Annotated in this window: 53 protein-coding genes, 1 other RNA gene and 2 pseudogenes (1 of these 56 running past the window's edge); 19 read left to right on the top strand and 37 right to left on the bottom strand. The window is 42.9% G+C overall.

The genetic code is table 11. The features are described 5' to 3' along the window. From AAEZ02_RS01265 to gmk, 26 genes and pseudogenes are all read right to left on the bottom strand, one after another. Positions 1-512: the 5' portion of a 3-ketoacyl-ACP reductase FabG2 gene (locus tag AAEZ02_RS01265; protein WP_101033094.1), read on the bottom strand. 214 nt of this gene lie to the left of the window's left edge; only the first 512 of its 726 coding nucleotides appear in the window; it begins with the start codon at positions 510-512; its stop codon lies off the left edge, out of view. A 48-nt stretch (positions 513-560) separates the two neighbouring features. After that, the gene (locus AAEZ02_RS01260) at positions 561-1,052 is read right to left on the bottom strand and encodes a hotdog family protein (RefSeq protein WP_101033093.1); all 492 of its coding nucleotides are present in this window, start codon (positions 1,050-1,052) and stop codon (positions 561-563) included. 4 nt (positions 1,053-1,056) lie between these two features. After that, on the bottom strand, positions 1,057-2,259 hold the full coding sequence (locus AAEZ02_RS01255) for a beta-ketoacyl-[acyl-carrier-protein] synthase family protein (protein WP_124013182.1): 1,203 nt from the start codon (positions 2,257-2,259) through the stop codon (positions 1,057-1,059). Between the two features lie 56 nt (positions 2,260-2,315). Then, positions 2,316-2,930, bottom strand: a complete 615-nt coding sequence (locus AAEZ02_RS01250; protein WP_351121652.1) for a DUF3261 domain-containing protein — start codon at positions 2,928-2,930, stop codon at positions 2,316-2,318. After that, entirely contained in the window at positions 2,923-4,185 is a 1,263-nt protein-coding gene (locus tag AAEZ02_RS01245; RefSeq protein ID WP_101033091.1) for an NAD(P)/FAD-dependent oxidoreductase, read from the bottom strand. Before AAEZ02_RS01245 ends, AAEZ02_RS01250 begins: the two co-directional genes overlap by 8 nt. Next, on the bottom strand, positions 4,186-6,585 hold the full coding sequence (locus AAEZ02_RS01240) for an MMPL family transporter (protein WP_351121649.1): 2,400 nt from the start codon (positions 6,583-6,585) through the stop codon (positions 4,186-4,188). Then, complete coding sequence (locus AAEZ02_RS01235) at positions 6,585-7,388, bottom strand: outer membrane lipoprotein carrier protein LolA (RefSeq protein WP_351121646.1); 804 nt, start codon at positions 7,386-7,388, stop codon at positions 6,585-6,587. The genes AAEZ02_RS01240 and AAEZ02_RS01235 overlap by 1 nt, the downstream gene beginning before the upstream one ends. Beyond that, the gene (locus AAEZ02_RS01230) at positions 7,388-7,819 is read right to left on the bottom strand and encodes an acyl-CoA thioesterase (protein ID WP_101033088.1); all 432 of its coding nucleotides are present in this window, start codon (positions 7,817-7,819) and stop codon (positions 7,388-7,390) included. Before AAEZ02_RS01230 ends, AAEZ02_RS01235 begins: the two co-directional genes overlap by 1 nt. Continuing rightward, entirely contained in the window at positions 7,820-9,382 is a 1,563-nt protein-coding gene (locus AAEZ02_RS01225; protein WP_351077640.1) for an HAL/PAL/TAL family ammonia-lyase, read from the bottom strand. A 4-nt stretch (positions 9,383-9,386) separates the two neighbouring features. Further along, positions 9,387-11,225 (bottom strand): glycosyltransferase family 2 protein, encoded by a 1,839-nt coding sequence (locus AAEZ02_RS01220; protein ID WP_351121643.1) that lies wholly within the window; start codon positions 11,223-11,225, stop codon positions 9,387-9,389. Beyond that, positions 11,222-11,614 (bottom strand): ApeI family dehydratase, encoded by a 393-nt coding sequence (locus AAEZ02_RS01215; RefSeq protein WP_101033085.1) that lies wholly within the window; start codon positions 11,612-11,614, stop codon positions 11,222-11,224. Before AAEZ02_RS01215 ends, AAEZ02_RS01220 begins: the two co-directional genes overlap by 4 nt. Continuing rightward, complete coding sequence (locus AAEZ02_RS01210; protein WP_124013188.1) at positions 11,607-12,974, bottom strand: AMP-binding protein; 1,368 nt, start codon at positions 12,972-12,974, stop codon at positions 11,607-11,609. The genes AAEZ02_RS01215 and AAEZ02_RS01210 overlap by 8 nt, the downstream gene beginning before the upstream one ends. Then, the gene (locus AAEZ02_RS01205; protein WP_101033083.1) at positions 12,967-13,518 is read right to left on the bottom strand and encodes a COG4648 family protein; all 552 of its coding nucleotides are present in this window, start codon (positions 13,516-13,518) and stop codon (positions 12,967-12,969) included. The genes AAEZ02_RS01210 and AAEZ02_RS01205 overlap by 8 nt, the downstream gene beginning before the upstream one ends. After that, a complete protein-coding gene (locus tag AAEZ02_RS01200) occupies positions 13,518-13,766 on the bottom strand; it encodes an acyl carrier protein (RefSeq protein ID WP_101033082.1) in 249 nt (82 codons plus the stop codon). The genes AAEZ02_RS01205 and AAEZ02_RS01200 overlap by 1 nt, the downstream gene beginning before the upstream one ends. An 8-nt stretch (positions 13,767-13,774) precedes the next feature. Beyond that, positions 13,775-14,029, bottom strand: a complete 255-nt coding sequence (locus AAEZ02_RS01195) for a phosphopantetheine-binding protein (protein ID WP_101033081.1) — start codon at positions 14,027-14,029, stop codon at positions 13,775-13,777. Between the two features lie 28 nt (positions 14,030-14,057). After that, positions 14,058-14,912 carry a lysophospholipid acyltransferase family protein gene (locus AAEZ02_RS01190; RefSeq protein WP_124013189.1) on the bottom strand — a complete coding sequence of 285 codons (855 nt, stop codon included), beginning with the start codon at positions 14,910-14,912 and terminating at the stop codon, positions 14,058-14,060. Beyond that, positions 14,905-15,702, bottom strand: coding sequence for a beta-ketoacyl synthase chain length factor (locus tag AAEZ02_RS01185; protein WP_124013190.1), 798 nt, complete (start codon positions 15,700-15,702; stop codon positions 14,905-14,907). The genes AAEZ02_RS01190 and AAEZ02_RS01185 overlap by 8 nt, the downstream gene beginning before the upstream one ends. Before the next feature lie 249 nt (positions 15,703-15,951). Further along, positions 15,952-16,827, bottom strand: a complete 876-nt coding sequence (locus AAEZ02_RS01180; protein ID WP_351077630.1) for a DUF3014 domain-containing protein — start codon at positions 16,825-16,827, stop codon at positions 15,952-15,954. Positions 16,828-16,970: 143 nt separating this feature from the next. Continuing rightward, positions 16,971-19,046, bottom strand: coding sequence for an ATP-dependent DNA helicase RecG (gene recG, locus AAEZ02_RS01175; RefSeq protein WP_351121640.1), 2,076 nt, complete (start codon positions 19,044-19,046; stop codon positions 16,971-16,973). A 142-nt stretch (positions 19,047-19,188) separates the two neighbouring features. Beyond that, a pseudogene (locus AAEZ02_RS01170) lies at positions 19,189-19,281 on the bottom strand (DNA-binding response regulator); the annotation flags it as partial. A 2-nt stretch (positions 19,282-19,283) separates the two neighbouring features. Beyond that, entirely contained in the window at positions 19,284-20,213 is a 930-nt protein-coding gene (locus AAEZ02_RS01165; protein WP_351121637.1) for a calcium/sodium antiporter, read from the bottom strand. Between the two features lie 134 nt (positions 20,214-20,347). Beyond that, entirely contained in the window at positions 20,348-22,003 is a 1,656-nt protein-coding gene (locus AAEZ02_RS01160; protein WP_335686679.1) for an AMP-binding protein, read from the bottom strand. A 232-nt stretch (positions 22,004-22,235) separates the two neighbouring features. Continuing rightward, the gene (gene ridA, locus AAEZ02_RS01155) at positions 22,236-22,619 is read right to left on the bottom strand and encodes a deaminase RidA (protein ID WP_351121634.1); all 384 of its coding nucleotides are present in this window, start codon (positions 22,617-22,619) and stop codon (positions 22,236-22,238) included. A 28-nt stretch (positions 22,620-22,647) separates the two neighbouring features. Next, positions 22,648-24,756: a bifunctional GTP diphosphokinase/guanosine-3',5'-bis pyrophosphate 3'-pyrophosphohydrolase gene (spoT, locus tag AAEZ02_RS01150; protein ID WP_351088054.1), complete on the bottom strand. Its 2,109-nt coding sequence runs from the start codon at positions 24,754-24,756 to the stop codon at positions 22,648-22,650. 13 nt (positions 24,757-24,769) lie between these two features. Then, a complete protein-coding gene (rpoZ, locus tag AAEZ02_RS01145) occupies positions 24,770-25,048 on the bottom strand; it encodes a DNA-directed RNA polymerase subunit omega (protein WP_011635854.1) in 279 nt (92 codons plus the stop codon). A 60-nt stretch (positions 25,049-25,108) separates the two neighbouring features. Beyond that, on the bottom strand, positions 25,109-25,732 hold the full coding sequence (gene gmk, locus AAEZ02_RS01140) for a guanylate kinase (protein ID WP_351121631.1): 624 nt from the start codon (positions 25,730-25,732) through the stop codon (positions 25,109-25,111). 339 nt (positions 25,733-26,071) lie between these two features. On the opposite strand from gmk, the gene AAEZ02_RS01135 reads away from it, so the two are divergent. From AAEZ02_RS01135 to yjjG, 3 genes are all read left to right on the top strand, one after another. Next, the gene (locus AAEZ02_RS01135; protein ID WP_351121628.1) at positions 26,072-27,364 is read left to right on the top strand and encodes a DUF805 domain-containing protein; all 1,293 of its coding nucleotides are present in this window, start codon (positions 26,072-26,074) and stop codon (positions 27,362-27,364) included. 76 nt (positions 27,365-27,440) lie between these two features. Beyond that, complete coding sequence (locus AAEZ02_RS01130) at positions 27,441-28,511, top strand: aminoglycoside phosphotransferase family protein (RefSeq protein WP_124013197.1); 1,071 nt, start codon at positions 27,441-27,443, stop codon at positions 28,509-28,511. Positions 28,512-28,556: 45 nt separating this feature from the next. Further along, complete coding sequence (gene yjjG / locus AAEZ02_RS01125; protein WP_351077614.1) at positions 28,557-29,258, top strand: pyrimidine 5'-nucleotidase; 702 nt, start codon at positions 28,557-28,559, stop codon at positions 29,256-29,258. 69 nt (positions 29,259-29,327) lie between these two features. On the opposite strand, the gene AAEZ02_RS01120 is transcribed toward yjjG, so the two are convergent. Further along, positions 29,328-31,913: a penicillin-binding protein 1A gene (locus AAEZ02_RS01120; protein WP_124013199.1), complete on the bottom strand. Its 2,586-nt coding sequence runs from the start codon at positions 31,911-31,913 to the stop codon at positions 29,328-29,330. A 185-nt stretch (positions 31,914-32,098) separates the two neighbouring features. Between AAEZ02_RS01120 and AAEZ02_RS01115 the strand changes: the two genes are divergently transcribed. From AAEZ02_RS01115 to AAEZ02_RS01075, 9 genes are all read left to right on the top strand, one after another. After that, positions 32,099-33,178 carry a pilus assembly protein PilM gene (locus tag AAEZ02_RS01115; RefSeq protein ID WP_124013200.1) on the top strand — a complete coding sequence of 360 codons (1,080 nt, stop codon included), beginning with the start codon at positions 32,099-32,101 and terminating at the stop codon, positions 33,176-33,178. Next, entirely contained in the window at positions 33,166-33,750 is a 585-nt protein-coding gene (locus AAEZ02_RS01110) for a PilN domain-containing protein (RefSeq protein WP_101033066.1), read from the top strand. Before AAEZ02_RS01115 ends, AAEZ02_RS01110 begins: the two co-directional genes overlap by 13 nt. Next, complete coding sequence (locus AAEZ02_RS01105) at positions 33,747-34,364, top strand: type IV pilus inner membrane component PilO (RefSeq protein ID WP_101033065.1); 618 nt, start codon at positions 33,747-33,749, stop codon at positions 34,362-34,364. Before AAEZ02_RS01110 ends, AAEZ02_RS01105 begins: the two co-directional genes overlap by 4 nt. Next, positions 34,364-34,882 (top strand): pilus assembly protein PilP, encoded by a 519-nt coding sequence (locus tag AAEZ02_RS01100; RefSeq protein WP_101033064.1) that lies wholly within the window; start codon positions 34,364-34,366, stop codon positions 34,880-34,882. The genes AAEZ02_RS01105 and AAEZ02_RS01100 overlap by 1 nt, the downstream gene beginning before the upstream one ends. Before the next feature lie 21 nt (positions 34,883-34,903). Beyond that, positions 34,904-36,952 (top strand): type IV pilus secretin PilQ, encoded by a 2,049-nt coding sequence (locus AAEZ02_RS01095; RefSeq protein ID WP_124013201.1) that lies wholly within the window; start codon positions 34,904-34,906, stop codon positions 36,950-36,952. A gap of 447 nt (positions 36,953-37,399) precedes the next feature. Then, positions 37,400-37,915 (top strand): shikimate kinase AroK, encoded by a 516-nt coding sequence (aroK, locus tag AAEZ02_RS01090; protein ID WP_011635865.1) that lies wholly within the window; start codon positions 37,400-37,402, stop codon positions 37,913-37,915. Positions 37,916-37,923: 8 nt separating this feature from the next. Then, positions 37,924-39,000, top strand: a complete 1,077-nt coding sequence (gene aroB, locus AAEZ02_RS01085; protein WP_351077607.1) for a 3-dehydroquinate synthase — start codon at positions 37,924-37,926, stop codon at positions 38,998-39,000. Between the two features lie 34 nt (positions 39,001-39,034). Further along, positions 39,035-40,438, top strand: coding sequence for an ATP-binding protein (locus AAEZ02_RS01080; RefSeq protein ID WP_124013203.1), 1,404 nt, complete (start codon positions 39,035-39,037; stop codon positions 40,436-40,438). A gap of 132 nt (positions 40,439-40,570) precedes the next feature. Then, positions 40,571-41,407: a Dam family site-specific DNA-(adenine-N6)-methyltransferase gene (locus tag AAEZ02_RS01075; protein ID WP_124013204.1), complete on the top strand. Its 837-nt coding sequence runs from the start codon at positions 40,571-40,573 to the stop codon at positions 41,405-41,407. A gap of 35 nt (positions 41,408-41,442) precedes the next feature. Here AAEZ02_RS01075 and AAEZ02_RS01070 read toward each other — a convergent pair whose 3' ends face one another. Continuing rightward, entirely contained in the window at positions 41,443-41,622 is a 180-nt protein-coding gene (locus AAEZ02_RS01070; RefSeq protein WP_101033059.1) for a DUF2970 domain-containing protein, read from the bottom strand. Further along, the gene (locus AAEZ02_RS01065) at positions 41,622-41,999 is read right to left on the bottom strand and encodes a hypothetical protein (protein ID WP_124013205.1); all 378 of its coding nucleotides are present in this window, start codon (positions 41,997-41,999) and stop codon (positions 41,622-41,624) included. Before AAEZ02_RS01065 ends, AAEZ02_RS01070 begins: the two co-directional genes overlap by 1 nt. 271 nt (positions 42,000-42,270) lie before the next feature. On the opposite strand from AAEZ02_RS01065, the gene rpe reads away from it, so the two are divergent. The 4 genes and pseudogenes from rpe to AAEZ02_RS01045 form a co-directional block, all read left to right on the top strand. Further along, positions 42,271-42,942, top strand: coding sequence for a ribulose-phosphate 3-epimerase (gene rpe, locus AAEZ02_RS01060; protein ID WP_101033057.1), 672 nt, complete (start codon positions 42,271-42,273; stop codon positions 42,940-42,942). Positions 42,943-42,972: 30 nt separating this feature from the next. Then, a complete protein-coding gene (locus AAEZ02_RS01055; RefSeq protein ID WP_124013206.1) occupies positions 42,973-43,662 on the top strand; it encodes a phosphoglycolate phosphatase in 690 nt (229 codons plus the stop codon). Between the two features lie 41 nt (positions 43,663-43,703). Next, entirely contained in the window at positions 43,704-44,702 is a 999-nt protein-coding gene (gene trpS / locus AAEZ02_RS01050) for a tryptophan--tRNA ligase (RefSeq protein WP_101033055.1), read from the top strand. Between the two features lie 100 nt (positions 44,703-44,802). Beyond that, positions 44,803-45,033 (top strand): annotated as a pseudogene (locus AAEZ02_RS01045) (DMT family transporter); the annotation flags it as partial. Between the two features lie 37 nt (positions 45,034-45,070). On the opposite strand, the gene AAEZ02_RS01040 reads toward AAEZ02_RS01045, so the two are convergent. The 4 genes from AAEZ02_RS01040 to AAEZ02_RS01025 all read right to left on the bottom strand — a co-directional run bounded on the left by AAEZ02_RS01040 (position 45,071) and on the right by AAEZ02_RS01025 (position 48,505). Continuing rightward, positions 45,071-45,640, bottom strand: coding sequence for a BON domain-containing protein (locus AAEZ02_RS01040; protein WP_124013208.1), 570 nt, complete (start codon positions 45,638-45,640; stop codon positions 45,071-45,073). Continuing rightward, a complete protein-coding gene (locus AAEZ02_RS01035; protein WP_101033053.1) occupies positions 45,637-46,230 on the bottom strand; it encodes a phosphoheptose isomerase in 594 nt (197 codons plus the stop codon). Before AAEZ02_RS01035 ends, AAEZ02_RS01040 begins: the two co-directional genes overlap by 4 nt. Before the next feature lie 128 nt (positions 46,231-46,358). Continuing rightward, positions 46,359-46,685 carry a YraN family protein gene (locus AAEZ02_RS01030; protein WP_101033052.1) on the bottom strand — a complete coding sequence of 109 codons (327 nt, stop codon included), beginning with the start codon at positions 46,683-46,685 and terminating at the stop codon, positions 46,359-46,361. Then, positions 46,682-48,505, bottom strand: a complete 1,824-nt coding sequence (locus AAEZ02_RS01025; RefSeq protein WP_351121624.1) for a penicillin-binding protein activator — start codon at positions 48,503-48,505, stop codon at positions 46,682-46,684. Before AAEZ02_RS01025 ends, AAEZ02_RS01030 begins: the two co-directional genes overlap by 4 nt. Before the next feature lie 89 nt (positions 48,506-48,594). Between AAEZ02_RS01025 and rsmI the strand changes: the two genes are divergently transcribed. The 3 genes from rsmI (at position 48,595) to AAEZ02_RS01010 (ending at position 51,818) form a co-directional block, all read left to right on the top strand. Continuing rightward, entirely contained in the window at positions 48,595-49,437 is an 843-nt protein-coding gene (gene rsmI / locus AAEZ02_RS01020; protein WP_101033050.1) for a 16S rRNA (cytidine(1402)-2'-O)-methyltransferase, read from the top strand. A gap of 54 nt (positions 49,438-49,491) precedes the next feature. After that, positions 49,492-49,848: RNase P RNA component class A (rnpB, locus tag AAEZ02_RS01015), an RNA gene on the top strand. Between the two features lie 191 nt (positions 49,849-50,039). Next, positions 50,040-51,818: a DUF3258 domain-containing protein gene (locus AAEZ02_RS01010; protein WP_351121621.1), complete on the top strand. Its 1,779-nt coding sequence runs from the start codon at positions 50,040-50,042 to the stop codon at positions 51,816-51,818. 403 nt (positions 51,819-52,221) lie between these two features. On the opposite strand, the gene AAEZ02_RS01005 is transcribed toward AAEZ02_RS01010, so the two are convergent. From AAEZ02_RS01005 to AAEZ02_RS00990, 4 genes are all read right to left on the bottom strand, one after another. Further along, positions 52,222-54,825 (bottom strand): S8 family peptidase, encoded by a 2,604-nt coding sequence (locus AAEZ02_RS01005; RefSeq protein WP_351121618.1) that lies wholly within the window; start codon positions 54,823-54,825, stop codon positions 52,222-52,224. Between the two features lie 13 nt (positions 54,826-54,838). Continuing rightward, entirely contained in the window at positions 54,839-55,813 is a 975-nt protein-coding gene (locus tag AAEZ02_RS01000; protein WP_351121615.1) for an AAA family ATPase, read from the bottom strand. Between the two features lie 337 nt (positions 55,814-56,150). Then, the gene (locus tag AAEZ02_RS00995; protein ID WP_351121612.1) at positions 56,151-56,600 is read right to left on the bottom strand and encodes a DUF6641 family protein; all 450 of its coding nucleotides are present in this window, start codon (positions 56,598-56,600) and stop codon (positions 56,151-56,153) included. 105 nt (positions 56,601-56,705) lie between these two features. Next, positions 56,706-57,566 carry an ATP-binding protein gene (locus tag AAEZ02_RS00990; RefSeq protein WP_351121609.1) on the bottom strand — a complete coding sequence of 287 codons (861 nt, stop codon included), beginning with the start codon at positions 57,564-57,566 and terminating at the stop codon, positions 56,706-56,708. Positions 57,567-57,671: the final 105 nt, after the last annotated feature.

Raw genomic sequence — 57,671 nt, 5'->3', positions numbered from 1 at the left:
AACTCAAGTGATAGGGCTTTGGTTGCACCAATAATCCCCGCTTTTGAGGCGCTGTAATTCACTTGACCACGGTTACCTGCGATGCCTGACACTGAGGCGAGAGTGATAATACGTCCGCCTTTACGAGCTTGAACCATAGGCATAACCGTAGGATGAATAACATTATAAAAACCATCAAGGTTAGTGTGAATGACACTGTCCCATTCGTGTTCAGTCATGGCTGGAAAAGCGGTGTCGCGGTTGATACCTGCATTGAGAATAACGCCATAATAGGCTCCGTGTTCGGCAATGTCAGTTTCGATAGCAAGCTTAACTGCCTGACGGTCAGCAATATCAAATTGCAGTAAACTGACCTGAATACCCAGATCTAATAAGCTTTTTTGTACTTGTGCGGCGGCAACATGATTGCTGTGAAAGTGCAGCGCAATATCAAAACCATTCTCGGCTAATTTAATTGCGATGGCTTTGCCTATTCCTCGGCTTGAACCGGTAACTAATACTCTATTATTCAAAATGTCTCTCCGTGATTGATTCGAGGAACTCAAATGGGGATAAAAAGGTTAGTTATTAACTTGGCTGTTATTAATATAGGTTTGGGTATCTTGGGGTTGAAATACATTGACATTGGCTTGTGCCACTAAGGTATCTTGATGATAAATATGGCAATCAAATACCGCTAACCCCGACTCTTCTTGATATAACCTGGTGACTTGAGTGCGATAAGACTCACCTAAGGTAAACGTGTCTATGTGCATTTGTAGCTTGCGAGTGCCGAGTAAAAAACCGACTCGGATACCTTCGTGATCGAGTCGTGCCTCTACACCGGCTAATGCTGCAATGCTTTGGGCCATATATTCGATGCCCACGTAATTAGGAACACCATTGAGTTGGCGGTCAAAATAGGCACTGTCTGGGCGAATATGGGTTTCAGTGATCAAGCTGTCTGGATAGTGCTCTAACAGGTTATCAATCAAGATCATCGGCGCGCGATGCGGAATAAAAGTACTGATGTCTTGCGCTAACATAGCGGCATTTGCTGTGCGTGTTGGCATGAAACTAGGCATCCTTTCGACAAAAAATCAGGCTGGCATTACTGCCACCAAAGGCAAATGAATTACTCATAATGAAATTGAGCTGACTTAACCCAGTATTACTGTTGGCATTGACCAGCGCTATGTGCGGGTCGTTATCATCAAACTGACCATCCCAGATATGAGGTGGTAGGCGCTTGCTATGATTAAGTGGACTTAATAATAAATAGCAAAAAGCGGCCTCAATCGCACCCGCAGCCCCTAAGGTATGACCGGTAAGCGGTTTGGTTGAACTGCATGGGGGTAATGATTGGCTAAATACTGCTGTTATGGCTCGTGATTCCATCGCATCATTTTTAGGGGTAGCGGTGCCATGTAGATTGACATAATCAATTTGCTGCGGCGAAATATTCGCCGCGGTTAAGGCTTGTTGCATGGCGGCAATCGCGCCTGTTCCTTCTGGGTGTGGTGCCGAAATATGATGTGCATCGGCAGACTCACCAACCCCGGCCAACATCACCTCACTTTGACCACGTTCTAAGGTAAATAACGCCGCGCCTTCACCAATGTTAATTCCATCTCGATGGCGACTGAACGGATTACAATGGCCTTTGGATATGGATTCTAATGCGGCAAAGCCATTAACGGTTAACTGACACAAACTGTCTACGCCGCCAACAATCACCATATCGCAGAGATCTGCATTGAGTAATCGCTGTGCACTGGCAAACACTTTGGCGCTCGATGAACACGCAGTCGAGACGGTATAACAAGGGCCAGAGAGTGCAAATAACTGCTTTAGATAATCACTGGTACTGCCCAATTCCTGTTGCGAGTAATGGTAGCTCGGGGGAAAATGCCCATGTTCAAGTTGGTATTTTAACGCGGCTTCGCCTTTGGAAATACCCGAGGTGCTTGTGCCTAACACCACCCCGATACGATCTGCCCCAAAACGTTGTTTGGCTTGTGCTATCGCAGGGACGAGTTGTTGTGCCGCGGTATTTAATAAGCGATTATTACGACACGTAAACAGACTTAAATGATCAGCAATATCGATTAAGCGTGTCTCATCGATGCAACCCACTATGGTAGGGGCATTGAACAATAGATTATCGCGCCATTGCATGGCACTGATATCACCCTTAATGAGGCGTGGCAGCACCTCTTCTGGCGAGTTCCCTAAAGGTGTACACAATCCGATGTGAGTTATTGCTATGCGACTATTCATACTTGGTTTTATGGCCTATTTATTACTGTCTGTTTATGACTAGGGTAGAGCTCTGGCTATTCAATTGGAGTGATTTTTATGTGAATATCAGCGGCGTCGATGTCAACGTTCACTTGCGCTAACCATGGATCTATATTGCTATACGTTAACCTCATTAACTCGCCATCAGCATCCAGCAGTTGCTTACATAGCCCCATATTACAGGGTTTAATCATTAATTCACCGCCACTTAAGTGGCGATTGACTTGCTCCGTTGGCCAGTAAATTATCTGCATTATCGCCATTAAATATTCCGCTTTAAACTGCTCACCCAATAACAGACTTTGCTGACTTTGCAGGGTTTGCCCATCGTACACTAGTGTGAATAGCGCTTGCCCAAGAGGCGCTAATCCTACTAACGTCATCCGTTGTGGGTTGAGTTCAAGCTGGGTTAATAACTCATGGCTATCTTGCCCACGGGTAAAGTTAACCATTTGAGTTAAATTAATGTCTTGATGAGCATCAGTTAATACCGTCGAGGTTGGACTTAAGCAATATTGTGCTTCACCCGTGAGAGGGACACAAGTTTGCCGCACGATTTGCTGGCTGCAAGCGGTTAATAAGCTTAGTAGAAGCAGGGCCACAATACGGCGTGATAATAAATCAATAAAATGCTCGAATAGGTTAAGCAATATTGGGCTCCTGACATAACTCGACAATGGTGTTGAGGCGTCGCTCAGACTCTTTCACAAACGGATTACTCATGTCCCAAGCGTAGCCCGCTAAAATTGAGCAAATCATTTGTTTAATCTTGCTGTTGGCTTGTTGATAGAAAATGACATCTTGAAAACGTCCATCATACCAAGCTTGGACATAGGTTCTAAAGGTGTTTACCCCTTGCATTAATGGCTCTGTATACTCGGTATTCCAGTCAACGGTTTGACCGTTAAGTTGCTTATTTACACTGGCTACTGCCATTGATGCTGACTGCATTGCAATCGTTACCCCTGATGAAAATACCGGGTCAAGGAATTCTCCAGCGTTGCCCAGCAAAGCAAACTTGTTGGTTGCTAAGGTGGTGACATTGGCCGAATAACCTTTCAATGTGGCGCAAGGTTGAACAATATTAGCGTTAGCCAGTAAGCGTTGTAGCTCTGGTTCTTCATTCACTATCGCTAACAGTTGTTGTTCTAGGGTACCGGATAAATGTTGCAGTAAATGAGGCTCCGCCACCACCCCAATGGAGCAACGGTTATGGTTAAAAGGGATTAACCAGTACCAAATATCCTTATGCTTTGGGTGAACGCTAATGAGGATCTTATTACGATCAAAGCTGGGATCGCTGATGTTGTCTTCAATGTGGGTAAAAATAGCACTTCGAGGCGGCAGGTTTGACGGCTGTTCTAGGTTCAACAATCGTGGTAGTACTCGACCAAAACCACTGGCATCAAGCACAAATTTAGCGTTAACTTGATATTGCTGACCTTGTTCATTCGTTACCGTTAAGCGAGGGTTTTCAGTAAGATCAATATTATCGACTCGATGACCAAAACGAATATCGACCCCTTGACCGATTGCTGTGTCTGCCAATAGTTTATCAAAATCAGCCCGCTGAACCTGAAAGGTAGTGCTTGGGCCAGGGGTAAATTTGTCATTAAAATCAAAAGTGGTATAGCGACCTTGGTGGCGAAATGCGGCGCCATTTTTAAACTGAAATCCAGCCTGATTAACCGCTTCTAACATGCCGGCTTGTTCGAGAAACTGCATGCAACAAGGCAGTAAGCTTTCGCCAATTGAAAAACGTGGAAAATGCTGTTTTTCAATAACAATAACCTGATGACCTTGCTGGCGTAATAGGCTTGCAGCAATAGCGCCTGAAGGGCCTGCGCCAATGATGGCAACGTCGACGTCCATGTTGCTGACTGTATGTGTTTGACTGCTTAACATTTACAGTGTTTTCCTAGTGATAAATGAAATAAACGGTGCCAGTAAGAATGCAAAACTGATCCCAAAAAGAAGTGTTAATCCAAAAAAGTGAATCGCATTAGTTTGACTGAGCGCCAGTAAACCAAAAGCCAATAGCGTTGAACAGGCTGACATAAAGATTGCCATCATCACACCGCGACTGGTGTGTTTCGCCTCGGCAAAAAACAGGCTGTAATCAATCCCGATCCCTAACACCAAAATAAGTGCTAATGCGTGAAACAAACTGATGCTCGAACCGACAAGCCCTAAACACGCGAGGGTGAGCAGTACTGATAATGCCGGTACCGCCACGATGGCTAACGCCAGCTTAATGCCATATTTAATGCTAAACAGTAGGCTTGCTAACACAAAGACCCACACTAATAGCTGTAATGTCAGTTGGCGATACTTGCCCATTAAAGCCGATATACCCCCGACTTTATCGATTAAACGCACTTGGCCTAAAGACCAGTTTTGGTCAGTGAGTCGTTGCTCGAGGGACACTAACGAGTGTATGCCACCTAACAACACAATTGCACCATATTGCTCGGTGTTGTCTGTGGTCGATATTGCGCCAAGCCATAGGGCATGTAAATCATCATTAGCTTGGGCTAACACCCTTTTTGGCGTTAACCATTGTGTTGTAGCTTGGTCGAGTTGTGCAAGCAAGCTGGTCTTTATGCTGTCATTTAGGCCCATCTCGGTGATGATTTCATCTAAATGTTGCCGATAGAGCTGTTGTTGTAATTGATAATCGTGGCGCTGGCGCGCAATGCTGGGCATAAAGCGACTCAGGCTCATGGCCTGGCCTAACTCGCCATCGGCAACGGCCTTATCAAGTACGGGGACCAGTTGCTCTAACGTTTGCAATAATGCTTGTTCGTTGTGGCCGCTGACCAAAATAAATTGGTTGTCTGTGCCACCGCTGAGCAGCTGTCTGAGCTGGTTTTCTTCGCTGGTGATGGCAGCAGGGCTTTGCTGCAATTGGCGAATATCATCGTCGGTGTCAGCTTGTGATAAGCCCAAAAATAATATAGCTGTTAAACCAATCAGCAGTGCCGCGATGGCGACTTTTTGCCACAATCGACTCGGTATAAAAGTGCGTTGCAATACGGTCAGATAACCTTGGGCTAGGGTTAATCCGCGGGTGGGTTTAAGCCCATAGTTGCCCAGCAATGGAAACACCAGTAACAAGGTTAGGTAAGCACCCATTAACCCCGCGGCGCAAAATACCGCCACTTGTTGCATCCCCGGGAATGGCGTAAACCCTATGGCGACAAAGGCACTGACACTGGTAACAAGGGCGAGGGTGAGCGCAGGGAAAATACGCTTTAATGTGTCACTGGCGTTGTCATTGGGATGAGCTTGTTTTTCGCAGTAAAAGTGGAAGCTGTAATCAATGGCTACACCAATTAAGCTGGTGCCAAATACCAGTGTCAGTAAATGCAGCTCACCAAAAAAACTTAAGGTGGCGACAAACGCAAACACCACCCCAGAGGTTAAGGTCAGTAGCGCGGCAAATAACGGCATCATAGATCGAAAGGCCAACCAGACTAATAAGATAATCCCCAACATGGAAATTAAGCCAATGCGGCTGATTTCTTGTTTGGCTGATTCTGTGGCAGCAATGGCATGAAAAAGTGCCCCAGCCTTGAGAAAGCTCACCTCGGGATAGTGCTGATTAATTTGGCTAAACGCAGATTCTAATGCTTGCATTTGCTGTTGCTGAGCGGTCGGGCTAAAAGCACTATCACGGCCTTTGGCCATGACAATCGCAGCTACACCGTCTACGGTATCGGTCAGTAAAACCCCTTGTTGGCTGCGCAGCGCACTGTTGGGCGATAACGCCAGCAAGTTAGCCGGAAACATCAATAACGGATCATTGCTGAGCAGTTGACTGTTAGCAAAACCAAATGCGCTATAAAGTTGGCTTTGGGCAGCGTTAAGCAATTGGCGCCAATGGCCTGTTTCAATGGCGTGTGCTTGTTCAGGCGTCAGTAAGCCAAAACGATGTTCGAAATACACTTTAGCCAAGTCTTGCAGATGATCATCCGCGCCGCTACGAATGGCGGTAAAGGGCTGTTGAGTCTGTTGTTCTAGGGAGATCATCAGTTGCTTGGCTGCGTTGATAGCTTGGCTGTCGTTGTTGGCATTAATGGCAATATACACTTGGTTAGCGAGTTGCTGTTCTACCTTGTTTAATGCTGTTTCAGTGAGCTTATCTTGTTGTAAATGCGGCAGCATAGCCAAAATATCAGTCTGAATATGCGCGCCTTGCTGCCATTGCAAAAGGCCTGTGGCTAACATTGCCAGCAGCAATACTACCCATAAGGCAAACCGCCCAATGGGCGATAATATGGCGCCAAGCGATCTTGGTCTCATTATTGAACGGACTCATTGCCAAGGCTAAAAAGCGCCAGTTCGCTTGCACTGAGCGGCCCTTGCTGGGGATCGATAAATTGAATTTGGGTATAGTCGCTAATATCCGCCTGGCTACTTGTCATGATTAATGAGCGTAACTGGGTGTCGCCACTGAGGGTTATGTTGCCCATGGACGCTTGCACTTGAGGATCTTTGGCTTGCAAGCCGAGTTGCCATGACGCATTTTTTTGCGTTTTTGCTGGCATAAACAAGGCGAAATCAGCACTTAAAGCATCGATATCGCCCGCCATAATGGCTTGTAATAAACGCGGTAATTGCTGCGCGATAGGGTTGCCACTGACCGCAGCGTTAAGTTGTTGTACCTTGCCTTGGCTGTTTTGCTGGATCAACTGCTGATCTTTTAACACCATTAAGGTGCTGAACGGCCGCTGTTGTTGCCATACCAATCCCTGCGCCGGACTAAAAATAAATTGCCCTTGGCTGAGCAAGGGCTTTTTTAGCACCTGTAAGTGGCGCAGCTGAATAAACTGCCCTCGAGTATCAAGTTGTAAATTTAATTGCTGAGCTAAAGCCCTGAGGGCTTCTGTGGTGGCTGGTTGACTGTACAAAGTCTGAATATCAGCTAATTGCTCTTTGGTCAGAGCTTGAGTCAGAGGTTGGGGCTTTCCTTGTGTCAGCTCTGGAGTCAGTGTTTGATTGTTGCTTGCTGGTGGACGTTCATTGGCCGAGACAATGCCAATATGCAAACAGAGCAGTATAATGAGACGACTGACCCGAGCAAACATTCCTTTGCGAGTATTCATTAAGCTTGGCTCGTATCAAGTAATGGGCGAATTTTTTGCAGAAACACTTCTGGGGTGACAAAGCATAATTCTTGGGTGGCAATCTCAACGGCTGCCTGAATGGTATAGCCTTTAGTGATGCGCACATTGGTTTGGGCATCGAAAACTTGATAATTAATGCGTAGGCGATTTTCCCACTCAACAATGGCCGCAATGACTTTGATTTTTTGGTCAAAGGTGCTGCTTTTAACATACTTTACTTGCACATCGACAATGGGCCACGCATAACCGGACTCTTGCATAGTGCGATAGTTATAACCGAGTTTATCCAGCAATAGGCAGCGCACCACTTCAAAGTAGCGCAAATAATTGCCATGCCAAGTGATGCCCATCGAATCGACATCGTGAAACGGGATCACCATTTCCATTTCGGTGAGTAATAAGCCTTTCATTTAGCACACCTCCCACTGACCTAATTGAATTTTTTCGACCGTTTGACGCAGTACCGCTTCTAGGGGGCGGTCTTCGGTAAGCAGTTCAAAATCTTCGCTGACTTGGGCTAAAGTAGTGGCCAAAGAGGGGGTTAATGAACTTGCATCGAGTTCTTGCTGCATTATACGCAATTGGATCCCCTGGCTCATGGCCAATAATGCTGCGGCGGCGACTTGCTCTGTGAGTTGCAGTATCCGCATGCAATCACGTGCGGCAATAGTCCCCATACTGACTTTATCTTGATTATGGCATTCAGTTGAACGTGAAAACACGCTGGCGGGCATAGTGTTTTTTAACGCTTCAGCAGTCCAAGCTGATACGCCAATTTGTACCGCTTTAAAACCATGGTTAATGGCGCGGCGTTCGCCTTCTGCAGCAGACAAATTAGCCGGTAAACCATTATTAAATTTAGGGTCCATGACTAAGGCCATTTGGCGATCAATTAAGTCGGCTATATTGGCCACGGCATTTTTCATCGCATCCATGGCAAACGCGATGTGGCCGCCATAAAAGTGACCGCCATGGAGGATATGTTCACCTTCAGCATCGACAATAGGATTGTCGTTGGCACTATTGAGTTCGGTTTCAATAAATTGGCGCATAAAGGGCAGGGCATCTTGCAGTACGCCAATAATGTGCGGCGCACAGCGAATTGAATAGCGGTCTTGTAAACGATCTGAGTTACGAGGGTGCACATGATGATTTAAGTCTTCACGGATCCAGCTGGCTATCTGGTTTTGTCCTGGGTGGGGCTTGGCGGCAAATAAAATATCATCAAAATGGTTTGCGTTACCCTTGAGCGTTAACGACGCCATGGCCGTAATTCGGCTTGATAAGCGGGTTAAGTACTGGGATCTATCGAAGGCTAAACACGCTAGCGCAGTCATCACCGCAGTGCCATTCATTAAGGCTAGGCCTTCTTTAGGGCGCAAGGTCAATGGCACCATACCGAATTTGAGATAAACATCTTTGGTCGCTTGACGTTTACCTTGGAACATCACTTCTCGTTCGCCAACCAATACAGCAGCAAGATAAGATAATGGGGTTAAATCACCGCTGGCGCCGACCGAGCCTTCTTGAGGGATCACCGGAGTAATATCATTGTTTAATAGCCATTCGATGCGTTGCAGCAGTAGATAACTCACACCTGACTTGCCCATAGCCAAGGAGTTTAAGCGGCAAGCCATAATGGCGCGGGCTTGCATTGGGCTAAATACATCGCCTAAACCACAACCATGAAACCGGGTTAAGTGCAGTGGTAATTCGTGAACTAAGTCTAGGCTGACATTCACGGTACATGAGTCGCCGTAACCTGTGGTGACACCATATACCACACCCTCTTCATGCAGCAGGCTGTCAATAAAGCGAGCGCCTTTTTGGATATATTCAACATAGTCGGCAGTATCAGCCACCTTGACCGCGGCGCCTTTGGCGATAGCCACTACTTGCTCAAGACTAAGATAGCTTTGGCCTAAATGCACTGTGCTATTGGCGGTTGATGACGGTGAAGAAGTGTGGCTCATTGAATTAGTTATCCTGACGGGGTGACGTTGTGCTGTTATTGGGTACAGTACTTGAACTAGGTGCTGTACTTGAATTAGGTGCAGTACTTGAATTAGTCGCTGTACTTGAATTAGGTGCTGTACCTGGGCGTGAAACAGGACGAGTAATCAATTCATCTCTACGCCAAAAATCGAAAAAGTTAAACCATTGCATCGGAGCCTGTAGGGCAAAGTGCGCTAAGCGTTGGCTATATTGGCTCATGGCGTCGGTTAAGCGTTCAATTCTGCCTGCTCGTGGACCTTTTAAGCTGTCGCTTAGATGTTCTACATGTACTTGATAACGCCCATGCTGGCGAATACAAAATAAGCTGTAAACAGGGCAGTCGAGTAAGCTTGCTAAAATAAATGGCCCTTGTGGAAACGCAGCATCTTGGCCTAAAAAGGGCAAATAGGTGACGCGACCTTGGCTGCTAGACGAGGTGCGGTCCGCGGCAATAACCACCATTTCACCTTGATCAATTTTTTGCTGCAGTAACATGGCGGTACTGGGATCAAGCTCATTGACATGGATTAAGTTAAGACTACTTTGTGGATTAAGCTGCTGCAGTACCTTGTTAAAATTTTCAGCGTGTTGGGTTAGCACCATCACATTCACTTTCACCTTTTGCTGGTGGACAGAGATAGCGCGACACAATTCCATATTGCCTAAATGCGACACAATCAATACTGCACCTCGACCTGTGGCCACTTGGTCTGCGAGTATTTTTCGGTCGTTAAAGTCGACTTGCTCTAGATTAATTCGGTCGCACCAAGCATCCATTCTATCGAGGGCGGCATTGCCAAAGGCAAAGAAATGTTTAAGGCTATCGCGCCAATTAACCTCGCTACTGAGATTAGGGTGATGAGGTTGTAGCTGTTGAACGCGGCGTAAAAAATCCAATGATGCGTGTCGAGCCGTCGATCCCGTTATGAAAAAATAACAAATTACCGGATACATCATTGCCCGGCACAGCCAATGCCCGCCAAGACGATAGCATTCAGCTAACAGTTTGATGCCCCAAAAACTGCCACGCTCTGTCATTGTCGACCAATGTTTTTGCGACTGAGCTTGCTCTGGTGGTGGATCTTTTTGCTGTAAAAGTTGTTTGCTGATAATGCGCGGCAGGCGAGCGAGCATGCCAAAAAATAACCGGGTGTGCATCCAGCTGATCCGCACATTATCTTGCACGCCTTGGAAGTGACTGATGCCATCTTCAGGATAGATCACTTTAGTTGGCACATGAATGACTGGCGTACCCTGCCAGTGCAGTCTGACCATAATTTCAATATCAAAATCCATCCGCTCACCCAAAGCTTGCTGGCTGAATAACTGTTCAGTAGCCGCTAATGGATAGACCCGAAAACCACACATAGAATCTTGAATGTCAAAACTCAAGGTTTCAATCCATACCCACAAATGGGTGAGGTAACGCCCGTATAAACGGCCTTTAGGCACGGACTCATCATAAATCGGCTGGCCAGATATTAATGCCTGTGGGTGCTGTTCGCAGCTCGATATCATTAACGGAATATCGTCTAAATTATGCTGCCCATCGGCATCAACCTGTAATGCATGGGTGAAACCATCGCGGTAAGCTTGGCGCAGACCGCTGGTCACTGCCGCACCTTTACCGCGATTAAAAGGATGGCTGATGAGGGTTACCCAGCTAAATTTGTCCGCCATAGCTTGCAATACATAGCGGGTTTCATCTTGGCTACCATCATCAACTAGATAACAGGTCAGGTTGAATTTTGCCAACTTGGTTAGGGTTTGTTCAATGGCGATATGATGATTGTAGTTGGGGATAACCAAGGTCAATTTCATGGGTTACTCTCAATGGCAGTCGGCGCAGCAGTGACCAACGCGGGTTTGACCACAATGCGCCCAGAAGAGAAACGTTTATCTTGATCGCGATAACTGAAAATCAGTTTTGCTTTTTGGACTTGATGTTCAATCACCAAATCAACATAGGTGTCGGGTAATATGAGTTGTTGAAACTTAAGCACTTCTAATGTGGCAATAGTGGCTGAATAACCAAATGCCTCACAGCCAAGTTTGACCGCCCAATCCAATTGGGTAACCCCAGGCAATACGGCTTGCTGAGGAAAATGACCATTAAAAAAGGCTAAATCTGCGCTAACAAATAAACGCCATTGATAGAGATTGTTACCGCCTTGATGGCTAACAATATGGGGTAATTCTGACTTAATCATGACTAAATAAGGCTATAATTTCTGCTTGAGTACGCTTGCCTTGGCTGTTGAGTGGCAAGTGTGCAGGATAACGCCAGCGTCTTGGTAAGGTGATGCGCTCAAACTGGCTTAATAAGTGGTTTTTCAACGCATTATTGAGCGCTAATTTCCCTTCCGCTTCGAGTGTTTTAAGGCCTAATTCGCTTAAGCATATTGCCGCACCTAACATGGTACGCGGTTGTTCTAATACCGTGACGGCCGCTTCGCGAACAAAAGGATGGGTTTGCAGTAAATGCTCCACTTGGGCTAATGACAAACGTTTTTCTTCAATTTTCACAATGCGATCAAGGCGATGTAATAAACGGAACTGGCCATCAGTTAACAGTTCAATTTTATCATCGCACCTCAGCCACTGGGCCTGATTGTCTAAATAAACTGACTGCAACATCAAAGCCCCGTCTTGGGGATCTATATCAATGTTGACTTGGGTAAAGGCTTGCCATGGTTGCAGTGGTTGCTGCTGGCGTCGATAGGCTATACCGCCGGTCTCAGTACTGCCAAATATTTCGATTGGCAATTGATAAAAACATTGCTTAACCGCCTGGGCAGCATCAAAATTTAATGGTCCACCAGAACTGAAAATTAAGCTTGGAATGCGTTGTTGCTTTTGGTTATCAAGCGCATCAGGTAAGCGAGTCAATTGAGCGGGGCTACTGATCAAACACAAATTTGGCATGATGGCCAGGTAGTAGCTAAGGGTTTCTGGAAAGTCGATTTGTTCACTTAAGAAAGCTCGGCTCGCGGCCAAAGGCCACAGAACTTTAAATAATAAACCGTAGATATGTTGATGCGAAACCGTCGATACCACCGAGCAATGAGGTAAATGTTCGGCAAAGGTTTGTTCAAGAATACTGACTTCGGCATCGAGTTGCTGCAGCGTTTTTTTGACGGCTTTGGGCTGGCCGCTACTACCAGAGGTGAATAAGATTAATTCACCTAATGATTCTGATTTAGGCCATTTCGCTGCGGGTAAACTTAATTCTTTTTTGAGCGCAATATACTCACCCACTTCACATAAGGGCGTGTCGGCAATAATGGCATCAAATTCGTGGTTGAGTTGACTCAAGGTACCACTTTGGGTGTTGGCGGGTAATATTACTTGTTTACCGGCTAACAAGGCCGCGCATAAGCCTGCGGCAAATAAGTCGCTGTGCTTGGCTGCAAGCAACCAACGCTTAGCAGCACTTTGGGTCAGTTGAGCATGGAGGTGGGCAACGTGCGCACAAAACAATGATCCCGTCATGATGTCATGATGGTCAAAGCTTATCAGCTGCTGTGAGGCAGGCCCTGTGGATAACCAATTGAGTAAAAGCTTATTCATGTTTTTTCAACCAAAAACGACGATAAATCCATTCACCACTGAGTAGCATACCCATAAACAGATAGGCGATCAGTCCGTTGTAAAGTGTCCATATTTCAATGCTTGTTGCTATGGCGGTATAGGTCGCCACTGCACCATTAACAATAAATAACCCACACCAAAGTTTGGTAATGGTTTGTAAGTATGGAATAGCAGAGTCTGGTAAATCAGGCTCTTTTAAGCGTGCTAAGCGCTCAATCATACTTGGGCCATTAATCAGTGAGTAACCAAATAATCCTAACATACTCAGGTTTATCACCACCGGATAGTATAGTAACCAGTCGTTACGCTGAGCAATAAAACTGGCTGCGGTTAATCCGATGCCAATCAGTATTGGCAGTGTCATGGATTTCACTTGTTGCTTAGTGACCATAAACCGCATCAATAATAACAAACAAAGCAGCAAAGCAATGGTGCCCGGTGGTAAATACTGCAATCCAAAGTACACTGCTAAAGGATAAGCAATAATGACTAAAGTAGTAATAATCTGCAGGATTAACCGCATTAGCTTTTAATTAATCCTTCAATGGCGTTCACGACATCATCGACTGTGCGAACGGTTTTAAATGCCTCAGGTTGAATTTTTCTACCGGTACGCTGTTGCAATTTAATCACCAAATCAACCGCATCAATACTATCTAAATCAAGGTCTTTATACAAAGAAGCTTCTAGAGTGATATCGGCCGCATCTATTTCAAAATCTTCAACTAAAATGGCGCTAAGCATTTCGAGAATTTGTTCACGATTTTGCATGCAGGCTCCTAAACACGTTGAGATTCAATAAAGCTAGCTAAGCTAGCAACACTGAAAAAGTGTGCAGTAGTCGCATCAGAATTTGCTTCAATTTTGATATCAAATTCTTTCTTAATGGCCAAGCCTAATTCGAGTGCATCGATCGAGTCTAAGCCTAGACCGTCACCAAATAAGGCTGCATCGGTTTCGATATCATCGACAGTGACATCTTCTAGATCTAAGCAATCGATGATCAGTTGTTTTATTTGATTGTGTAAGTTCATTTTTTTGTTTTTCTTATAAGTATGGCTATCAATGTGACTTGATAGGCTGTTTAAGTGTATCAAGGTAAAACTGCTGCAAGTCGCGCGTCAGCTGTCGAGCCATTTTGGCTTCATTACCTTGTTTAACATCATACAGCAGGTATGACATGCTTGTGCCTATTTCTACTGACATATTGATGGTTTGCCGTGGAATTTGGTACCAAGCTTGTTGCTTGGTCAACCCTGCAACATCAGTACGTAATACCACAGGTAAAATATCTGTTTGGGTGCGTAGCGCAATATTGGCGGCCCCGCGAGCAAAAGGATTAACGATATTACCGGTTAATGTTCGCGTACCTTCAGGGAAAATAATTAAATTGGTATCGGTTTGCAACACTTGTAAGCAGTCATCTAGTAGCCAATCAGCGCCACGATTTGGAATATAACCGGCACTGGCGAGTACGCCGCGAATAAATGGATTACGCCATAAGCCTTGTTTTACAATACAACCCGCATTCGGCATAAGACTAATTAATACTACCACATCCACTAATGTTGGGTGATTGGCGATGACAATCTGCCCCTTTGCTTGCTGTAGTGTTTCGATATTCTTAGTGTTAACTGTAATCACCCCAGCAAAACTGAGCATGGCGACCAATGCTCTAAACATCCCGCTGACTAATCTTTGTACCCGTGCAACCCGCAGCTCTGGCTTAGTGGGCCAAAGTTGTAATATGGGTAAAATAGTTAATGAGCAGAGCAGTCCACCTAAACCAAAAGCAATATAACAAAGCACACCGCCAATCCAGCGAGGTACATAACGACATCCGCGCAGTTTCGGCGCGGCGGATTTTTTTTGCTCAATAGCATCAGCATGTTGTGGTTTGTGTGGTTGATTAGTCATGATGTTCAAGTGACCAATACCAATGGCACAGTTTACCCTGGATATTCTTTGCACTGGCAATATGATGGATTAACTCGCTCAAGCTGATGTTGTCTTGGTGTTTTTGGTTGTCAAGAGGGCCTAATCCGAGTGGATGATCAGACAGGCGTAGAGTCGTCCGTTGAGGCATTGTTTGATGTAATTCGGGTGCTATAGCCTGCTTTTCAGCTCGGTGGGCGATGTTATTGAGTGGTGCAAGGTACAAACCGAATGCCAGAGGAAGTTCGACCTCGTGAATAAATTCACTGTATACCGGTGGAACCGGATCGTCACCAAAGACAACCAATACTGGCGATGGGGATTGTGCTAATTGAGCGTAGGCTTCAATGAGTGCTTGTGTGAGGGTTTGCTCACCCGCAGCAATGGATGTAGACGTCGTAGTATTATCATTCACAATACCAAAAATACCACTGGCAGTATTGTGCACTGATTGACTAAAAGCCATTGGTGATAAAGCTTGCTGCTGGGCAATATCCTTAAGTAAGCCTAAGGTTCTGGTAAGTTCACCATGACGAGATGCAAAAATACTACGGCAATGCATATCGGGTTGGCATTGGTATGCCGCGGTTAGCATCATTTTGGTTAAGCGACTAAAGCGCCGACGTTGCATGGCAGGAATGTGTGCTAATGCTGGTGAGTCAGATTTTGGCGACAAGTCGCCATTAGGCTGTTGCCATTGCTGCCAACGTTCTGTTGTCTGAAAGTCCGCAGACCATGCACCCCATGATAGAAGATCAAATACTAATTGCACTACATTCCCTCTATAACTGCCTAGCTATCCTTATCTAATTGTTAATAATAATCATGCCAATAATGAATATTCGTTAACCTTGCCGATTGTACACTGAAGTGAATGTAGATAAGAAGTCGTGTGGACGAAAAAGGCTAATAGCAGAGGGTTTATTGAACAAAGTGATTGTGCAATAAAAAAGCGCGACGGTAAACGTCGCGCTGATTGCTTATAGCCTAATAAAATAGCTTTACCGCTTGATGTAATAGCTTATTGGCTCGGAAAGCTTTGTTGTAGTTTCTTGACTGCTGCTTTGATTTTACGAGCGTTTTCTGGCCCCATGCGGATCAACAGTTTTTGTGCATTGGGTAATGCCTCAAGATTGGGATCGACATATTTATAGTTAACACTGATCGATGATAATTCAATAGGATCTTCAATAATGGGCGCATCAGCAACCATGCTGAAAACCTGCTGCATTCGCGTATCAAAGTCAATGTTACTGTAACCTAGTTCAGTAAAAGCTTCGGCAAATAATGGCTTTAACTCATTGTAAGTACTGATTAAATCTTTATCACTCAGCTCCTCTATAAAATTAGCGTATAAATCATATCTATGATAACTGTCTGGATTAAGATAGATTTTGTTGGTTATTTCGCTCACGGTAAATTTTGTATCGGGGCCTTTTAACGGGCTCGCTTTACGCACCATATTGCCTTGGGCTAAGTTATCGACAAATACCACAAATTGGCGGGCAATGTCTTTTTTCAAGATCATTGGCGCAATTTTCATGCCGTTAGCAATGGCTAATGTTTTTGCTTCTACAAAATCATCAGACTCATCTAAGGTGGGGAGTGGCTCTATCGTTGCGGCAGCGGATTCTCCAGTGGGCACTACATCATCTGTTGTGGCAATGCTTTCTGGTTCTTCAATAGGCGTTTGCTCTATTGGCGTCTCAGGAACTGATTCTGGCAGTTCAACTGGGGTGATAACAACGGGTTCAAATTCATCAGTGTCATCACTGGTAAAATAGAAATAACTGCTTGCGCCTAACAATGCAATCACCGCGATAGCGATTAACATCTTGTTAGACCCTGGCTTTTCAGAACCTGGAGGGGTAATTCGGTCTTCTTCATTAACTTGCATTTCAATTCCTTGGTGTGATTGCTAATCGGTACAAATATCTAGGTGGAGTCGAAAAATTGTGCATAGTACCATTTTGCAATATTCGGCTGACTTGTCTAGTGATAACTGATGATAATGAACAATATATTACGATTAGTATTGTATTATGCTTGGACATATTGTTGTCTATCACCTATCCAGCGTTGAATGATAGCGTCTACGTTTTGTGGCACTTGCTGGTTAACGTGTACGGCTAATTTTTGAGTAGGTTCAATTAAGTGTTGATCGCGAAGTAAATCTGCGATTTTGAGATCGGCTAAACCTGTTTGTTTTGTCCCGAGCACTTCACCAGGCCCTCTAATTTCGAGATCTTTTTGGGCGATGATGAAGCCGTCGTTACTGTTTCGCAGAACACCTAAGCGTTTGGTGGCCGTTTGCGACAATGGCGCTTTATAGAGTAACACGCAATGACTGGCTACCGCGCCTCGGCCGACTCGACCTCTTAATTGGTGTAACTGCGCTAGGCCTAATCGTTCAGGATTTTCGATGATCATTAAACTGGCATTGGGTACGTCAACACCCACTTCTATGACGGTAGTGGCGACTAATAAGTTTACATCACCCGCTTTAAATTGCGCCATAATGGCCTGTTTGTCAGCGCTTTTCATTCGGCCATGGATCAAGCCTATTTTGAGTTCAGGTAATGCTATGGTGAGTTCCGCTGCCGTGTCTTCAGCAGCTTGGCATTCAAGCACTTCAGATTCTTCAATTAAGGTACATACCCAATAAGTTTGGCGATTATCATGTAATGCTGCTTGTTTGACTCGCTCAATAACGTGTTCGCGGCGGCTATCAGCAACGGCAACGGTCGTCACGGGTGTGCGCCCTGGGGGAAGTTCATCAATAATCGAGGTATCAAGATCTGCATAGGCTGTCATGGCTAAGGTGCGCGGAATTGGCGTGGCCGTCATAATTAACTGGTGCGGGTGAAAGCCTTGGCTGACGCCTTTTTCTCGTAAACCTAAGCGTTGATGAACGCCAAAACGATGTTGCTCGTCAATAATAATCAGCGCCAGTTTGTTAAATACCACCGCTTGTTGAAATATCGCATGAGTACCGATCACCATTTGGGCTGCACCAGAGGCAATGTTTTCAAGGGATTGGACTCTAGCTTTACCTTTGAGTTTGCCTGCTAACCAACCTATTTTCACTCCCAGAGGTTCAAACCATGCGGCAAAATTGCTGGCATGTTGTTCAGCGAGTAACTCGGTCGGCGCCATCATGGCTACTTGGTATCCGTTTTCAATAGCCTGCAATGCTGCAAGCGCCGCCACCAGGGTTTTTCCTGAGCCAACGTCACCTTGAACTAAACGCATCATTGGCGTTGGATGCTGAATATCTTGGCGAATTTCGGCCACTACGCGCTGTTGTGCCCCCGTTGGCCTAAAGGGCAACTGGGCTAAAAAAGGGCTTGATAATTGGCCGGTTGCAGGCATAGGCACTGCGGCATCTTGGTTACTACGTTGGCGTAGTTGCAACATACTGAGGTTATGAGCGAGCAGTTCTTCTTGTATTAACCTTTGCTGTGCCGGATGTTGACCTTGTTCTAATTCAAATGGTGACACCGAGCTGTGGGGACGATGTAAAATATGCAGCGCATCGCGAAGACTAATATTGTTTGGCTGCAGGCCATTGGGTAATAATTCTGGCAATCCACCATCATCTAACATGGTTAAGGCTTGCTCGGTCAGTTTTATCCAACTGGCTTGTTTTACCCCTTCTGTTGTCGGGTATATAGGCGTTAGTGTGTCGCTTAATGTGACTGATCCACCAGGATGGATAATTTGATATTCGGGGTGAACAATTTCTTTGTGATGATTGCCTCGACGTATTTCACCGTAAGCCCGAATGGTGGATCCATTTTCCATGGCGTTACGTTGTGCCATTGAAAAATTAAAAAAACGCAGGCTCATCATTCCGCTGTGATCGCGAACATTACACATTAGCATACGTCGCCGACCTTGCATTATTTGAGTCGACTGAATTTCGGCTTCTATGGTGCCATAACTGCCAGGAGGCAACGCGGCAATGGGATAGATTTGCGTACGGTCTTCATAACGCAGCGGTAAGTGAAACAGTACATCTTGTACTGTTTTAATACCTAACTTAGCCAGTTTTTCCGCGACCTTTTTAGCAACACCTTTAAGGTCGGTGATCGGAACAAGATCCAGTCGTAGCAAATTGTGCGCACCCCAAGTTGGTGATTAAAGATTTAAAAAAGCATTGTAATTTCAAGCTGTCAATTTCGAATCACTGTAATTATATACATATGTTTAAGGTATCTTAGCAGACTTTCAATACAAGGCAATATTAAGCCGCTAATTATAACCAACCCTTTTGTTTGGCGATTCTGGCGGCGTCAATTCGGTTGCTAGCATTGAGTTTATTAATCGCTTCTGACAAATAGTTTCGTAAAATTACCCAACCTGCATGACTAAGTAACTGGTGTAACCTAAGTAACCCGCTAGAAGCACTACACCTTCACGGCGACCAATACGTAAGCCGCTCCAAGCAAACGGTAATACCATGAAAGCAAAGATCAGCATGGCGATAAAATCGATTTGGTTAAATCCGGCAGCGGAGACAGGGTGGATTAACGCAGTCGCGCCTAAAATACCGAGCACATTGAAAATGTTTGATCCAACCACATTACCGATGGCAATGTCACTTTGACCTTTCAGTGCAGCCATCACCGAGGTGACAAGTTCTGGCATGCTGGTGCCAATCGCCACAATAGTTAAGCCGATGATGACTTCGCTAATGCCAAATTGCTTGGCTAAATCCACAGCACCATTAACAAATAATATGCCACCACCGACCAGCATAGCGATACCCATAATAATTAATGCTATTGATAACCCTGGGTGTTGAGGGCTGGCATCAAGATCAAGATCTTCGGGATTATTTTTGGCGCTGACATAACTAAACACTAAATAGCTAACAAGTGCACTGAATAAAATGGCACCGTCGATAAAGCTCACTTCACCATCAAGCAGTAAAAACCACATTAATACCGATGCACAAATCATGATAGGGATGTCGCGCTTAACCATTTGAGATTGCACTGTAATAGGGCGAATAAGGGCGGTAATAGCTAAAATTAAGCCGATATTGACAATATTGGACCCCACCACATTACCTAAAGCAATCCCAGGGTTACCTGCTAATGCCGATTTTACACTTACCGCCAATTCAGGGGCGCTAGTACCAAATGCTACAATAGTTAAGCCTATAATCAGTGGTGCAATGCCTAAACGAAGCGCTACAGCACTGGCTCCGCGCACAAGAGCTTCTGCACCAAAGGTTAAAATGATAAAACCGCCGATAATGGTTAACGCAATGAGCATGAGAGTCTCTGCCTAAGTAAGGGTGTGTAACAAGATTGATATAGTTGATGGGGCGTATATTGACAGAATATGTCAAAAAAATACACGCATATTGCGTGTATTTTTTTTAAGATAGTTAATCATTTAGTGGGTGATTATAATTCGTCTTCCCAACGTACTTTAGCACCGCGGACACCTTCTACTTTGGCGCTAAATGCTTTTTCCAGAACGTGACGTTTAATTTTTAACGTCGGCGTTAATACGTCGCTCTCAATGGTCCAGTCATCATTTACGATTATAATGGCATCAATATTTTCATGTGATTCAAGCTTGGGATTAATACTGTCGAGGTTCTCTTTTAATGAGGTTCTTACTTCCTCGCGCGGCTGTAATTTTGAACCTTCAGAAAGCTGCACCAAAGCGATAGGGTGCGGTAAGCCAGAACCAATAACACAAATCAACTCAATATGTGAATCTTGAGCCAATTTACGTTCAATAGGTACCGGTGAAACATATTTGCCTTTTGACGTTTTAAAGTTGTCTTTGACTCGACCGGTAATATCGATATAACCGTCTTCGTCGATTTCACACAAATCGCCAGTGAGGAAAAAGCCGTCTTCAGTAAATGCTGCAGCGGTAGCGGCTTCTTGTAGGTAATAGCCACTCATTAAGCCTGGGCTTTTGACTAATAACTCACCTTGTTCAGTTTGACGCACTAAGCATCCTTCAACCGGACGGCCAACCGTGCCAATTTTCTTGGCATTGAATGGGTAATTGATTATCGAGTAAGCACAGTTTTCGGTCATACCCCACGCTTCACAAATATCAATGCCGATGCTGTTATACCATTGCAGTAATGATGGTGGGATAGGCGCGGAACCTGAGCCATTTAAGCGAGATTGATCGAGTCCTAAACCGCTCTTAATTTTACGCTTAACGATACTGCTAATAATGGGTAATTTCAGTAATGTGTTGAGTTTTTTGACGCCAATTTTATTGATGATATTTAATTGAAATACCGTCCATAAGCGCGGCACGGAGAAAAATATCGTTGGACGACAACGCTGAATATCATCAACAAATGAGTCGAGGCTTTCTACAAAAGAAATCGTTGCTCCAGAATAGAATGATGAACCTTCTATCGCCACACGTTCAGTAATGTGTGCCAGAGGTAAGTAAGATAATAGTCGGTCAGTCGTATTGGTTTGTAAATCACGAATGACCGCTTCACAGGCCCAACAATAGCTGGTAAAGGTTTGTATCACGCCTTTGGGTTTGCCGGTTGACCCCGAAGTATAAATGAGTGTCATGACTTGATCAGCCGTTGGCAGCTGCTCGTCAACAAGCGGCTGACCCAGCGTTAACAGTTGCTGCCAATGATATTGAGCTGGCATAGTGTCATAAGGCATGGCTAAGCGGAGGATTTCACCGCCCACAGCCGCTTCTTGTTCAGGCCAATGATCGAGCTTGCCGGTAAAGATGGCTTTGGCACCGCTATGTTCAAGTATATAGCGAATGGTTTCAGCATTCGCGGTTGGATAAACCGGTACACTAATGTAACCACCGTACATTAATGCTAAATCGACAATAAACCACTCGGCGCAGTTTTTAGACAGTACAGCAACTTTGTCGCCACGTTCTAGACCTAAATGACGCAGTGAACCTGCAATTTGTTGCATTTTTTGTTGAACTTCACGCCAGGTGAAATCCACATACTTACCGTCAATTGGCTGGCGAAGGTAAACTTTATCGCCTTGTGTATCAACCCAATGAGACAACATCTCAACCGGCGTTTTAATTAAATTTTCCATAGACGCTTCCATAGTTCTTTATTGTTATTGTAGGTCTTTATAAACTTATTATGGCTATTTTTGTGCGCTGGCGCAAACAATTGCACACTATGTGTGCAAGGTAACATTATAAACACGTTAGCAGGATCTGCTGAATTAACAATAGGTATTGAGTAAATACTCTACAATGGGGGGCCCACAGATAATAAAAAAGGCGCTCTAGGCGCCTTTAAACAATATTATACCGTTGGGCTTAGATTTCCATTATTCCGTCCATTTCAACCAATGACCCTTTTGGTAACGCTTTGATGCCAATAGCGGCACGAGCAGGGTAAGGCTGTTGAAAATAACGGCTCATAATTTCATTAACTGTGGCGAAATGAGACAGATCGGTCAGGAAGATATTTAACTTAACGATATCACTCATTTTTCCGCTTGCAGCTTCGCATACCGCAGATAAATTTTCGAAAACTTGCACGACTTGTTCAGCAAAATCATCGCTTACCATGGTCATGGTTTTTGGATCTAATGGAATTTGACCTGAAAGATAAACGGTACTGCCGACTTTAACGGCTTGTGAGTAAGTGCCAATTGCTTGTGGGGCTTTGTCGGTTGCGATGATAATTTTTTCAGCCATGTTGTACTCTCTTTATTGTGATCAGTGACTAGCGATTACGCGAGGTGCGTAATACTTCAGGTAAAACGCGTATCCTGCGCATTACGTTGGCAAGATGGACACGATCTTTAACTGAAATACGTAAATTAATCAAATACACTCGGCCATCACGCTCTTCGGTACTGAGATTGTGAATATTTGACCCAGCTGAAGCGATAATCGAGGTGATTTTAGCCAGCGCACCTTGATGGTTAACAATTTCGACGCGCAGATTAGCTTGGTACTCTGCGCCTTCTACGTTGTCCCAATGCACAGATATGTACTTATCAGGCTCGCCTTGATAGCCACGAATATTGGCACAGCTTTCCATGTGAACCACTAAACCTTTGCCTGGACTCACATGGGCAATGACGGCATCGCCAGGGATAGGGCGACAACAATTAGCGTAGGTCACCAACATACCTTCAGCGCCACGAATTGGCATCTGCAAGGTTTCGTTATTATGATCGTGAGCGTCTAGCTGTTGGCCTAATAAACGTTGGGCAATCACAATACTCATGGCATTACCTAAGCCAATATCGGCCAGTAATGAGTCCAGCGAAGTATGTTTGGTTTCTTTAATCACTTTCTCAAGTAAATCGGCTGGAATAGTTTCAAGTTTAGTATCACCCAAGGCATGGTTTAACAAACGCTTACCTAATGCAATGGCGTTATCACCTTTAAGGCTCTTCAATACTTGCCTAATTTTACCACGAGCTTTACCGGTGACCACAAAGTTTAACCATGCAGCATTAGGACGAGCGCCTTTAGCGGTAATAATTTCAACCGTTTGCCCAGAGATCAGTGGCTGGCTCAGAGGATAAGCTTGGCGATTGACTCTCGCCCCCACGCAGGTATTACCCACATCAGTATGCACTTCGTAGGCAAAGTCGACCGCTGTGGCATTAACCGGCAATTCTAAAATACGGCCTTCTGGGGTAAACACATAAATTTCTTCAGGAAATAGCTCTGTTTTAACGTTTTCAACAAATTCAAATGAGCTGCTGGCGCTTTGCTGCAATTCCAGCAAACTTTGCATCCATCGGTGAGCACGAACTTGAGAGGTACTTTGCTGAGCCGAATCAATCTTATTTTTATACATCCAATGTGCAGCGACACCTTTGTCGGCCATTTGATCCATTTCTTCAGTGCGAATTTGCACTTCAACAGGAACCGCATGAGGACCAAATAATGATGTGTGCAATGATTGATAACCGTTGGCTTTTGGAATAGCGATATAATCTTTAAAACGTCCAGGGCGCGGCTTGTATAATCCGTGCATAGCGCCTAAAACGCGATAACAGGTATCGATAGAGTCAACAATAACGCGGAACGCATAGATATCCATGACCTCTTGAAATTGCAGTTCTTTACTGCGCATTTTTCGATAAATCGAGTAGAGGTTTTTTTCACGGCCTTTAACTTTTGTGGGTATTCCAGCCTCTTCAAGGCGTTTTTCAATAGCAAGTTCAATACTGTTAATCAGTTCTTTACGATTACCCCGGGCCGCTTTGACAACATCGCGGATCACTCTATGGCGCATAGGGTAATAGGCTTGAAAACCTAAGTCTTCAAGTTCGATTTTGATATTGTGAATACCTAATCGATTAGCAATTGGGGCGTAGATTTCTAGGGTTTCACGAGCAATACGACGGCGTTTATCAGGGCGCAGTGCGCCTAAAGTACGCATGTTGTGGGTTCGATCAGCCAATTTGATGAGGATCACTCGAATATCTTGAGTCATTGCCATCATCATTTTACGGAAGTTTTCCGCTTGGGCTTCTTTTCTATCACGAAACTTGATTTTATCAAGCTTTGATACACCTTCCACTAGTTCTGCAACAGCAACACCAAATAACTCAGAGAGTTCTTCTTTGGTGACAGGTGTATCTTCGATGGTGTCATGAAGTAAGGCAGCCATAAGCGACTCATGGTCGAGACGCATGTCTGCCAAGATGCGGCTAACCGCAACAGGATGGGTAATGTAAGGCTCGCCACTTGTGCGCATTTGCCCTTCGTGGGCATCACGCGCAACCAAATAGGCCTGCTTGAGTAATTCTACTTGATCCGGCTCTAAATAGCTGGATGCTGACTCTTTTAGACCTTCAAACAGATACAAGTGGCGCTACTCCTTATAAAACGCGGCCTTCTGCAATGGCTGCGACAGCGGCAATTTCAGCGGCTTCACGTTCACGAACAGTTTGGCGCTCATCAGCATCTAAAGTGTTTGAGGTGACTAAACCTAATTCGATTTCACGTAATGCGACAACCGTTGGTTTATCATTCATCTCATCAACCATAGGTTCTTTACCTTGGACGGCGATTTGGCGTGCACGACGCGCTGCAACCAGGATCATATCAAAACGGTTGCCGATTTTGTTTACGGCGTCTTCTACAGTTACGCGAGCCATGTGTTGAAACTCCAGTGTTATCTATGGGGAAAAAGGACGCAAAATTGTACACTATGACAATTAATTTGCCAAGAGATCAGTAATCATATCATTGTGGGCACACTGCTGACTAGCACAGGTTAATCGTTGACTGCGGATAATGGCGCTTAAATCGACCAATGCGACATCAAAATCATCATTTACAATCACAAAGTCATATTGAGCGTAATGTGACATTTCTGAAACGGCTTGTGCCATACGTGAATCAATCACTTGTTGATTGTCTTGGCCTCGACCGGTTAAACGGCGTTCAAGCTCGGACTTAGACGGCGGTAAAATAAACACCCCTACTGCCGTTTTCATCAATTTTTTAACTTGCTCTGCGCCTTGCCAATCAATATCAAGAAACACATCGATACCTTTATCTAAGGTTTGTTCGATGACGCGCTTGGAGGTGCCATAAAAATTGCCAAAGACTTCGGCCCATTCAAGAAAGGCATTTTGGGCAATTAATGCTTTAAATTGCTCAATAGTCACGAAATGATAATGCTGTCCATCAACTTCGCCAAGGCGAGGTTTACGGGTCGTATGTGACACAGAAACCTGTTTATCGCTGGGTTTATCTTTTAATAGTGCTGATATAAGTGATGATTTACCTGCGCCACTAGGGGCTGACACAATAAAAAGATTTCCACGAGTGCTCATAAATAGGGTTGCTCATCCGATTATTCATTAAGAAAGCTTAATATTATACTCGTTAACAGTAGGGTTATGCTAGCGCAATCATAGAGATTGCTGATGTGTCTTATCGCGATAAGATGGATAAAAGTGACTTGCAAGAGTAGGAATAAAAAAGTAATCCAAAATCTAGCTTGGGTCTGGCTTTATAAGATAAATTCTGTAGGCTTTGGGCTATTAATAGCGGTTGTCGATTTTGATGATAACAACAATCCTTTAACCTTGTAATAGCGGTGTAGAATCACCGACGATTTCTGTTATGTAGCCAGCTGTTTTGATTTTTTTGTAAATTAATAGGAATGATTGATGTTTGTAAAACCCCTACTGTGCCGAGATGGTCGTGACACAGGCTTAAGGTTAATGCTAATTATATTAGCAGCATTTTTGTTGTTAACTGTCGCTGCTATCGTATTCCCGGCGAGTGTAATTAATTGGGTTGTGACGCTAACGATAATGCCTATTGTTGGTTTGTCTGCTGTTCGTCGCCTAAATGACGTCAATAAATCGATTAAATTGGCGATGGTTTGTGTCGTTCCTGTGGGCGTTTTTGGCATATTGACTTACTTTATGGCGCCTTTGGGCGCACTCGCAGGAGTGTTTTTGTTTGGCCTAGCTTGTGGTGGCTATTTGGCCTTTATGCCGGCTAAAAGTAAGATTAATTATGTGCAAGGCTATAATGGACCCAGTATGGTGCCAGTATCTTTTGCGGGCTCGGTACATCACCGACAAGAACCGGTAATGAAAAGGCGGGTTATGCCTGTTCATACTATGCCAGAGAGTACATTTTCATCAACAGAGTTAACGGATGATGAAGTGAACTTTACGGGTTCGGTTGAGCCAGATTCTTTCGAGAGAGAAAAATACCAATTAAATGATGATGTGGTGCAGCAGGCAAGTTCCGAGCAAACTGACGCACACATGGACCATGACGTTGATGAGAAAATGGAGGATGATCAAGTGAGATCATTTTCTACATCATCTGCTCGCAGTAATCAGCCTCTTTATGTTGATCAGGATGCATTGCATTCAGGGTCGATTACCGAGCTTGCAAAATCTTGGCTTAATGTGGCCAAGTTACATCAGCAAAAGCTTATTTTAATCGGAAAAATTACTGCTGCCATTGTCGCTGCCGGTTTGGTTGTATATTTAGTTTCCGCCTTGATCAGTGTTTTTTCTGGCGAGGCGACAGAACAAACTGACCATGCTGATGAGATGATCAATCAACAACAAGCCAGTAGTCGACAAATGATTAAACTGCCGGATGGGTTTTGGTTAGTACTAGACGGCGATGTTCTGATTGTACGCTGGTTAGGGGATCGCGGTGATGCTAGACGCTTGTGGCATTTAGCCAGCGCCATAGGCGATAAAACCTGCGCCAACCTTGAATTTAATGATGGTAGTCGTTATCGACCACTCACGGTTGATCGGTTACAGGACAGTGCCACTGAAGCCAGATTTACGCCGCTGGATAAAGATGCCATTGTCAATAATGTCGCGCTTAAAGGTAGCTTTAAGTTGTGTGGTTATGAATTTAGCTTAAAGGGCAGCCAAGCAACATTAATGCAAAACCCTCAATTTGAAATGATACTAAGCCAGTAACCATTAGGGAGATAATCAGACAGTAGAGCTCTGTCGGTTATCTTTGGCTATGATAAAGATGAGTTTGGAGTTGTGATTGGTTAATTTTATCCGCAAAAATGTATTGTCTCAGTTTGGTTTTAGGGGCGAGCATAGTACGCTTCATCCACTGGGTAATGGCCATATTAATCAGACTTTTTTGGTGAATGATAACGCTAAAACGATGGTCTTGCAGCGTATCAACACCCAAATATTTACCGATCCTAAGGTGATGATTCAAAATGCCAGCAATATTAGTCAGCATTTACTCACTAAGCGTCAACAGCAGCAATATCCATTGCAAGTGGTGAGTCCAATAGCCACCGTTTCAGGTGCACTTTACTTAGATTTAGGTGAGCAAGGGTTTTGGCGAGCAATAGATTACTTGCCCCATAGCGATACGATTGAAGTGGTTGATACTCCCGAACAAGCCATGCTGGCCGCCGCAGCTTTTGGCCATTTTGCCGCGGCGTTGAGTGATTTAACCCCCAATGACATTATCGATGTTATTCCCAACTTTTTGAATTTACCCCAGCGTATCACTCAATTGCATGATGCAATGGTTAATGATGTCAACGGTCGATTAGTCCAGTGTAAAAAATGGCCGGACTTGTGCTTAGCACAAACGGATTTATTAGCAGAATTAGTACAATATGAAGCTGCCTTACCGCTAAGGATTTGTCACAATGATACTAAAATCAATAATATGCTGTTTGATAGTCGAGATATGTCTAGTCTGGCTATTATTGATTTAGATACCTGCATGAAAGGGTATTTGATGTATGACTTTGGTGATATGGTGCGGGCTTTTTGTTCCCCTGAGCCGGAAGACTCGACTGACTTAGGCAATGTGTATGCACGACCTGAGATCATTATTGCTGCGGCAAACGCGTATATAGCGTCTCTCGCTGGCATCATTACCCCGCTTGAAAAGCGCAGTTTATGGCTAGGAACTAAAGTGATGCCGTTAATGCTTGGGGTACGATTTTTAACTGATTATTTAAATGGTGATGTTTATTTTGGGATCAAGCACCAAAACCATAATCTTGATCGCGCGATAAATCAGCTAACTATTTATCAAAGTCTACTGAGGCAAGAAGCTGCGTTAAAGTCATTATTTAACGCTTAGCTGCCATAGTTAACCATTTATTTGAACGAAATAAGGATCTCATTGATGTTAAATATGCTCAATAAATATAAATGGATTTTATTTGATGCTGACGAAACGTTATTTCATTTCGATGATTTTGCGGGATTGAAATTAATGTTCTCTCGATTTAATATTGATTTTAACACCGAAAACTTTGCTGTTTATCAGCAGGTCAACAAACCACTATGGGTTGAATACCAAAATGGTGTAATTAGTGCTGTGCATTTACAACACACTCGGTTTCATGACTGGGCGACAAAGTTGTCTGTTACCCCGCAACATCTAAACAGTCAATTTCTGGCGGCAATGGCCGATATTTGTCAGCCATTACCCGGTGCCCGGGAATTGATTGACTCATTAAATGGTAGGGTCAAGCTTGGTATCATTACTAATGGTTTTACCGAGTTACAAAATATCCGCTTGAGTCGCACAGGCTTTCAAGGTGCCTTTAATCCTGTGGTTATCTCTGAACAACTGGGTAAAGCAAAACCTGATGTGGCTATTTTTCATCATGCGTTTGGCTTAATGGGGGAGCCGGAGAAGCATCAAGTACTCATGGTCGGTGATAACCTACATTCTGATATTTTAGGCGGTATCAATGCCGGTATCGACACCTGTTGGTTAAATCATCATGATGCACCTGTGACTAATAATATATCTCCAAGCTATCAGGTCCGTAATTTAGCTGAACTACATCAATTATTGCTGCCCGATGCCACTCAATAGTTGGTCAGTTCAGACATAAAAAAGCCATTCGACTGAATGGCTTTTTTTATCCGCTTATTTTAAAGGGTGTTATTGAAATAAATCTTCAGCAACATTGTCGATAAAGATATCACCACTTTGAGGTGTTTCGGTGACATATTCTTTGGGTTCTGTACCTTCAACAAAATACTCAAACTGTGTGGTGTGGTCTGTCTTACGTGTTAATTTACCCGTGGCTAAATCAATACGTGCAGAGACAATCCCCTTCGGTGGAATAACCGGCGCTTCCGGGCTACCCGCGAGGGCTTTATTCATAAAGTCATTCCAGCCAGGACCTGCGGTTTTCGCCCCAGCTTCACCACCCGATATTTGATCGGGGTCGCCATTGGCCACCCAGCTTGAGCGACCGAGTTGACGACCAAAATCATCAAAACCAACCCAGAAGGTCGCGGTAAGTGTAGGATTAAAACCACTGAACCAAGTATCTCGAGACTCGTTAGTTGTTCCTGTTTTACCCGCAATATCATGACGTCTAATTAATTTAGACGCTCGCCATGCTGTACCATTCCATCCCGTACCTTGGCTCCAGTCACCGCCGCCCCAAATAACGCTCTTTAACGCTTCAGTGATCAAAAATGCCGTTTGTTCAGAAATGATCCGCTTAGCAAAGCGAGCTTGTGGGTTACTGCAAATATTTTGTTCAGCAGTCAGTAAATCGACCTCAGTTTCTTCGTCTAATGTATCTGCTGATAGGCCTACTGCTTGTTGAGATAGCTCTTCAGCCATCGCAGCAAATGGGTCATCAATAGCCACAGGTTCTACAACAGAGGGCTCTGGTTTACTGCATGCAATAGTCGGTATGGTTTGTTCAATAATGTTGTCGTATGAGTCGGTCACGTGATCGATATAATAAGATTCAACTAAATAACCGCCATTAGCAAAGCTATTAAATGCCGTGGCAACTTGTAATGGTGTCACTGACGGCGACCCTAACGCTAACGATTCATTTCGTGGTAAATCACTCGGATCAAAACCAAACTTCACCAGCTCTTTTATGGTGTCGTCTAAACCGGTATGTCGCATCGCTCTGACCGACATAACGTTAATCGACTGAGCTAAGCCGACACGTAAGCGTGTTGGTCCACCATAAACATCGGGTGAGTTTTTAGGGCGCCACGCTGTGCCCTGACGGGTATCAGGTTTGTTAATCGGTGCATTATTAATGAGCGTCGCCAAGGTGTAGTCTTTTTCTAATGCCGCAGCATAAATAAAAGGCTTAATATTGGAACCTAATTGGCGTTTAGCTTGGGTTACCCGATTGAATTGACTTTTGCGAAAGCTAAATCCACCCACGAGGGTTTTGATTGCGCCGTCATGAGGTTCAAGTGAGACGGTTGCACTCGATACTATTGGGATTTGTGACAATTGCCAATGCTTACCATTATGGCGGATCCACACTTGTTGGCCGGCGGTGAGTATATCGGCTGCTTGCTTTGGTGGTAAGGTTTGACGTTTATCTGAGATAAACTTACGAGCCCATTTTAAGCCTTTCCATTCAAGTGTAATCAGTTCGCCTTTGTCATCTATCACCTGTGCTTGTTGATCTTTTACGCTCAGCACTGCTGCAGGCATAATGCTTTGCATCGAAGATGTGCGTTTTAAAATAGCGACAATCTCATCGTTATTTAGCGGCGTATCCGTCCATAATTCCGTAACCGGACCACGGTAACCATGGCGTTGGTCATAAGCAAAAACGTTATCTCTTAATGACTCTTGAGCCATCAATTGTAAATCCGATGATATTGTAGTGTAGACATTGTAACCGTTGGTATAGGCTGCTTCTTCACCGTATTTTTGGGTCATGTAATCACGCGCCATTTCCGAAATATACGGAGCGTATAAATCAATTTCAGCACCATGGTATTTTGCGCTAGAAGGGCTATTGATTGCCGCTTGATATTCTGCTTGAGTAATATTGCGTTTCTCAAGCATACGGCTTAATACCCAGTTACGACGTGATATGGCTCGTTCTTGGTTTCTAACGGGATTGGCTGCAGATGGGGCTTGAGGTAGACCCGCAATCATTGCCATCTCTGGCAGTGTAAGCTGACTAAGTTCTTTGCCATAATAGACTTGAGCAGCAGCACCCACACCATAGGCGCGGTTGCCTAAGAAAGAGCGATTTAAATAAAGCGTTAAAATTTCTTTTTTGGATAGCGCCTTTTCAATTTTTAGCGCGAGGAATATTTCTTTGATTTTACGAATGTATGTTTTTTCGTTGGTTAAGAAAAATCCTCGGGCAACCTGTTGGGTAATCGTACTTGCCCCTTGACTCTTCTCACCTGTCGTTATCAAGATGATTGCTGCGCGGATAATACCAATCGGATCAATACCGTTATGCTCAAAAAAACGTGCATCTTCGGTGTCGAGTACCGCATTGATTAACTGAACGGGCACCTCTTCATACTCTACAGGTATGCGGCGTTTCTCACCAAATTGAGAAATAAGTTTGCCATCGCGGCTATAAATACGCAGCGGAGTTTGTAATTGTACCGTCTTTAGCGAATTAACATCGGGTAAATCAGGCAACACATAAAAGTAAGCGGCTGCTATAGCAGCAACTCCCAGTAGTGATAGGCTAAAAAATGCAATTAATAAACGTTTAAACCATTTCACTCGATAATTCCAGAAAATTACAAATAGTGGCGCTAGTATATAAGCGGGAGAGTTTTTGGTGAAGTAAAACATGAAATAAGTAAATAGTATTTGTAAAATGTTGAAACATCTTATACAAATACTTTTAACGAGTTGATTATGTGCTAATCTCTTAGAAAATAAGAATAGAATTGTGATGACGGACTATGATTTCTAAATTGTGGAAGCGTCAAGCACCTCAAATGGTCGGGATTGATATTGGGTCTCATGAAATAAAAGCCATTTTGTTGAGCAAGACTGCCGATGGATATAAAATTCAAAACCATATGGCCGTTCCTGTTAGAAAGGGAGCGGTTGTTGATCATGATATTCGTGATTCTGAAGCGGTACTTGAATCACTGAGGCAAATCAGACGAGGTTTACCTAAATCGGTCAAATTTGCAGCAGTCGCTGTTTCAGGTTCCGCTGTTATGACTAAAGTCATCTATATGGATGCCGCGTTGAATGAAGAGGAAATGGAAGCTCAAATTGAAATTGAAGCTGACAACCTTATTCCTTATTCGCTTGATGAAGTCAGCATTGATTTTGAACGTCTTAGCCCGAATATCACCGATCCAACCAAAGTTAATGTGTTACTGAGCGCATGCCGTACAGAAAACATTGATTCACGTTTGGACGCTTTAGATTCTGTTGATCTAGTAGTCAAAGTTGTTGATGTGGAAGCTTATGCCTTAGGGCGCTCTGCAGAATTAATTTATGGTCAGTTACCTGATGGTGCTAAAGATAAATCCATCGCCATGATTGATATTGGTGCCAATATGACCACATTCTCTGTGGTTGAAAATGGTGACACTACGTTTATACGTGAGCAAGCCTTTGGCGGTGAGTTATTCACTCAATCAATTATGTCATATTATGGAATGCCTCATGACGAGGCTGAACAAGCTAAGATCTCTAGTCAATTACCGCGTAATTATATGTTCGAAGTCTTATCACCATATCAGACACAATTGTTACAGCAAATTAAACGAACGTTACAAATATACTGTACTGCCAGTGGACGTGAAAAAGTTGACTATATCGTTTTGTGTGGTGGTACCGCTAAGTTAGAAGGAATGGTTGAACTACTCGGTAACGAGTTAGGCACCCATACCATTATTGCAGATCCTTTCCAAGGTTGTTTACATGCAGATGATGTTATGAAAAGTCAGCTTCAACCTAATATAAGTAAATATATGCTGGCATGTGGTCTTGCGCTAAGGAGTTATGCTCAATGGCGAACATAAATTTATTACCTTGGCGTGAAGAAGCTAGAGAGAAGCAAAAACGCGACTTTATTGGCATTCTAGCGTTAGTTTTTTTAGTGACATCATTAGTTATATATTTATTTCTGGGTTTTCTAGAGGTTGTCACTGATGATCAACGTCAACGCAATGCATATTTAGCAGCGGAAATTAGCTTACTTGATACCCAAATTGCAGAAATTAGAAAAATTACCGAACGTAAAAAAGACATTGAACGTCGAACTGAAATAATTCTCAACTTACAACAATCGCGTAATTTACCTACTCATGTTTTAGATGAATTAGTCCGTATGGTGCCGCCTGGTATTTATCTCTCAAGTATAGAGAAAAAGGGTAGCGTGTTATTAATCGAAGGACGCAGCGAATCGAATAATAATGTCGCTAATATGATGAGAAAGGTTAAAACCTCTGGTTATCTTAACGATCCAAGTATGCAATCGATTGTGACGCAAAATGAAGAGTTAAGGCAATTACAGCGCTTTAAATTACGTGTCACTATTCGTGATGATTCACAAATAACCAATGCTGATGCGAACCAAGGAGCGAGAAAATGAATCTCGACCTAGATCAATTTAATGATATCGATTTTGAAAATATCGGTGGTTGGCCCAAGCTGGTAAAAGTTGTATTTGCTGTGTTTTTGTCTGTGTGTGTTATCGGTGCCAGTTATTATTTGTTTATTTCAGACTCGATTGATGTGATAAAAGTCGAACAGCAGAAAGAAATCCAACTACGTGAAGATTTTGAAACTAAATATCGTTTAGCTGCTAATCTAAAACTGTATCGAGAACAACTAGATATAATGGAAGTGCAGTTTGCCGAGTTGCTTAAAATGCTGCCTTCTGAAAATGAAATGCCAGGTTTATTAGATGATTTAACGTTTGTTGCCACTGACGCGGGCCTTAGAATTAACAGTCTAGATTGGGATGATGAAATCGAACGTGATTTTTATATTGAATTTCCAATAAAGATGTCAGTAGTCGGTGATTATCATCAGATGGGTAATATGGTCAGTGGTGTTGCAAAATTACCTCGAATTGTCAGTCTGCATGACTTTATAATAAAGCAGAATGATGCCGGTGGATTATCTATGGATATTCTCGCCAAAACCTATCGCTTTAAAGAAGGGGCTGAATTATCGCAACAGGCCAATAAGGAGCAGAAATAATGAAGTTTTTGCTTTTATTGTTATCAATGGTGTTTTTATTGAGTGGTTGTATCGGTGATCGCAGCGATTTAGAGTTATTTGTTACTACTACAAAGGCGCAACACGTTGCACGTATACCGCCATTGAAGCAAACACCGAAGTTTGAACATTTTGCTTATCAAGCTGAATTGATGCGCAGTCCGTTTGTTCCACCGTCGAGGGAATTGACTGAAGAGGTGATTGATACATCTAAAGATTGTTTACAGCCAGACTTAAAGCGTCGCAAAGGTCGTTTAGAAACCTATGCATTAGACATTTTAAGAATGCGTGGAACATTGAGTGAAGAGAGTACTATTTGGGCTTTAATAGAATCTAGTGATGGCAATGTTTATCGTATGGGTGTAGGTGAATATTTAGGGCTTTATCATGGACGAATTGCTAAAGTAACGACGCAATTTATCGAAATTATAGAATTAATCCCTGATGGTTCAGGTTGCTGGACTGAAAGAACCAGCAATTTAGAATTATCAGGAAAATAACGTGCGAAGGATGAGTGAATAATGGAATCTTCTGCCGCGATGAAAAAAGCAATAACAAAGTTATTATTTTTTAGAGCGCTCTTAGGCGCAGTTTTATTAATGGGTCTAGTACCCAATGCGATAGCTGCTAATCGTCTTATGGACGTCAAATATCATTCAATGGTTGATCACCAATTAGAATTAGAGTTGATTTTTGAATCATCAATAGTGTCACCGTCTGTTGATTTATCGGCAGACCCGGCAGAAATTATGTTGATGTTCTCTGACACTATTTCTAATTTAAATAAAAACAAAATTCCGGTAAATGCTGTTGGTGTAAAAGAAGTAAATACACAACAACAAGGTGGCAATTTACAAATCATTGTCGCCATGAATAAAGTGAAGCCATATCAAGGTAAAATTGTTGATAATAGTTATCGATTAACCATAAATGATGATGTTTCCGGTCCAGTAGAAGCAAACAATCCATTTGTTAATGCTATTAGCAGTATTGATTTTCGCCGCAATAAAACCGGTGGTGGAGAAATATTATTTAATCTTAGCAATCGTTCTGTCGCGGCGAATGTAGAGCAAGTCGGTTCAAAGCTTGAAATAAAACTCTATAACACCGATATTGGCAATGATTTACTTTACGTCATGGATGTTCAAGACTTTGCCACACCAGTGAATAGTTTTGAAACATTTAAAGATGATTTGACCACCCGTATCTTGGTCGATGTTGACGGTAACTATGACTATAACTATCGCCAAGACGGCAATGTATTTAAAGTTAGCGTAGACAAAGTCGAACGAGTCTCTGTTGCTAAAGAGGCTAAAAAATATAATGGTCGTTCATTGTCACTAAACTTCCAAAACATAGCGGTTCGTACCGTGTTGCAAATTATTGCTGATTATAACAACTTTAACCTTGTGACAAGCGATACGGTTGAAGGTGATATTACCTTGCGTTTAGACGATGTGCCTTGGGATCAAGCATTAGACCTTATTTTACAAACTAAAGGTCTAGATAAACGCATTGAAGGCAATATTTTAATGGTGGCACCGAGTGAAGAGCTTGCCATTCGTGAAAGTAATGACTTGAAAAACCGACAAGAAGTCAAAGAATTAGCACCGCTATATTCTGAATTCTTACAAATAAACTACGCCAAAGCTGTTGATATATCGGAGTTACTTAAAACCACCGATTCAACCTTATTATCATCTCGAGGCAGTGTTGCCGTAGATGAACGTACAAATACGCTATTGGTAAAAGATACGGCTGAGATTTTAGAAAACGTACACCGCTTGATTGAAGTATTAGATATCCCCATTAAACAAGTGCTAATTGAAGCACGTATGGTGACAGTTAAAGATGATGTGTCTGAAGATCTAGGTATTCGCTGGGGCATAACAGATCAGCAGGGTTCTAAAGGCACTTCTGGTACTATTGGAGGTGCAACCAGTATTGCCAATGGTATTATTCCAAGCATTGATGATCGCCTTAACGTGAATCTACCGGCTGCGGCAAGTTCGGCTACTAGTATTGCTTTTCATGTGGCTAAATTGGCTGACGGTACCGTACTCGATTTAGAGTTAAGTGCATTAGAACAAGAAAACAAAGGTGAAATTATTGCCAGCCCACGTATTACCACTTCTAACCAGAAGTCGGCATACATTGAGCAGGGTGTTGAAATTCCCTATGTTGAGTCTGCATCAAGTGGTGCAACAACCGTGACCTTTAAGAAGGCCGTGCTATCGCTTCGTGTTACACCGCAAATCACCCCAGATGACCGGGTGATCCTAGATCTTGAAATTACCCAAGATTCTCAAGGAACAACGGTTGCTACAGCAACGGGTGAAGCGGTTGCGATTGATACTCAGCGTATTGGTACTCAGGTACTGGTCGATAATGGTGAGACTATCGTATTAGGTGGTATTTATCAGCAAAACTTGATTAGCCGTGTGAGTAAGGTTCCTGTGTTGGGTGATATACCGCTAGTGGGGTTCTTATTTAGAAATTCAACCGACACAAATGAGCGCCAAGAGCTGTTAATTTTTGTAACCCCTAAGATTGTTGCTGACAAACGCTAGTTTCTTTCGCCAATAACAACACTAAAAAGCCAGCTATTTAACCGCTGGCTTTTTTATGGCGGTTATTTTTGCGGCGATAATGATCAAACTCGTTAAATATATCATCACTACACGTCACTCCAGTTTGTCAAATTAGCATTTTAAGTGGCAATAATGGCGACCTCATTAAAGTATGATAGTATATGCCTCAATTAGATTGTGTCGTGCCAATCCATGTATAATCTTTGCATTAACAAACATTTAATCGCAAATATTATATTTTTTTTTGGATTTTTAGTATCAGTGACATAATAAAATCATGATAAATAGCTGTGATGACTTGCAAGCGGTAGCCCTTAACTGAGATAATCCTTCGTCAAGTCTCAATAGAGCAAGGTTAAATTATAGGTCGGCTTGAAGTTTAAGTCGATAAGGCATTCTTCCATATAAGATTCAGACGTATACGCAATGGCTGAAAAACGCAATATTTTTCTGGTAGGCCCTATGGGCGCAGGTAAAAGCACAATTGGTCGCCATCTGGCGCAAATGCTGCATTTAGATTTCCACGATTCAGATCACGAGATTGAACAACGTACCGGTGCAGATATTGCCTGGGTGTTTGATGTTGAAGGTGAGGAGGGTTTCCGTCGTCGTGAAGCTCAAGTCATTGGTGATCTTTCAGAAAGGCAAGGTATCGTTCTCGCGACAGGTGGTGGTTCTGTTCAGAGTAAAGATATCCGCAATTATCTTTCTGCTCGAGGTATAGTGGTTTACTTAGAAACAACAATCGACAAGCAAGTTGCGCGTACTCAGCGTGATAAGCGTCGCCCGTTGTTACAAGTAGATGATCCACGTGAAGTGCTCGAAAGCTTAGCGGAAATTCGTAATCCTTTATATGAGGAAATTGCGGATGTTATCGTTAAAACTGATGAGCAAAGCGCGAAGATCGTCGCAAACCAAATTATCGAGCAACTCGGCTTTTAGGTAACAACATGCAACAGATCCAGGTTCAATTAGGTGATAGAAGTTACCCCATTTATATTGGCCAGGATTTGATGAATGATAGCGAGCTATTTGCTCGCTACCTAACAAACAAAAAAGCCTTAATTGTTTCAAATGACACCATTGCTCCGTTGTATCTTCAACAGATACAACAAGCGATGAGCGCTTGCGCGCGTATTGAAACTGTTATTTTGCCTGATGGCGAAAAATTTAAAGATTTACAGCATCTAGATTATATTTTTACTGGATTACTTGAGCATAACTTTGCCCGAGATTCAGTATTAGTTGCGCTAGGTGGTGGTGTTGTTGGTGATATGACTGGTTTCGCGGCAGCGTGTTATCAGCGTGGTATTGATTTTATTCAAGTGCCGACAACATTATTGTCCCAAGTTGATTCCTCTGTCGGTGGTAAAACGGCAGTAAATCATCCACTTGGGAAAAATATGATTGGCGCATTTTATCAACCCAAATCTGTGATTATCGATACGCTTTGCTTACAGACATTACCCGCAAATGAGTTTGCCGCAGGTATGGCTGAAGTGATTAAGTACGGTATTATTTGGGATGCGGACTTTTTTCAATGGCTTGAAGCTAATGTCGATGCATTAAAATCGCTCCAGACTGATGCGTTAAACTATGCCATTGCAAAATGTTGCCAGATTAAAGCTGATGTTGTCGCGCAAGATGAAACTGAACAAGGTGTTAGAGCATTATTAAACCTTGGGCATACCTTTGGGCATGCTATCGAAGCTGAAATGGGCTACGGTGTCTGGTTACATGGCGAAGCAGTAGCTGCTGGTACCGTTCTTGCTGCACAAACAGCCTGTAAACTTAATCTATTAGATGATCAAAGTGTTGAGCGTATTCGTCAGTTGATGCAAGCGTTTGATTTACCTATAACGGCTCCCGAGTCGATGGGTTTTGAGCATTTTATTAAGCATATGCGCCGTGATAAAAAAGTCTTAGGTGGTAAAATTCGTTTAGTATTACCTACGGGTATAGGCCAAGCTGATCTCTTTAGTGAAGTAGGTGAAGACTTACTGAAACAGGTTATTAGCTGCTTATAACTATGCTACATATTCATTATAGTGTGGTGAATCATTGACGACTCCAGGACTATTGTTACTCCCCACTCAAGAAGCGCTAGTTCAGCGTTTGCAGCATATTGCTAGTTATGGTGAACAGTTGTTGGTTATTTGCGGTGACAAGGGGTCGGGTAAATCTACACTGACAGCCGCATTAGCAAGTGAACTGGACGACTATAATTGCGCATTAATCATTTGTCCTCAACACGCAGATAGCGCTGAAATTCGTCGAAAAATTCTGGTCCAATTAATCTCCGCCCCTATTTTTGATGATGAACGTCCTTTAATGGACACTGTGCTTAGGATCCAATCTAGTCTAACAAAGCCGCTGCACATCATTATTGATGATGCCGATTTATTGCCTAAAGATATTTGGGCTGAATGCATTTTGCTGAGTCAAATCCATTGTGCAGGAAAACCTGTTGCAGTAACCGTGACCGTCACGCCCAGTTTTTGGTATACCTTAGTCGCTGAGTTAACTGATGATATACGCGCTAGATTGCTACCCGTCACTATTGAACCTTTATCGGTGCCCGAGCGCGATGGCCTTTATCAGAGTTTATTGCTCCGCAGCGAGCAAGCGCCGTTTATTCCACGTGAAATTATTCATAAACAACTAGAGAAACAGCAGGGTACGCCAGCTGAAGTTGTTCAATTATTAGCGTTAGCATTAGAAGAACCACAAACAGAGAAACCCTCTTGGTCTCTGTCAGTTAAGCTGTTTGTAATTTTGGCTGTTATCTCGGTTTTTGTTGCCATTGGGGCAGCGGTTAATAGTCAATTACCTGTGCCGATTTCAACATCATTAGCACCAACATTGACAGCAGAGCAATCAATCGTACGTGTAAAAGCACAGCAATATGTCGCTCATTTTGCCGACACGACACTGAGTGCTTATTTTGCCAAAAGGCAATTGGCACTCACTAAGTCTACTGCAAATAAACAAGCTCTCGTGTTATTTGACAAGCAAATGGCTGCAGATACCTCGCTGGGTGAGCGTAATATCTCTGACGTTAACGACAACACCGCTCCAGACAATCACAGTGATGTAACGGTGAGTTCATCAATAAAGGGATTATCTTTTCAAGGTAAATTGCCAAAAGCACAGATCCAAGCAGTCGTTCAGCCCAGTGATATTGTTGAGAATGATAATAACCCAAATTTGAAAGTACAAGGTTTCACTTTGCAGCTAGCAAGTGTTAATGACAAAGCATCACTCGCGCCTATTTTAGCTAAAATGGCACAAGAGCCACAGGTTTACGTTATGAGTTACCAGCAACGCTATGTTTTATTATTAGGTGATTTCGATACCGTAACGGTTGCAAACTTAAAAGCTAAAAGTCTTCAGACACAATATTCATTAGCTGCTCCATGGGTTAGAAAGTGGGCAGATTTGAGTGATTATAAGCGACAAGATTAACCGCGTCATATTCAGTTATAGCTAATTAAATAATATGAAAAAACAACATAATTAATCTACTTTATCCGATGATAATTGTCGCTAAACAGCGTACACTTATCAGCTTTAATTTTGCTGGTATAATTCCTATTCATGATAAAAAAGCATAGAGCCTTTCTAAAATGGGCAGGTGGTAAATACAAGCTCGTTGATGAGCTAGCAAAACACCTTCCTACAGGAAACCGACTTATTGAGCCTTTCGTTGGGGCGGGATCGGTATTTCTCAATACTCAGTTTGATGACTACTTGTTGTGTGACATTAATCAAGACTTAATCAATCTATACCAAATTGTTCAGCAACAGCCTGATGCCTACATTCAAGCGGCAAAAGCTATGTTTGTCGATGAGATGAATGATAAAGATGCCTACTACCGTATTCGTGCTGAATTTAATCTCTGCAGTGACCCTTTTATTCGGTCGGTATATTTTCTGTACATGAATCGTCATGGTTTTAATGGTTTATGTCGATATAACCGCAAAGGTGGTTTTAACGTGCCGTTTGGTTCGTACAAAAAACCATACTTTCCAGAAGCTGAAATTCGTTATTTCTCATTAAAAGCGCAACAAGCGACGTTTAAATGTATCAGTTATGAACAAGCCTTTTATATGGCGAATTGCGGAGATGTCATTTATTGTGATCCGCCTTATGCACCATTATCGACAACCGCCAGTTTTACCACCTATGTAGGTCCGGGGTTTAGTCTAGACGATCAAGCATTACTTGCCCGTCATTCTCGGCTCATTGCCCATGAACGCAATATTCCGGTATTGATCAGTAACCATGATATTCCGTTAACACGAGAGTTGTATCGTGGCGCATCTTGTTCAACCATTTCGGTGCAACGTAACATTAGCCCAAAAGGCAGTTCACGCAAGAAAGTTGACGAAATTATGGCGTTATACGATCATCATTATCGTGAAGAAGAGTAGTACTACTGGGATGAGAATATAACAACCGCAGGTGGTTAACTTAATACCTGATTCACGATCAGCATTAATGAAATAACCAAGGCTATAGCTAAGATAATTCCCATGATGATAAAGGGTAACGGGGATTGATTTTTGAAGTCTTTTTGGCGGTTCTGCTCTGTCTGAACGCCAAAAAAGGCCGCTACAGTGCTACTAAAAACTCGCCAAAGTGACATTAGCGCGATATCTGAGTTGGGCTGCCTGAGGTAGGCATATCATTTAAAGGCTTATCTTTGTGGCCGTGGATCAATTCAAGTAAATCAATAAAGTGAAATTGGCTCGAGCGGCTATTACCCGTTACCCAATTACCCCAACTGACATCATCTGATTGCTCAGCACAACGATTTGTAGGGTGACTACTTGGCAAACTAGTATTGTAGCTTGTGGTGCTATCGCATACGCAGGCTTTACTATTAGCAGAATTAGCTTCGGTGGTGAGTAAAATTTGGCTTAACAATAATGCCAACCCCGACGTTGCAAACACAGCAAAAACAGATGCTGGCAATAATTTGCCATCACGCCCTGAAAGCTTGCGTAGTAAGTGCTTAACCATAAAAGGTGTCCTATCCGTGGTATAAACTCGATTGATGCTACAACAGTTGTTAAATCTACTATTAGATCCCTAAGATAACAACATTTTTCATTATAGCAAAGTCGCTTAGTTATTGAACAGTGGTTTCTATTTAAAGAATAGCAAATCCGCCTTATGGTCTAGTTTTTGACTAAATTCTATATTAGATAGTGGTTATTTCCCTTTTGTGACTAGAGGCTTGCGGCCGCAAAGGGTAAAATGTCATCACTTTGATCTGCCAATAGAGAAGATTATGCGCCCATTTTTAATTGCACCATCGATTTTGTCCGCCGATTTTTCCCGTTTAGGTGACGATGTTAAAGCCGTATTAGATGCAGGTTCAGACGTTGTTCACTTCGACGTAATGGATAATCACTATGTTCCTAATCTAACCATCGGCCCAATGGTATGTACGGCGTTACGTAAATACGGTATTACTGCTGATATTGATGTGCATTTAATGGTAAAACCCGTTGATCGTATTATTCCTGATTTTGCTGCCGCCGGCGCTTCAATTATCACTTTTCATCCAGAAGCATCTGAACATATAGATCGCACCCTACAGCTGATTAAAGAATCTGGTTGTAAGGCCGGATTAGTCTTTAATCCTGGCACTCCACTGCATTATTTAGATCATGTTATGGATAAGCTCGATGTCATTTTATTGATGTCGGTTAACCCTGGTTTTGGTGGTCAGTCATTTATTCCCCATACCTTAGATAAACTTCGTCAAGTTCGGGCGCGCATTGATGCCAGTGGTTTTGATATTCGCTTACAAGTGGATGGTGGCGTAAAGGTCGATAATATTGCTGAAATTGCTGCCGCGGGTGCAGATATGTTTGTAGCCGGTTCGGCCATTTTCAATCAACCAGATTATAAAGTGGTTGTTGATCAAATGCGTGCTGAACTCGCTTCGGTATCATAATTTATTTTTAAAGACTTAATGGGACTTTACATGATGCAATGGTCAAAAATTCGCGCAATTGCTTTTGATTTAGATGGTACATTAATTGATAGCGTACCTGACTTAGCCGCAGCAACCAATGCGACTTTAGCGCAAAGCCAATATCCGCCAGTGACAGAAGCACTTGTGCGCAGTTGGGTCGGTAATGGTGCTCAAGTGTTAATGCAACGCGCGTTAAGTTATGTGTCTGCGATGCCGGAGGATGCCCCAGCACTACAGGCATTACTTGAGCAAACCATGCCTCAATTTATGTATCATTATGGCGAGCATTTACAGAAGCATAGCCTTTTGTATCCTGGTGTATTAGCCACATTACAAAAGTTAAAACAAGCCGGTTTCAAACTTGCTATCGTCACCAATAAACCTCACGGTTTTACGGTGTCATTATTAACCGCTTTTGGTCTCGATGGCTTGTTTTGTGAAGTACTCGGTGGTGATTCATTGGCAAAAATGAAACCAGATCCAATGCCGTTGCAACATCTGCTTAAGCTATGGCAGTTAGATGAATCACATTTACTGATGGTAGGTGATTCAAAGAATGATATTTTAGCGGCTAAAGCTGCCAACGTTATGTCTATTGGCTTGACCTATGGCTACAACTACGGCGAAGATATTAGCCTAAGCAATCCCCATGCGGTATGCGAAAATTTTGCTGATATAGAGCAATACTTACTTTCATAATAATGTGAAATTTAAAAAGATAATCTGGAGCAATAAAACACATGACCAAACCCATAGTATTCAGCGGTGCACAGCCATCAGGCGAATTAACCATAGGTAATTATATGGGCGCACTTCGTCAATGGGTTGCCATGCAAGAGAGTCATGATTGCCTATATTGTGTTGTTGATTTACATGCCATTACGGTTCGCCAAGATCCTAAAGCATTGCGAGAAGCCTGCTTGGACACGTTAGCACTGTATCTTGCTTGTGGTGTTGACCCTAAAAAAAGCACTGTGTTTATTCAATCGCAAGTACCGCAGCATACTCAGCTCAGTTGGGCACTAAATTGTTACACCCAAATGGGTGAGTTAAACCGCATGACCCAGTTTAAAGATAAGTCGTTAAAGCATGCCAATAACATTAACGTTGGGCTTTATGATTATCCGGTATTAATGGCGGCGGACATTTTACTTTATCAAGCCAATGAAATCCCTGTTGGTCAAGATCAGAAACAACACTTAGAACTGACACGTGATATTGCCACTCGTTTTAATAATGCTTATGGCGACACTTTTACCATCCCAGAACCGTTCATTCCTGAACATGGTGCTAAGGTGATGTCGTTGCAAGAGCCGCTTAAAAAGATGTCTAAATCGGATGATAATCGTAATAACGTGATCGGTTTGCTTGAAGATCCTAAAGTGATTTTAAAGAAAATAAAAAAAGCCATGACCGACAGCGAAGAGCCGCCAGTAGTGCGTTTTGACCTGGAGCAAAAGCCAGGGGTGTCTAATCTGCTCAGTTTAATGTCAGGTTGCACGGGTCAGTCAATTGCGTCTTTAGAAGCTGAGTTTGAAGGCAAAATGTATGGTCATTTGAAAGTGGCTACAGGCGAAGCTGTTGTTGGTATGCTTGAGCCATTGCAAGCGCGCTTTAAAGAGTATCGTGCTGACGAGGCATTCTTACACCAGGTCATGGCTGAAGGCGCAGAGAAAGCCCAAGCGCGTGCTGCAGTGACCCTTAAGAATGTGTATGAAAAAATTGGGCTTATTGTCTAAGTCATCAGCCAATTTTACCTTTAAGCCAGCAATTTGCTGGCTTATTTTTTGTTTGTTTTTTTGCTTATTGATCCCATCTCTTAACCTGAAAAATAATGCCTATCAGTGGTTTTGTGCTTTGGCCTATCGCCAAGCACAAGCCAGTCAAATCGTGGTGGCGGAATATACCGGATTATTGTTTTGTGTTTTTTTCGGCTGGTTGTTTTTTGATGAATGGCTCGATGGGTTAAGTTGGGTAGGGGCTGGTTTTATTGTATTGCCGTCGCTGATTATCCCTTGGATACAAGCGAAAAGAGGCCAAAAAAAATTCATCGAGCAAAATGCAGGATGAATTTTTTAATCGCTATAAGCCACAATGTACCGCAGGATTAAGATTTGGTGTATTCAAAAACCTTAATCACTTTACGCACACCAGCAGTATTCCGAGCGATTTCAACGGCTAAGTCAGCTTGCTTGCGGTCAATTAACCCAAGTAAAAAGACTTCGCCGTTTTCGGTAATCACTTTTACTCGAGTAATGTCGAGTGACTTTTCATTTAACATGCGGCCTTTCACTTTGGTGGTCACCCAAGTGTCGTTGCTGCGAGTGGTAAACGATGTTGGCGTACCAATACGAATTTGGTTATGTATTTTTCCGCCAATTTGTAACTCTTGCACCACTTTAATAGCTTTATCGCGCAGCATTGAGTTAGGTGCTTGGCCTATCATCAACACATTGTTGTTCATCACAATCGCCGCGATATTGGTTTGATTATTAAGGTCATCATGTTTTGATAATGCGCTAGCAATAACAAAGTCAGCATTAGTATCGCTAATTTGAGTGCTCATGCTGCGCTCATCATTTGCCATCTTGGCACCACTAACGGCGCCAACCATGACCGCACCAGCACAACCCTGCAGCATTGCCAAGACTGAGATGATGAGTATGGCTCTTATCATGCTTGTTCATCCTGTGGGAACAAGGTGCGATCGATGTTATCGCATAAGCAGTGAATAACCAGTAAATGAACTTCCTGAATACGTGCGGTGACGTTTGATGGTACCCGGATTTCTACATCACCCACACTCATCAAGCCAGCCATTGCGCCGCCGTCTTTACCGGTTAGCGCTACAATAGTCATGTCGCGGCTTAACGCTGCTTCCATGGCTTTAATAATGTTACCCGAGTTACCACTGGTCGAAATGGCTAATAAAATATCGCCTGGCTGACCCAGTGCAAAAATTTGCTTCGAGAAAATTTCATCGTAGCTATAATCGTTGGCGATAGCCGTAATCGTTGACGTGTCACAGCTTAATGCAATTGCAGGTAGCGGTGGACGTTCAATTTCATAACGGTTTAATAACTCAGCAGAGAAGTGTTGAGCATCACCAGCACTGCCGCCATTACCGCATGACAGAATTTTATTACCGCCAAGTAAACATTGCACCATCATCTCTGCAGCTTTTTCAATAGGCTCAGGTAATGCTTCTGCAGCATCAATTTTAGTCTGAATCGATTCGGTGAAACTATCTTTAATACGTTCTAACATGCAACAATCCTTACGCTAAATTATGTCTACGTATGTCTCTGATTGGCTTTTTATCGTCGCTCATCAGTTAGACTCGGTAATTTGACTATATGATGCCATAAATCAAGGTTATGGTAATCAGTTGTCGCTTAAAAACAGCCTTGTAGCCAGTTTATTTCATCAATATTCATCGCAATCACATCAAAGCGACAAGGTGGATTCAATTTTTGGCGTTGTAAATAATGATCAGCAGCTAATCTTATCCGGGTGATCTGTTTGCTTGTTAAGGCATTTAAGGCTCCACCAAACTGGTTTGACGCCCTAAATTTTACTTCAACAAACACCCATACATCCTGTTGGCGCATAATCAAATCTATTTCACCAAATGGGTAACGCACATTAGCCTCTACAAACGTCAGACCTTGTTGTTCAAGGTAAGTTCGCGCATGTTGTTCAGCTAATTGTCCGCGGTTCATAGTGGTGTTAATTGTCCTTGGGTATATTGTCCCCAAGACAATTGACGATCAATCACCCCATTAGGATCCACCGATAACGCACCGCTGCGGCCCATAAATTGATATCCTGGGAAAGCGCGCATTTGGGCTAAACGGTTGATCAATTCAAGTGCATCAAAACCCATAACATACAAACGTTTTTGGCTGTTATTCCAACCACTCCATAGCGCTGACACCATTTGCGTTTCGCTACTAGATTGCATTAACCATGGTACATCACTAATCATCAAGTTATTGAGTTCTTGAGCCGACTGCGCCGACTCGTTTTCAAGGCGGCTACGACTAGTGGTATACAAGGCTACGGGTTCAGAGAACACACTAAAGTTAACATCTAAAAAGGGTTTGAGCAGGGCTAAATCTTGTGAACCCGAAATCATGTATATCGCATCAGTATCTTGGCGAGAACGAAAATCTGATTCTACGCTACTGCCCAATAAATTACGCATTCTGCTAATTCGCGCTTGGCTATCTGTAACGCCTAGTGCTTGTTGAACTGTTACCTTCATTTGGTCGCCAGCATCATAATAATACACTTCGGCATCATTACTGGTTAAGGTTAACCAAGTTTGCTTAAAACTGTCAGCCATACGCTTGCCAATGGCATCATTACTTACCAGTAGTAGCGGCAGCTTTACCCCATCACTATAGAGTTTCTGTGCCGCATCACTGGCTTCTTGCGCTGGTGACAATGAAAAATAAAATAAATTTGCCTGTGGCGTAAATGTATCAGTTTGGTTCAAATACAATTGAGGCACAGTGCTTTGTTGTTTGTCGTTAATTTTTTGTAATTCTTCAACTTCATTGGGTAATAACGGCCCAATGATAAACTCTGCACCTTTGGCGACAGCTTGTTGGTAAGCCGCCGTGACGCCTTGCTGAGTATCATAAAAGTTAAGCGACACATTGGTATCAAAATCAGATAAATAGCTAGATAATAATCCTTGGCGAATTGGTTCGGCAATCGCAGCGCGCGGACCCGTTAACGGTAATAAGACGGCAATATTTTGTGGTCTAAAGGGTTTGGCATTCAGTGCTTTTTCTAAATTAGCGGGTAACTTCACCGCTCCCGGGTGATAAGGGTTATTGCGTTGCCACTCACCTAAATAACGCACCAGCTGTGTTGGCTCAACGGCATAACGCTTGGCAATATAGGTTAGTTGCAACCAACCTGCAAAAATCGGATTAGATTGATCACGCATAAACGACTGCACAGTTTCTTCATGCAAAGGCTGTAGCAGTTTCCAAATGACATCATTAACGGCGGCCGTTTCGGATTTTGGTAAGTAATTACTTAATAAGCTGAGTTGCTTTACCTGATCGATGGGCTGCTGAGTATGCTTATACAACTTGGCTTTATATTGGTGATAACTTGCCATTTGCCAGCGTGGTAGCTGCCAATGCGGCGGATACTGTAAAATATCTAATGCGGCTTGGCTGCTATTGGTTTTTTCAACAATGCGGGCGCGCAAGTAAATATGCTCAGCGAGAAGCGAAGGTACCTTCACCATTGGCTTTTGCATTGACGTTAAAACATTGGTGGCAGCATTAAAATTACCATCATTTATATAAGCGTGAGCCGCCAGTAATAAATAACGATCACGCTTTTCTGGTAAACTGCTATTGGTAGCATTAACTAAATAAATTTTAGCCGGATGCTCCGCGGCAACGAGTGATGCGTTTACGTCAACATTATCTTGCTGTTTTTTGGCGGCACAACCTACTACCAATACAGAGAAAATCAACGCACACACGAATTTTGTAGTATTCAGTCTTTTTAACACTTGGCTTCACTCTGGTAAGATGCTGGCACTAGTTTAACCTGCTCTTACGCTTGGCGAAAGTATCAGGTAGATTCATTATCGAGGTAATTATGGACCAAATGGTCGCGCTGTATATTGTTCCCACCCCTATTGGTAATTTTGGCGACATCAGCGCTCGTGCATTAGAGGTGCTGCAACAGGTAGATTTAATCGCCTGTGAAGACACTCGCCACAGCGGAAAGCTGCTGAGTCACTTTGGTATTGAAACCCGTAAAACGGCACTACATGATCACAATGAACGTGACCGAGTGCAATGGATAGTTGAACAATTAGATGCGGGCAAGTCAATAGCACTCATTTCTGACGCTGGCACACCGCTCATTTCAGACCCCGGCTACCATTTGGTTAATTATGTCCGCAAAGCGGGCCACCGAGTGGTGCCTTTACCGGGTGCTTGTGCCGCGATTACGGCCTTGAGTGCATCGGGATTACCGTCGGATCGATTCAGTTTTGAGGGGTTCTTACCGTCAAAAGAAAAAGCCCGTATCGATAAACTTGAATTTCTTAAAGAAGATCCTCGTACACTCATATTTTACGAATCTCCTCATCGTATTCTGTATAGCCTTGCCGCGATTATTGAAGTGTTAGGCGCCGATAGACAAATCGTGATGGCGCGTGAAGTCACTAAAATTTTCGAAACCTTTTTATCTGGCACCGCTGCTGAAGTTTTGGCGATAGTTGAAGCCGATAAAAATCAACAGAAAGGCGAAATTGTCATCATGTGTCACGGCTTCTCATTATCTGATGAAGAAGGTGTTCCAGCGGTCGCGGTCACTACGTTAAAGCTACTCTGTGAAGAATTACCGCTTAAAAAGGCCGCGGCTATTGCGGCACAAATACACGGTTTAAAGAAAAACGCTTTGTATAAATACGGTTTAGAGCTCGATTTATAAAAAGTCCGTTGCTTATGCATTGGTTTGTTGCGCTGCTTAAGCTATAATCCGCGCCGAGTTGGCCAGACAGTTGCCGCGTACGCAAGTACGGGGAGGAAAGTCCGGGCTTCAAAGAGCAGGGTACCAGGTAACGCCTGGGCGGTGTGAACCGACGACAAGTGCAGCAGAGAGGAGACCGCCATTTATTGGCTTCGGCTAAAAATGGTAAGGGTGAAAGGGTGCGGTAAGAGCGCACCGTGCGACTAGCAATAGTTCGTAGCAAGGTAAACTCTACCCGAAGCAAGACCAAATAGGGTCCCGTATGGCGCTGCTCGCGTTGGGACCGGGTAGGTCGCTTGAGCCTGTGAGTGATTGCAGGCCTAGATGAATAACTGTCCACGACAAGACCCGGCTTATCGGCCAACTCTTTGGATGAAGACAACTGCTTGTTCTGCAAGCAGTTGTCTGATTTCTTATCTCAAACTATCCCCCCTGTTACACGGTGTGTTACACCACTTGTTACACGCTTTTCCATTTATAAGTCCAAATCTTACTTACTATCTCAGACATATATTTATTCCAATTCGACTTCATAATCTGATTCAGATCGTGAGGTGCTTGTCATGAAAGCCGTTTATGGGTTTAACCAGCTCTATCTGCGCAACAAGACTTATTACTTCCGCTTTATCTTGCGAAGACATCGAGTGAAGTACCAATTTTCCCTGAGTTTGCAATCTACAGACTTTAGTGAAGCCATTGTTTCATGGAAGAAAATAAGTATAGAAGCCGCTAAGTTGAAAACACTTGTACTGGCTTTCAAAAAGCATGAAACTGAAGATATTGCCCGCTTAGTAAATGGATTTAAAGTTAGAATGCAAAAACAGCTTGAAATGCACCACATTGATTCTATAGTTTCTGAACTTGAGCAGTCTTACAGTATTAATGCCCATCAGCTAAAAGTACTCGGCAGCAATTGCCCTTTGTCTTTTCCGACCAGCTTTCACAATGCATATATTTATTTAGCTGATGAAGATTGTGGAACGGGGATGACAATGGGTCAGAAATTAACTGAATTGTTTGAGGCTTTATCTGATTCTAGTCGTTCTGCTTTTTTACAGTTTTTAGCCAGCATTTTGATACGGTTTACTTGTGCTGAACAGGAAGTAAATGATGATGCCCTGGTATCGGTAGCTAGGGCGGCGTTAGCAAAGAATAAGCTTATTACTAATGAGCATTCATTCGAATTTCAAGTGTTACTAAGTAAACTCCACTCATCATTTCAGATCCGAAACTCACTGATTGAAACCGTAGCGGATGAAGATGCAGTGCAAGAGCGAAAGTTGACCCAGTTTATTCATACGGCCAAACCAGAAGTCGCTGCACCAAGTCTGCCGATCAATAGCAATTCCCCACTTTTTTCTGAAGTTTATGCTGAATTTTTAGATCATAAAATTAAGAAAGTAAAACTGGACGTTAAGATTCAGAAAGATTACGCCAGAAAATATTTGGTGTGGCAAGTGTTAGTCGAAGACAAGCCTATAGACCTATACACTCCAAAGGATATTGGCCGATTTATTGATCGTTGCTTCGAATTGCCCAAAATGAATATCGTCCCATACAGCAAGATGTCTTGGTCTGAGCGCTTAGAAGTTGATGTACCTGAAGATGACTTAGCATCAACTAAATCAGTGCAGCACTATTATAAGTGGTTACAGGGCATTTTTGCCTACGCTAAGCGTGACACCAATGGCTATATCAATGCTTCTCCTTGCTCAATTAAGCGCGAGTTTAAGTCTAGAACTCGTGGCGTGTTTGATGATGCAGAGCTGCAAGGATTCCTAAAAGCGGCTGATGGCGAGAAGCAGCCATGGCGTAAGTGGATTGTTTATCTAGGGATATATACAGGTGCTAGGCGTGGAGAGTTAGTCCAGCTCCGCAAAGGGGATGTGAAGTTCGATAGCGCGTCTAACCGTCATTATCTACTTATCACTGACGTGCATGAAAGCCAAAAGCTCAAGACAGAGAATGCCAAGCGCAAAATACCGCTGCACATGGATCTCATTAACGCAGGCTTCATTAAGTATGTAGAATCCTGTCAGGAGCGAGTGTTCGAGGCGATCAATAATCGTGAAGTAGTGACTGCATGGTTTGCGAGGCAATTGCATAACCTAGAGATCGACTCAACTAATGAGTTAGGTCATATTCGATCGTTCCATAGTTTTCGCCACACCTTCATTAGTAAGCTTACTAATGAAGGTGTGCAATTAACTCTTTTACAGCAAGTTGTCGGTCACGAACTCAGCTCGTCTGGCATTACTGGTAACTACATGCATAAATCAAATGAGCTTAAGCATGTGCTGCCTGTGGTGGATAAGCTGCGTATACATGTAGGATCAGAGTGACTAAATGTCCAAGTGAAGTGGAATTGGTAGACACGTCGGATTCAAAATCCGATTCCGAAAGGAGTGACGGTTCAAGTCCGTCTTCAGGTACCAAACTTTAAAACCTTGCTAACGCAGGGTTTTTTTGTATCTGGCGTATAGTAAACCTTTCAAAACTCCCTTTTCTACATATTTTTATCTTTGCTTTTAGTGTGCTCTTGGTAGGCCTCCAATATCTCTGATACACAAAACCGTACAGAGTTAAAATATGAGCTGTCTATACCAACTAGTAGATAACTAGCAGCCTAACTGTTTTATGATTAGGACAAGATTAATACATTAAGATCAGTCAAGTAGTAATTGTTTGTATGTCACTCCCGCTAATATGAAGGCCCAAAAGTGTTAATCAGGCCTTCTGTAAATATTAAGTTGACACTTGGGTTCTTGTTCGCGAACGATTTTGCTCTCTAATTTGTTCTTCAATTGCTTGCTGTATCTCTTGATATAGCTGGATATTTACACCATCAGCAACTTCTAAAGTAATGGCTAGGCCATATTTAACTGGTTCAATAATCTTAGAAGCATTATTTTTACAGTTAACTTTAATTTCCAATATTCTGTCTTCGGTAAGTACGGCTAGATCTTCACCTTCAAATATTTCGTGCTGCAATGTTCCTCGCCTCACCTGCATCCAATCCAAAGAAGTAGGATTTCGAGACGTGAGGCTTTTATTTTCACCTTCAACAGTAAACCAAAGAGCACTATCTCTATATTTCATATGTTTATGGCAGGGCGTTGAGAACCACGACAATGAAACGGTTAACCGTCGCCACACATCTGTACCACCCAAACCTTCAGGAATTGGCAGCTTGAATACATGGGCTTCATCGTTACTCAGGCCACCATAGCCAAGAATTGTCGCTCGTGTATCTAAGCAATACTTAGCTCTATCTACATCTGGTTTCCCATAACCAATATTTCGAGTGATAATATTTTTTAATGTTTTCGAATCTGTATTACCAATATATGAAGACATATGGTCATACATTTGGCCCCATGATGCTCCATGAGTAATCAATGACTTCAATAATTGAGGTGAAAATTGATCAAATTGACCCATTTGGTTATTTGTATTAAAGAGTTCTTCAATTATATCGCAAAGCTCGGCACACCCACGAGTCGCCAGTGCCGTAGAATTACTAGTTCCTCGAATATGGACCCTACGATTAATATCCCCTGAGCTATGAGGCACTGCAACCAATTGTCCTGGAGCAGCATAGTTAGTTACAGGCCTTATCTCGGGTGAAGTTATCGGCTCATTATAAAACATTCTACCGCCAGGTAAGACTATGTCAGGCTTAACTGCTCTAGCGTAGCCATTACCATGTGCAGAATATGAAGCAGGCATTTCTTTATCATATAGGTCGTAAAAACCACTACGTAAGGTAGGGGAAGAGCTGTCCGCATGTGTTGAGCCAACTGTTAGTGCATTTACACTTTCAGCTGGTGATAATAACTTTCGTTGCCAACTGGTACTTTGGATCGAATTAAAAAACTCAGAGCTTTTTTGACATTCCGGGAGTTGTTGAAACTCACGAGCTGTGTGAGGTGTTGTGACCGAATTCGAGTGGTTACCTGCACTAACTATAAATAAAACGTTGTACTTAGCACTTAACCAATCAAGTAATCTAGCAAAAGCACTCATTTGTCCACTAAAGTGAATGTTTGGGTCACCAATAGACAGGTTGATAACTTTAACCGTTGGAGCTACAGGTTGCTCTTCACCATCACTTTCAAATATACGTCTAACTGCACGATGTACAATATCAAGTGGTAGTTCATTATCTGGTAAGCACTCAACTTGGTTCATAGTGTGCATATCAGGTTTCATAATTGGCCCAACGTACAGAGGGGATAATAGTCGACTTGCTCCTTCATTAAGATCGCCATTTATGATCAATGAAGCCATGGCGGTTCCATGGATACGCTTTTCAGCTGAATAATTAGTTTCAAAATTATCGGGGTCATCAATAATTAACCCACCTTGAAGATCTACATGGTTTGCGAGTGGTAATCCATCAAGTAATGCTACACGGGGAGGCTTATTGAAAGCTTCTGGTAAATTAACGACGAAATCTTCTACTTGGCAATCTGGATCAGGGGAAGTATCCCAGAGAGGTCCCGTTGTCATCTGCCCCAGCGGTCTAAATAACATGACCTGATCACATCGAATTAAAGATATATCATCTTCATTTAAAATATGGCTTATTTGATTTGCGGGTAACTCTAAGAGAAGAGATTGGTAGTTTATATCAGGCAAGCAACATGAACTAATAACTTGGCCTCCTAACTCTCTAGTTAGCTCAGTTATTTTCGTATGTGCACTGCTTCTTTTTGTTTCATTGGCTCTAAACCATAACTCTGCTTCAAAACGGACAGGAGAATTTGGGTCGTAATCAAGTTTTTCTTGCCAATATTGAAGTACGCCGGTATTCCGTAGCCTATCTTGAGTATCCCAATATCTGATATCTTTTAATAAATCGAACAAATCTCTGAACTTTGTCCATCCGCGAACAAAATTCATACTTGGATCTACACCGTAAGCTTTCCAAAGAGATAATAGCTCATCAATAGCTCTTCGATCCGATAGCAACAGCATTACTTGACCATTTAGCAGTTTGTCATGCTCTTCTTCACTACTATAAAAATCTTCATTAGGTGCAATATCTCGCAGCTCATGTTCACCGAGCCACTCTAAGCCATTTATTTTTGCCGCAGCTTTAAAAAAATCAGGAACACTGCCATATGTTTCAATTACCACCGTATATTCAGGATCTACACCCGATATGTCTGTGAGGAATTCAATTCGACGATTTTCAAGTGCAGCTTCAAGTCGTGAAAATTTGGGACCAAGCCTTTCTGCTTGTCTTGTGACTGAGGGGTAATGTGGTTTCCCCCCACCTCCAGAACGTTTTGATGGACTTGTTGTGTCTGGCGTAGGAAATAGAAGTAAGGGGCGGCGACTCATGAGAAAATCCTTTTTACATAGAGGAGAAAGTCCTTTCAGACCATGTCTTTAGAGTCGATGATATTATACTTCTTATATCTGCACTAGGTTGACTTAGAACATATTTTCGTAACACCACTCTTCCAAACTCTTCAATTTCAGAGAAATTTGAACCATAAAGCTTTTTAGCAAGCGTCTCGTTAGCGTAACTTAGTTCGATATTATGCATGGTTTCGAAATTTTTGAACCATTTTTGAATTTGTATTCTTGTTGGTAAAGGCAGCTGCAGTCTCAATTGAAAGCGACGCCATACTGCTTTATCCAACAACTCAGAATGGTTAGTTGCTGCAATCACTATGACATGACTTGGTAAAGAATCGATTTGCATCAATAAAGAACTAACTACACGCTTAATCTCACCAGTTTCATGAGTATCACCACGCTCTTTACCTAAAGTTTCAAACTCATCAAATAGAAGAACACATCTTCTAGTTGATGCATATTCGATAACGTTTTTGAGTCTTGATGCTGTTTCTCCTAGATAAGAACCAATGACACCTTCATAGCGTACAACTAAGAGAGGAACCATCATTTGTTCTGCTACAGCTTCAGCTAAAGATGTTTTACCATTTCCAGGGGGGCCAATAAGAAGAACTCTGTTTCTTGGTTCTAGACTGTAAGAACGTAATAGGTCGACACGAGATTGTTCTTCTATCAGTTCTTTTAATGATTCTTCCACAGATTTTGGGAGGATTAGATCTGAAAACTTTAGTTGTGGAGTAACCTCATTAATTAAAGATGAAATTCTAGTATCTTTTGAAGTCGGGTTGTTAATTACTGAGTTGGATGTACTTAGTTTTAAAAGCTCTTGTTCTAGTTTGTCGGCAATAATATGATGATTTTTTTGTCTTTCATCTGCAACAAGTGACTCTACAACCCTCTTGAATTGTACTTTATCACCTATCGCTCCTGCTCTAACTAAGCTAATTAATTTATCTGATCTAGCCATACCTGTTCACCCTATACAATTTTATTACACACACTAAAACTCAGCATCTTGCTGATTCTATTTTGGCGTTGCTAACTGTGCATGTAGTGCATTGTGAACCTCTTTTCTTCCCGAATGACTCAGTTTAGGGGGGAGCCTATAAAAATATTCCTAGAATATTACCACATTAAAACGAAAAATCGCTATGTATCTGTGTGTCAAAATTCATAATTATGTAATCTTAGGTTACTGCTATCTCTCTGTTTTAGCTTGATAGCTATGTTCATCACTTATGTTATTGGGGGGAAGGCCTGGCAATCGCCAGGCATCTTGACTTGAGGTTATTTAATAAAAATTATTAGAGCTTTGCATTCTTTTCTATTTTTCCTTTTGGCTTATCCCCTTTGGTGAGTAGTGGGTCTAGTTCGCCAGCCACTACCGCCTCGATGATGGTGTCGATGGTGCTCACTAAGGCCTCCTCTTCGCCGACATCAATGGCGTGCATCCCTTTTTGCAGCTCCAATGGTTTGTTACCACTACGCACCTCTAGGTAGTAACGGTTGTTGCGTTTGTAGAACCAAGGGCTGACTTTCTTCGGCACCTGTACCTTTTCCTTCTCGCCAGTCTCTTCATCTTTGACCCACTTTTCACGGTAGAAGGTGTGGGTTTCGTTCTCGACTAGTGCAGTGGCCAATATCTTCTGCTGGCCGAGCTTGTTGAGTAGTTTTTCTCTACGTAGAATGAGTGGGTTGCTGCTGCCGTCGGCTGGGCGAACGGTGACCTTGAGTGAACTCAATAATGTTGTCATGGTGGTTACCTTTAGTGGTTGGTGGTGGGTGTTAATGAATGGCCTAGCCCTGAATTGGGTTAGACATGATGGTATTGAATCGGGTGTTACTTACTGTGGTTGTGACTACTTGAATCCGATGGCTCTGTTGCCGGGTTTACTATTGTTCTCGGTGGTAAGAATTGCTAAGCATTCCTCTGTGGTGAGCTTTAGGTCATGAAGTTTCTGGCGGCGCTTTAATATTGAAAAGTCGCCGGGGGTCAACAGTTTAAGTGAGTCTAGCGAGTCTAGTGTTTGAGTCGACAGCGTATGGCTAGCTGTAACGTCTTGGAAGAGACCCTGAGCTTGTTTCTCTTCTAGATAATTAAATGATAACTTGAAATCAAATCGACGCATCACAGCTCTGTCTAGACGTTCTGAGTAATTAGTAGCAGCGAAGAATGGCTGATTGAAACACTCCATCTGAGTCAGCAGTTCATTCACTTGCTGTATCTCCCAGCTTGCGTTTAAGCCGCCTCGGTCTAGGAGTAGGCTGTCCACCTCATCAAAGAACAAGATGCTGTTGTTATCGTTGGCCTCTTGAAAAATCCGAGCTATATTTTTCTCACTTTCGCCTACGTACTTACCCAGTACATCGGAACATCTGATAGTCACCAGTTCCCGGTTACAGGTGCTAGCCAAGTACTCCACAACTGCCGTCTTTCCAGTGCCAGGAGGGCCCAATAGCAGAGTGCGGATATCACATGTTTTACCTAAGGATTGTTCTAACTGGGTAATCGTTTGGTTGCCCCCTTTGATATTGAGGTACTCGGTAGAGAAGGGTAACTGTGGCTTATAACCCTGAGAGTGAGTGCTATGGCCGCAAGCCGTGAAGCTACTCTTTATCATGGTTTCAATATTATGCTCGGCAGCCTTGCCTGTAAGCATGGTGTTATGAGTGACGAAAGCCGCGTTAGTAATGTGAGCTGGTGTTAGCTCTGGTTGCATAGCCAGTTGGCGTTTAAATACCTTGGATTGTAATGGTCAAGTATTTCTGGAGAGATTTTAAGCCGCTTTTTTTAACTCATTATATTTCTGATGTGGCGTCTTATA

This window comes from Shewanella sp. T24-MNA-CIBAN-0130 (assembly GCF_040310185.1).
In the GTDB taxonomy this organism is placed as follows: domain Bacteria; phylum Pseudomonadota; class Gammaproteobacteria; order Enterobacterales; family Shewanellaceae; genus Shewanella; species Shewanella psychromarinicola.
This window is presented reverse-complemented; position numbering and strand designations above follow the sequence as displayed.

What these genes read in the sequence shown, in the direction of transcription:
- AAEZ02_RS01075 (WP_124013204.1), top strand. Translation starts at nt 40,571, where the DNA reads ATGATAAAAAAGCATAGAGCCTTTCTAAAATGGGCAGGTGGTAAATAC.
- AAEZ02_RS01160 (WP_335686679.1), bottom strand. Translation starts at nt 22,003, where the DNA reads ATGGAAAATTTAATTAAAACGCCGGTTGAGATGTTGTCTCATTGGGTT.
- AAEZ02_RS01070 (WP_101033059.1), bottom strand. Translation starts at nt 41,622, where the DNA reads ATGTCACTTTGGCGAGTTTTTAGTAGCACTGTAGCGGCCTTTTTTGGC.
- AAEZ02_RS01245 (WP_101033091.1), bottom strand. Translation starts at nt 4,185, where the DNA reads ATGTTAAGCAGTCAAACACATACAGTCAGCAACATGGACGTCGACGTT.
- AAEZ02_RS01100 (WP_101033064.1), top strand. Translation starts at nt 34,364, where the DNA reads ATGAAGTTTTTGCTTTTATTGTTATCAATGGTGTTTTTATTGAGTGGT.
- AAEZ02_RS01255 (WP_124013182.1), bottom strand. Translation starts at nt 2,259, where the DNA reads ATGAATAGTCGCATAGCAATAACTCACATCGGATTGTGTACACCTTTA.
- AAEZ02_RS01195 (WP_101033081.1), bottom strand. Translation starts at nt 14,029, where the DNA reads ATGAACTTACACAATCAAATAAAACAACTGATCATCGATTGCTTAGAT.
- rsmI (WP_101033050.1), top strand. Translation starts at nt 48,595, where the DNA reads ATGGACCAAATGGTCGCGCTGTATATTGTTCCCACCCCTATTGGTAAT.
- ridA (WP_351121634.1), bottom strand. Translation starts at nt 22,619, where the DNA reads ATGGCTGAAAAAATTATCATCGCAACCGACAAAGCCCCACAAGCAATT.
- rpe (WP_101033057.1), top strand. Translation starts at nt 42,271, where the DNA reads ATGCGCCCATTTTTAATTGCACCATCGATTTTGTCCGCCGATTTTTCC.
- AAEZ02_RS01180 (WP_351077630.1), bottom strand. Translation starts at nt 16,827, where the DNA reads ATGCAAGTTAATGAAGAAGACCGAATTACCCCTCCAGGTTCTGAAAAG.
- AAEZ02_RS01260 (WP_101033093.1), bottom strand. Translation starts at nt 1,052, where the DNA reads ATGCCAACACGCACAGCAAATGCCGCTATGTTAGCGCAAGACATCAGT.
- AAEZ02_RS01220 (WP_351121643.1), bottom strand. Translation starts at nt 11,225, where the DNA reads ATGAAATTGACCTTGGTTATCCCCAACTACAATCATCATATCGCCATT.
- AAEZ02_RS00990 (WP_351121609.1), bottom strand. Translation starts at nt 57,566, where the DNA reads ATGCAACCAGAGCTAACACCAGCTCACATTACTAACGCGGCTTTCGTC.
- yjjG (WP_351077614.1), top strand. Translation starts at nt 28,557, where the DNA reads ATGTTAAATATGCTCAATAAATATAAATGGATTTTATTTGATGCTGAC.
- trpS (WP_101033055.1), top strand. Translation starts at nt 43,704, where the DNA reads ATGACCAAACCCATAGTATTCAGCGGTGCACAGCCATCAGGCGAATTA.
- AAEZ02_RS01000 (WP_351121615.1), bottom strand. Translation starts at nt 55,813, where the DNA reads ATGGCTAGATCAGATAAATTAATTAGCTTAGTTAGAGCAGGAGCGATA.
- AAEZ02_RS01035 (WP_101033053.1), bottom strand. Translation starts at nt 46,230, where the DNA reads ATGTTAGAACGTATTAAAGATAGTTTCACCGAATCGATTCAGACTAAA.
- AAEZ02_RS01135 (WP_351121628.1), top strand. Translation starts at nt 26,072, where the DNA reads ATGTTTGTAAAACCCCTACTGTGCCGAGATGGTCGTGACACAGGCTTA.
- AAEZ02_RS01115 (WP_124013200.1), top strand. Translation starts at nt 32,099, where the DNA reads ATGATTTCTAAATTGTGGAAGCGTCAAGCACCTCAAATGGTCGGGATT.
- aroB (WP_351077607.1), top strand. Translation starts at nt 37,924, where the DNA reads ATGCAACAGATCCAGGTTCAATTAGGTGATAGAAGTTACCCCATTTAT.
- AAEZ02_RS01040 (WP_124013208.1), bottom strand. Translation starts at nt 45,640, where the DNA reads ATGATAAGAGCCATACTCATCATCTCAGTCTTGGCAATGCTGCAGGGT.
- AAEZ02_RS01005 (WP_351121618.1), bottom strand. Translation starts at nt 54,825, where the DNA reads ATGAGTCGCCGCCCCTTACTTCTATTTCCTACGCCAGACACAACAAGT.
- AAEZ02_RS01235 (WP_351121646.1), bottom strand. Translation starts at nt 7,388, where the DNA reads ATGAATACTCGCAAAGGAATGTTTGCTCGGGTCAGTCGTCTCATTATA.
- AAEZ02_RS01230 (WP_101033088.1), bottom strand. Translation starts at nt 7,819, where the DNA reads ATGAAAGGCTTATTACTCACCGAAATGGAAATGGTGATCCCGTTTCAC.
- AAEZ02_RS01030 (WP_101033052.1), bottom strand. Translation starts at nt 46,685, where the DNA reads ATGAACCGCGGACAATTAGCTGAACAACATGCGCGAACTTACCTTGAA.
- AAEZ02_RS01205 (WP_101033083.1), bottom strand. Translation starts at nt 13,518, where the DNA reads ATGCGGTTAATCCTGCAGATTATTACTACTTTAGTCATTATTGCTTAT.
- AAEZ02_RS01190 (WP_124013189.1), bottom strand. Translation starts at nt 14,912, where the DNA reads ATGACTAATCAACCACACAAACCACAACATGCTGATGCTATTGAGCAA.
- aroK (WP_011635865.1), top strand. Translation starts at nt 37,400, where the DNA reads ATGGCTGAAAAACGCAATATTTTTCTGGTAGGCCCTATGGGCGCAGGT.
- AAEZ02_RS01105 (WP_101033065.1), top strand. Translation starts at nt 33,747, where the DNA reads ATGAATCTCGACCTAGATCAATTTAATGATATCGATTTTGAAAATATC.
- AAEZ02_RS01215 (WP_101033085.1), bottom strand. Translation starts at nt 11,614, where the DNA reads ATGATTAAGTCAGAATTACCCCATATTGTTAGCCATCAAGGCGGTAAC.
- AAEZ02_RS01065 (WP_124013205.1), bottom strand. Translation starts at nt 41,999, where the DNA reads ATGGTTAAGCACTTACTACGCAAGCTTTCAGGGCGTGATGGCAAATTA.
- AAEZ02_RS01200 (WP_101033082.1), bottom strand. Translation starts at nt 13,766, where the DNA reads ATGCAAAATCGTGAACAAATTCTCGAAATGCTTAGCGCCATTTTAGTT.
- AAEZ02_RS01225 (WP_351077640.1), bottom strand. Translation starts at nt 9,382, where the DNA reads ATGAGCCACACTTCTTCACCGTCATCAACCGCCAATAGCACAGTGCAT.
- AAEZ02_RS01240 (WP_351121649.1), bottom strand. Translation starts at nt 6,585, where the DNA reads ATGAGACCAAGATCGCTTGGCGCCATATTATCGCCCATTGGGCGGTTT.
- rpoZ (WP_011635854.1), bottom strand. Translation starts at nt 25,048, where the DNA reads ATGGCTCGCGTAACTGTAGAAGACGCCGTAAACAAAATCGGCAACCGT.
- AAEZ02_RS00995 (WP_351121612.1), bottom strand. Translation starts at nt 56,600, where the DNA reads ATGACAACATTATTGAGTTCACTCAAGGTCACCGTTCGCCCAGCCGAC.
- AAEZ02_RS01165 (WP_351121637.1), bottom strand. Translation starts at nt 20,213, where the DNA reads ATGCTCATTGCGTTAACCATTATCGGCGGTTTTATCATTTTAACCTTT.
- gmk (WP_351121631.1), bottom strand. Translation starts at nt 25,732, where the DNA reads ATGAGCACTCGTGGAAATCTTTTTATTGTGTCAGCCCCTAGTGGCGCA.
- AAEZ02_RS01110 (WP_101033066.1), top strand. Translation starts at nt 33,166, where the DNA reads ATGGCGAACATAAATTTATTACCTTGGCGTGAAGAAGCTAGAGAGAAG.
- AAEZ02_RS01055 (WP_124013206.1), top strand. Translation starts at nt 42,973, where the DNA reads ATGATGCAATGGTCAAAAATTCGCGCAATTGCTTTTGATTTAGATGGT.
- AAEZ02_RS01095 (WP_124013201.1), top strand. Translation starts at nt 34,904, where the DNA reads ATGGAATCTTCTGCCGCGATGAAAAAAGCAATAACAAAGTTATTATTT.
- AAEZ02_RS01010 (WP_351121621.1), top strand. Translation starts at nt 50,040, where the DNA reads ATGAAAGCCGTTTATGGGTTTAACCAGCTCTATCTGCGCAACAAGACT.
- AAEZ02_RS01210 (WP_124013188.1), bottom strand. Translation starts at nt 12,974, where the DNA reads ATGAATAAGCTTTTACTCAATTGGTTATCCACAGGGCCTGCCTCACAG.